The sequence below is a fragment of the Plantibacter flavus genome, from assembly GCF_900177615.1.
In the GTDB taxonomy this organism is placed as follows: Bacteria; Actinomycetota; Actinomycetes; order Actinomycetales; family Microbacteriaceae; genus Plantibacter; species Plantibacter flavus.
The window spans coordinates 1,206,663-1,261,963 of sequence record NZ_FXAP01000001.1 but is presented as its reverse complement, the minus strand read 5'-3'; the positions used below and the strand labels follow the sequence as shown (position 1 = coordinate 1,261,963).

Genomic DNA, 55,301 nt, shown 5'->3' with positions numbered 1-55,301 from the left:
CGATCCTCGAGCGGTTCGCCGCAGCGCTCGTGTCCGCCGCGGCCGTCGTCGACTCGGGTGCGGCGACCGCGACACTCGACGCCTGGGTGGACGCCACCCGCACGCTCGGCTCGCGCTGATCCGCGCGGTGGCCGGGTCTTCCGGCCCTACCGGCGGTGGGCCGCAGCGCGTAGGTTGAGACCCGATGCCGGCGTACCCGGTCGGCGGACCCGAACCGATCTTGCAGGAGGATTCAATGAAGAAGCTCATCAATGATCCCAAGGACGTCGTCGTCGAGGCGGTGGCCGGATTCGGCGCCGCGCACTCCGACCTCGTCACCGTGTCGCTCGACCCGGTGTTCATCGCCCGAGCCGATGCCCCGGTCGCCGGGAAGGTGGGGATCGTGAGCGGCGGCGGCAGCGGGCACGAGCCCCTCCACGGCGGGGTCGTCGGATTCGGGATGCTCGACGCGGCCGTACCCGGCCCCGTGTTCACCTCGCCTACTCCGGACCCCATCCTCGCCGCCACGAAGGCGGTGGACGGTGGTGCCGGCGTCCTGCACATCGTCAAGAACTACACGGGCGACGTCCTCAACTTCGAGACCGCGGCAGACCTCGCGCTGGCCGAGGGTATCGAGGTGCGCTCGGTCATCGTCGACGACGACGTCGCGGTGAAGGACTCGCTCTACACGGCGGGGCGTCGGGGTGTCGCCGGCACCGTCCTCGTGGAGAAGCTCGCCGGGGCACGTGCCGAGGCCGGGGGCGGACTCGACGAGGTCGCCGACCTCGCGACAAAGGTCAACGAGCGCACCCGCACGATGGGCGTGGCACTCACCCCGTGCGTCGTCCCGCACGCGGGCGAGCCGAGTTTCACCCTGGCCGACGACGAGATCGAGATCGGCATCGGGATCCACGGTGAGCCCGGCCGTGAACGCATCCCGCTGGAGCCCGCCGACCGGATCGTCGACCGGCTGCTCGCCCCCATCCTCGAGGACCTTCCGTACGCGCCGGGCGAGCGGGCCCTCGTCCTGGTGAACGGGATGGGCGGGACGCCGCAGGTGGAGCTCTTCATCGTCTTCCGCCGCGTGGCCGAGGCGCTCGCGGAGCGCGGGATCGAGGTGGCACGGTCGCTCGTGGGGAACTACACGACCAGCCTCGAGATGCAGGGTGTGTCGATCACCCTCCTGAAACTCGACGACGAACTGATCGAATTGTGGGACGCCCCGGTGCAGACCGCGGCGCTCCGGTGGGGACGGTAGACGGATGGGATTGGACGGAGCCTGGGCGATCGCCTGGATGCGGGGGAGTGCGGCGGTCGTCGCAGAGCATCGGGTGGAGCTGATCACGCTCGACCGCGACATCGGGGACGGCGACCATGGCGAGAACCTGGACCGCGGGTTCTCCGCGATCCTGCCGAAGCTCGACGAACAGCCTGCCGATGCGACGCCCGCCGACATCCTCAAGCTCGCCGCGACGACGCTCATCTCGACCGTCGGAGGTGCGAGCGGCCCGCTGTACGGCACCGCGCTGCTGAAAGCGTCGATCGCCGTGGCCGGCCAGGAAGACCTCGACGCCGATGCCGTCGTCGCCCTGCTGACGGCGGCACGCGACGGGATCGTGCTCCGTGGCAAGGCCGAGGTCGGCGACAAGACCATGATCGACGCGTGGACACCCGCCGTGGACGCTGCATCCTCGGCGGCGGCAGGGGGGGAGTCGCCCGCACGGGTGCTGGCCGCCGCCGCGGACGCCGCGTGGGGTGGCGCAGCCGCGACTGAACCGCTCGTCGCCCGCAAGGGTCGTGCCAGCTACCTCGGTGAACGGGCCGTCGGGCACCGCGACCCAGGGGCGCAGTCCACCTCCTATCTCCTGCAAGCTGCGGCTGCGGCCGCTGGGGAGGGTGCTGCATGAGCGGGGGAGCCGTCGGCCTCGTCTTCGTCTCGCACAGCGCGCTGATCGCGGAGGGGCTCATCGCCCTGGCACGCCAGATGGCGCCCGACGCGGCCCTCGCCGCAGCCGGTGGTACCGATGAGGGAGGGATCGGCACGAGCTTCGAGCTGGTCTCCGCCGGGATCGCCGCCGTGGACTCCGGGGCCGGGGTGGTGGTGCTGTGCGATCTGGGATCGGCGATCCTGACCGCTGAGACGGCACTCGACTTCCTCGACGACGACGTCCGAGGCCGGGTACGCGTCGTCGACGCCCCGCTCGTCGAAGGCGGGGTCGCCGCAGCCGTGGCCGCGCAGACCGGCGCGTCGCTCGACGAGGTCGTGGCCGCCGCGCGGTCTGCAGCCGGCGGTGACCCTGCCCAGCACGGCGCCGACGAGGCGACTCGGGCGGGAGGGTCCGACGATCCGACCGCGTCCCACGCCGCAGCCTCCGTGACCCTGCGGAACAAGGACGGGCTCCATGCTCGACCCGCTGCGGAGTTCGTGAAGTTGGCGAGCGCGTTCGCGGCCAAGGTGGTCGTGAACGGGAAGGATGCCAAGAGCCTGCTCGGGATCATGTCACTGGGCCTCGTCAGGGGGGCGGTCGTGGAGCTGCAGGCGGACGGTCCGGACGCGGAGGATGCCGTCGGGGCACTGGCGTCGCTCATCGAATCCGGCTTCGGAGAGGTCTGACGGGTCGCGCTCGGGGCGGAAGCAGGTCGGCGCACCGTGCGCAACGGGGTGGTCTACGCCGACGGTCGGCGTAGCATGACCCGCATGAACGAGCAGACGAAGACGTCGGACACCGAAGACCGCCAGTGCACGGTCTGTGGCCATCCGCTCGCCGAGCACACCTTCGACCGTTCCTCCGGGCACGATCACTTCATGACCTGCCCGACGGGGGAGCGGCTTCCTGACCCGGCGCAGTCCGCCGTCCCGGTCAACGAGTTCGGGATGCCGCTCTGGGACCAGGACCCCGATCGACCCGCTCCGTCGGCCTGACGAACCCGGTGGCGTGCGCCGTCATCCGAGAAGGAGCAACGACCGGACGGCGACGCTGACACCCGTTGTGCGCGATGCCGGCGTCTCGTGCAGTGCGCTGCCGTCGACGAGCCAGCGCACCCATCGGACGAGCTGCTCCGGTGAAGCGTCGGAGCGGGCCGCGGTCGTGCGAACCGCCTCGGTGATGTGGTCGAGTAGGAAGTGGTCGACCATGTCCCGCTCGACGTCGAGGACGGCCGCCACGACGTGGAGATGGGCCATGCCCTGGACCGCGCGAGCGAAACCGACCGCCTGGCCGGCAGCTCGTTGGCGGTCGAGCGCGCCGAGATAGGTGGTCAAGGCGGGGCGCCCAGGCCCCGCTCGTGCGGCGAGATGCAGTTGCTCCTCGGTCCAGGCGGCACTCACCCGCAACAGCGTCATCAGGATGTCGAGCTTGGTGGGGAAGTAGTGGAACAGGGTCCCCGAGGAGATGTCTGCCGCCCGGCAGATGTCGGCCGTCGAGGTGGTCTCGTAGCCCTCGGTGGCGAAACAGCGGTAGGCCGCAGCGAGGATCGCGGTCTGGCGCGCGGTGAACCGCTGTGGGTCGACGATTCTCGGCATGGCAGCTCCCGTATTGCTAAAGCACTCACTCTAGAGTACGCACTCTAGCAATTCAGTCCAGGTCAGAGCCGACTTCCCGGCCGAGCGATGATATCGCGCAGCTCGGAGCGTGAGGCGGTGCTCGCCTCGCGGTCGGACGCTCGACGGTCAGGTCGACGCTGTGTCCGCCGACGATGATCAACCCCTGGTTGGCAGTCGCCGACGCACACTCGTCCGTAGCGTCGATGGCACGAGGCAACCGCTACGACAAGGAGAAAGACGCCATGACGATCGACGTGGAGGGGCTGACCAAGGCCTACCGAGGCACGTACGCGGTGCGGGATGTGAGTTTCAGTGTCCGATCGGGCAAGGTCACCGGCTTCCTGGGGCCGAACGGAGCAGGCAAGTCCACGACGATGCGTTCGATCGTCGGGCTCGACCGACCCGACGCTGGTCGAGCACGTATCGACGGCTCTGAGTACCGGACGTTCGCTGCGCCGCTGCGCGAGGTCGGTGCTCTGCTGGACGCGCGGGCGGCGCACCGGTCGCGGTCGGCGCTGAACCACCTCGCCTCGATCGCGGCGACGCACCGCATCCCGCGCTCGCGCGTCGACGAGGTGCTCGAGGCGACGGGGCTCAGCGCGGTCGCCAGGAAGAAGGTCGGCGGGTTCTCCCTCGGGATGGGTCAGCGCTTGGGGATCGCCGCGGCGCTGTTGGGCGATCCGGGCACGCTCATCCTCGACGAGCCGGTCAACGGCCTGGACCCCGAGGGCGTGACCTGGGTCCGGGAGCTCCTGGCCCGTCTTGCGGCCGAGGGGCGGACGGTGTTCCTGTCCTCGCACCTGCTGAACGAGCTCGCGCTCATCGCAGACCACGTGATCATCATCGGTCGCGGCGAGATCATCGCGGACGCACCGATCGGTTCGCTCACCGAGCGGGGAGACGGTCGTGTGCGCGTTCGCACGCCCGATGCTCCGGCTCTCACTCGCCGGATCACCTCAGCGGGGGCGACCGTCGCGTCGAGCGAGCCGGGCGTGCTGGACGTGGAGGGTCTCTCCGCGGAGCAGATCGCCCGTGCCGCGCACGAGGCGGGAGTGCTGCTCACCGAGTTGACGCCCCTGCGCCAGACCCTCGAAGAGGCCTACAACCGACTCACCCGCGACGCGCAGGAATTCGTCTCCGCCTGACGTCGCGCCCCCTCGAAAGGACCATCCTCATGAGCACCACCACCGACATGGCCGCGGCACCCGTCGTACGGCGCATCTCCGCAGGCGAGGTCAGCCTCGTCGGCACGATCGTCTCCGAATGGGTCAAGTTCCGAGGACTCGCCTCGAACCACGTCCTCGCAGGATTCGCGTTCCTGCTGCTGACCGCGAACGGGATCGCGATGCCCTGGGCGTACGTCTTCCGCGACCGCGGGTCACCGCAGGCGGACTACGACGCCTACCCCGAGATGATCATCGACAAGACCGGTTACGTCGGCATCGTGCTCGCGGTGCTCGCCGTCCTGACGATCACGAACGAGTACCGGTCCGGTCAGATCGGCACGACACTGCTCGCGGTTCCGCGTCGGACGGCGGTGCTCGTCGCGAAGGCCTCGATCATCGCGGGTGTCTCGTTCCTCATCGGTGTCGTCAGCTCAGCGGTCGGGTTCGCCCTCGCGCCCATCATCCTGGCCGGGGGCGGATACGGCTATGTGCTGGAAACACCCGACCTGGCGCGGTTGGTGGTCGGATCCGGGCTCTACCTGGCGGCCATCAGCATCATCGGGATCGCACTCGGCACCATCATCCGCAACGTCGTCGCCGCGGTGCTCGCGACGATCGTGCTCCTCCTCGTCGTGCCGGTGATCCCGCAGATGTTCTCCGAATACGGCACCGAGATCACCCGCTTCTTCCCGATCCAAGCCGGCTCCCTGCTCCTCGCCCCGACCGGTACGGACCCGATGGGACCGTGGACCGGGTATGCCGTTCTGCTGATCTGGACGCTGGCGTCGTTCGTCGTCGCAGCGATCACGTTCCTGCGCCGCGACGCCTGAACGGTGCTCACGAGGGACGAGGGAGAATGAGAGCCGAGCTCAGCGTGGAGGTGGCAAGGGTATGAGTGTGATCCAGCCGGTCGTGGACGCCGCGGAGGTCGACCGTGTCCTCGGCACACGCGTGCTGCGCTGGTTCAGTGCCCACCAGCGTGTGGTCGACGCACTGGTCGCTGTGACATGTCTCCTGGTCCAGGTGCTCGGGCTGGTCCTGCCAGGTGCGCAACCGCTCTGGCCGGGGTTGCCGTTGGTGATCCTCTCGAGCGTGCTCCTGTTGTGGCGGCGTCGGTATCCGCGGGCGATCCTCGTCGCCGTCGCGCTCGCGAACACGGCGGGTGTGCTCCTGCCCGCCCCCGTCGCACCGGTGACGCTGCCCGCCGCCGTCGCGCTGTATTCGGTAGCCGCCATGCTGCCCACCAGAACCGCGCTGTCGGGCTACGCGGTCCTCGTGGGGCTCCCCGCGTCGGGACTGCTCGTCCGTCTGCTCGTGACGGGGTCGACCCAGGCCCCGTCGTTGCTGGAACCGCTGGCGCTGCTCGCTCTTGCCGCAGGTGTCGCCGCCCGCGGTGTGACGCAGCGCCGAGCGGCCCTCACGCAACTCGTGAACCAACGACTCACCACGGCGCGGGTGGTGGAGCGGCAGCGGATCGCCGCGGAGATGCACGATGTCGTCGCCCACTCGCTGTCGACGATGATCTCCCTCGCGGACGGGGCGTCCAGCGGCTGGGAACGGCACCCCGAGCGGTCGGCCCGAGCGCTCGAGCAGCTGGGTGGTGTCGGGCGCAGCGCGCTGGGAGAGATGAACCGCGTCCTGCAGGTGCTCCGAGAGGGGGATGCGGTGCTGGACCAGCGTCTGCACCGGTCGGGACACAACGTCTCCGACGTGGAGGAGGTCGTCGAGGTCTTCCGCAGCACCGGCATGCCCGTCACGCTCACCCGTTCCGGCGGGACCATGCCGGAGCAGCCCGCGCTGGTGACAACGGTGTACCGGATCGTCCAGGAGTCGCTCACCAACGTGTTGCGGTACGCCGTCGACCCCACGCGAGTCGAGGTCGGCATCGACGTGGCACCCGGCATCGTCGCGGTGCGGGTCACCGACGACGGCCGCATCGACACCCACCGAACTCGAGCTCCGAGCCAGGGGAGTGGGCATGGGCTCCCGGGTATCGCCGCTCGAGCCGCGGCGTACGGCGGCGCGAGCGAAGCAGGGCCGTGTGCGGGCGGGGGCTGGTCGACGAGCGCGACGCTGCACATCGAGCGAGGAGCAGCGACGTGAGCGCGACCAGTCCCTCGATCGTCAGCGTGCTGGTGGTGGACGACCAGGAACTCGTCCGGATTGGAAGCGCGCTGACCCTGGACTCCGCGCCCGACATCGAGGTCGTGGGGGAGGCGGCGACAGGTGAGGAGGCGATTCGGCGTGCACGGGAACTGCGACCGGACGTCGTCCTCATGGATGTGCGGATGCCCGGCATGGGCGGCGTCGAAGCGACCAGGATCATCACCACGGTCGACCCGGCCACACGCGTCCTCATCCTCACCACGTTCGACATCGACGAGTACGCGTTCGGAGGCCTCGACGCCGGCGCCAGCGCCTTCCTGCTGAAGAGCACCCCACCAGACCGGTTGCAGGAGGCTGTTCGGACGATCCATGCCGGCGAAGCCGTCGTCGAACCCAGGATCACGAAGCGACTCATCGAGCACTATGCCTCCGGTGGACGGTCGCGCGAGCACGGGGGAGCAGGTGGGACAGCCCACCCGCTGGACCCGCTCAGCCCGCGCGAGCACGACGTGTTCGGATGCATCGTCGCCGGGCTGTCGAATCGCGAGATCTCCGACGCACTCCACCTGTCGCCGTCCACGGTCAAGACGCATGTCAACCGCATCTTCGCCAAGTTGCACCTCCGCGACCGGGTCCACGCGGTGATCCTTGGACAAGAGCTCCGAACCCGAGGCGCGAGGCAGGCCAGATTCGACTGAGTTGACATAATGTGCATTATCAGCTCTTTCCAGCCCGCCGCGAGCGGGGTCGGATCGGGTCACGTCGGCCTGCATCGGCTACCTGAGGTTCGCGACGACGACCGGGGCGCGTCAGGAGCCGATGTACCGAGCGAGATGTTCTCCGGTCAGCGTCGAGCGATCGGCGACGAGCGCTGCGGGCGTCCCGGTGAACACCAGGCGTCCGCCGTCATGACCTGCGCCGGGTCCGAGGTCGACGATCCAGTCCGCATGCGCCATGACCGCCTGATGATGCTCGATGACGATGACCGACTTGCCGGAGTCCACCAACCGGTCCAGGAGCCCGAGCAGATTCTCCACGTCGGCGAGGTGCAGGCCCGTCGTTGGCTCGTCCAGGATGTAGACCTCGCCCGAATCGGCCATCTGTGTCGCCAGTTTGAGTCGCTGTCGTTCGCCTCCGGACAGGGTCGTCAACGGCTGTCCGAGGCTGATATAGCCGAGCCCGACGTCGGTGAGTCGCGTCAGGATGACGTGCGCTGCGGGCGTCCGGGCCGGCCCGTCGGCGAAAAAGGCCTCGGCCTCCGTCACCGACATCGCGAGCACCTCGCTGATGTCCCGCTCCCCCAACTGATATTCCAGAACGGAAGCATCGAACCGGCGGCCCTCGCACACCTCGCAGACGGTCGAGACGCTCGCCATGACGCCGAGATCGGTGAAGACGACCCCGGCGCCGTTGCAGTTCGGGCAGGCTCCCGCCGAGTTCGAGCTGAACAGCGCCGGCTTGACCCCGTTGGCCTTCGCGAACGCCTTGCGGATGGGCTCGAGCAGACCCGTGTACGTCGCCGGGTTACTGCGACGCGAGCCGCGGATCGGACTCTGGTCGACCGTCACCACGCCGGGATGCCCGGCGACCGAGCCGTGGATGAGCGAGCTCTTGCCCGAGCCGGCGACCCCCGTGACGACCACGAGGACGCCGAGCGGCACGTCGACGTCGACGCCCTGCAGGTTGTGCCGGTCGGCGCCGCGGATCTCGATGACACCGGTCGGTCGACGCAGCGCCGGCTTGAGCGCGGCGCGGTCGTCGAAGTGGCGTCCGGTGAGCGTGTCGCTCGCTCGGAGGCCGTCCACACTCCCCTGGAACGTCACCTGTCCCCCGCCGGTCCCGGCACCTGGGCCGAGGTCGACCACGTGGTCGGCGATCGTGATCGTCTCCGGCTTGTGTTCCACGACGAGGACGGTGTTCCCCTTGTCGCGGAGCCGCAGGAGCAGTTCGTTCATCCGCTGGATGTCATGCGGGTGCAGTCCGACGGTCGGCTCGTCGAACACGTAGGTCACGTCGGTGAGCGACGACCCCAGATGGCGGATCATCTTCGTCCGCTGCGCCTCCCCACCCGAGAGGGTGCCCGTCGTGCGGTCGAGCGACAGGTATCCCAGCCCGATGGCAACGAAGGAGTCCAGCGTCTCCTGGAGGACGGTCAGGAGTGGGCGCACCGACGGTTCGTCGAGCGCCCGGGTCCACGCCGCGAGGTCGCTGATCTGCATCGCGCACAGTTCGGCGATGTTCCGACCGGCGATACGCGAACTCCGTGCGCCCTCGCTCAGGCGGGTCCCCTCACACGCCGGACACGTGGTGAAGGTGACGGCGCGGTCGACGAATGCGCGGATGTGCGGCTGCATCGCCTCACGATCCTTCGAGAGGAACGACTTCTGCACCTTCGGGATGAGGCCCTCGTAGGTCATGTTGATGTCGCCGACCTTGACCTTCACCGGCTCCTTGTGGAGGAAGTCGTGGAGCTCCCGCTCCGTGAAGTCCTGGATGGGCTTGTCCGCGTCGAGGAATCCGGATCCGGTGAAGATCCGCACGCCCCAGCCGTCGGGTGTGTAGCCGGGGATCGTGAGCGCGCCCTGGTTGAGCGACTTCGTGGCGTCGTAGAGCTGGGAACGGTCGATGTCGTTCACGGTCCCCATCCCCTCGCACCGCGGGCACATGCCGCCGGTGATCGAGAAGCTCCGCCGCTCCCTCGTGCTCTGTCCCCCGCGCTCGATGGTCACCGCTCCGGCGCCGCTGATCGAGGCGACGTTGAAGGAGAAGGCCTGCGGAGACCCGATGGACGGATCTCCGATCCGACTGAAGAGGATGCGCAGCATCGTGTTCGCGTCGGTCGCCGTGCCCACCGTCGAACGTGAGTTGGCGCCCATCCGCTCCTGGTCGACGATGATCGCCGTGGTGAGTCCCTCGAGCACGTCGACGTCGGGCCGCGCCTGCGACGGCATGAAGCCCTGGACGAACGCGCTGTAGGTCTCGTTGATCATCCGCTGCGACTCGGCGGCGATCGTCCCGAAGACGAGGGAGCTCTTCCCCGAGCCGGACACGCCCGTGAACACGGTGAGGCGGCGCTTCGGGAGGTCGACGTCGACGTCGCGCAGATTGTGCTCGCGGGCACCCCTGACCCGGATGACGTCGTGGCTGTCGGCGGCCCTGGTGTGCATCGGCGTCTCGGTCATGGCGATCAGCGTATCCGTCGTCATCGGCTGGCGTCTCGCCCCGATCGGCACCGGGCCCGCGCGACATGGAGGGTCATGCTGTGAAACACCTGTGTGAATGCGTCACACTGGTGGAACGCACCCGGTCTGCTCGGGAGCGCCGCACTGTCCACCGTCAGGAGCCGACCATGTCCGAACCTTCCACCACCACTTACACGCTGAACTCCGCCAAGCTGACCGCGAGCCAGATCTCCGGTGTCCGATGGGCCTTCGCGGTCGGTGGGATCCTCACGATCCTCTTGGGTGTCTTCCTGCTGGTCGCGCCGAAGGCCTCGCTGGTCGCCGTCGCGTGGATCTTCGCCGTCTACTTCCTGGTCGCCGGGATCGCCCGTATCACGCGTGGCGTCGTCGCCCGTGAGCACGGCGGACTCTGGCGGGTCCTCACGATCGTGTTCGGTGTGCTGCTGCTCGCCGCCGGCGTCTACATCTTCATCGATCCGCTGCTCGGCATCGGCGCACTCGTCTTCGTGATCGGTGTCTCCTGGATCATCGAGGGCGTGGCCTCGCTGTTCGACTCGGCGCCGGACGTGTCGCGGTGGATCACGATCCTCTACGGCGTCATCAGCGTCGTCGCCGGCGTGTTCGTCCTCGCGAACCCGCTGCTCGCCGCCGTGACCCTCCTGCTCGTCACCGCGTTCTTCCTCATCGCGGCCGGCGTCGTCGAGATCATCCAGGCGATCACCTTCGGCAAGCAGGCGAAGCGGGCCGGTCTCGCCGGCTGACCCCTGGTGGCAGGACGACGAACGCCCGGTCCCTCCAGGGGCCGGGCGTTCGTCGTGTCAGGATCGTGGACTACTCGGCGATGAAGTCGCTCGTGTCCCCCACGTAGCGGGTGTGGTCCTCGGGGATCGGGTCCACGGCGGCCGAGGCGACCTCGGCCGCGAACTCACCGACGTTGTAGAGGCGGCCGGCGGACTCCTTGCGGGAGCTGATCGCACCGGGGTTGGCGCGTTCGAGGAGGGTCGCGGTGATGGTCCCCTCGATCATGTCGCCCGAGACGACCACGAACTCGACACCGGCGGCGTCGAACTCGTCCTGCTTGGCGCGGAGCGCATCCTCGCCCGCGCGCTTGGAGGTCGCGACCGGCACGTACTCGGGCATCGTCGGCGTGGTCCGGATGAAGTGCGCCTGGTGGCTCGTGACGAACACGATCCGCGAGCCGGGGCGGAGCAGCGGGAGGGCGTGTTCGACGACGCTCACCTGCGCGTCGCGGTTGAGCTGCATGGCGTAGTCCTCGGCCATGCCGCTCTCCATCCCTCCGGAGGCGTTCAGCACCAGGACGTCGAGGTCGCCGAGTTCGGCCTTCGTCGTCGCGAACATGGCGGCGACCGAGGTGGGGTCGGTGAGGTCGGCTCCGACCACCAGGGCCTGCACGCCGAGGGCTCGCACCTCGTCGGCGAGCTTGACGGCGCGAGCCTCCTTGTTCCGGTAGTTGATCACGACGTTGGCGCCGGCACCGGCGAAGTACCGGATGGTGTCGGCACCGATGCCGCGGGACGAGCCCGTCACGAGGACGTTCTTCCCGGAGAGTGATCCGGCGGCCAGGGGGTTCGTCACGTGAGGGCTCCTTCAGATCTGGGGCCGCTCATCGGCGGCTGGTTCCAGCCAACGACCTTACCAACAACCGGCAGACGGATCCGGTTCGGCGGTCCGCCCAGCTGATAGCGTTGAACCCGACCGGCGCACCGTCTCGCGCTCCCCCGGACTGCGAGGCGGCAGACGCGAGAGCCGATCCGGGAGGAATCCGCACCATGGACGTCATCACCGAGTACGCCTGGATCGCCTGGTTGGTCCTGATCCTCGTGTTCGTCATCATCGAGATCCTGTCGCTCGAGTTCACCTTCCTCATGCTCGCGCTCGGCGGTACCGTCGGGCTGCTCTCCGGCCTCCTGGGCGCTCCGTGGTGGCTCCAGCTGCTCATCGCAGCCGCTGCCGCCCTCCTGCTCCTGTTGGCCGTCAGGCCGCCGCTGCTCCGAGCGCTGCAACGCGGCGCAGACCCGGCGAAGAGCAACGTCGACGCGCTCCTCGGCATGCCGGGGCTCGTGCTCTCGACGGTGACCCCGCACGGTGGCCAGGTGAAGCTCGGCAACGGCGAGGTCTGGACCGCCAGGACCCCGCACGACTCCCCCGCGTCGTCCCTCGAGCCCGGCACGCGCATCGTCCTGTCCGTCGTCGACGGTGCCACCGCCGTCGTCGTCCCCGTCCCAACCCACCCGGCGCCGCTGGGCGAGCAGAAGGAGTAGTCGTGAACGACATCTCATCAGGAGCGATCATCGGCTGGGTGATCGCGGCCATCGTCGTCATCTTCGTGCTGGTGGTGCTGTTCCGATCCATCCGCATCATCCCGCAGGCGAGCGCCGGCGTGGTCGAGCGGCTCGGTAAGTACCACAAGACCCTCCTGCCGGGTCTGAACCTGCTCATCCCCTTCATCGACCGGTTGCGGCCGCTCATCGATCTGCGCGAGACCGTCGTCTCCTTCCCGCCGCAGCCGGTGATCACCGAGGACAACCTCGTCGTCTCGATCGACACGGTCGTCTACTTCCAGGTGACCGACGCCCGCGCCGCGACCTATGAGATCGCGAACTACCTGGGTGCCGTCGAGCAGCTGACCACGACGACGCTCCGAAACGTCGTCGGTGGGCTGAACCTCGAGGAGGCGCTGACGAGCCGCGACGAGATCAACAGCAAGCTCCGCATCGTGCTCGACGAGGCGACCGGCAAGTGGGGCATCCGCGTCGGACGCGTCGAGCTCAAGGCGATCGACCCGCCGCTCTCCATCCAGGACTCCATGGAGAAGCAGATGCGCGCCGAGCGCGACCGTCGAGCCCTCATCCTCACCGCTGAGGGAACCAAGCAGTCGGCCATCCTGACGGCCGAGGGTGCGCGGCAGGCGGAGATCCTCCGCGCCGAGGGTGATGCCCAGGCAGCCGTGCTCCGTGCTCAGGGTGAGGCGTCAGCCATCCAGACGGTGTTCAAGGCCATCCACGACGGCGACCCCGACGAGAAGCTCCTGGGCTACCAGTACCTGCAGATGCTCCCGAAGCTCGCGGAAGGCCAGGCGAACAAGCTCTGGGTCATCCCGAGCGAACTGACCGAGGCGCTCAAGGGCATCGGCTCCGCCTTCGGGCCGGGGAACACCCGCGACCCTGCCGCCACGGCACGGGCGGCGGCCGCAGCTGCGCAGGCGCCCTCATTCACCACAGCGCCTGCCTCGTCACCCCAGACGCCACCGGCGCCGACGACCCCCGTCCAGCCCGAGGGCTGAGCACGCGGTGACGACAGCGGTCCTCCCCTACTTCCGTCCGGCCCGCCCTCGGGTCCTCGCCCATCGAGGGCTGGCCGGGCCGGGGGTTCCCGAGAACACGCTGTCGTCCTTCCGCCATGCCCTGACTGCCGGCGCCGAGTACGTCGAGACCGACGCGCACTGCACGCGCGACGGACACGCCGTCCTCTTCCACGACCCGTCCCTGCGCCGCATCACCGGCGATCCGAGACCGATCGCGGATCTCGAGCTGGCGGAGCTCCAGCGGATCGACCTCGGCGGCGATCGCATCCCGACGCTGTCGGAGGCGCTGGCCGAGTTCCCCGGGGCACGCTTCAACCTCGACATCAAGGCGGCGGCCGCGGCTGCGCCGGCGGCTGCCTCGATCGTCGGTGCCGGTGCCGCCGACCGGGTGCTCGTCACCTCCTTCGACGAGGGCAGACGTTCCGCGATCGTGCGGGCCGTGGGGCTGGAGGCCGGCGCCGACTCCGTAGCCTCATCCGCGTCGGCCCGGATCCTGCTCCGCGTCCTCCCCGCAGCCGCGCTCGGGCTCCAAGGAGCACTCCGCCGGTCACTCGCGGGAGTTCAGGCGCTCCAGGTGCCCGAACGGTTCCGCGGCGTACCCGTCGTTACGAAGCATCTCCTCGCACAGATGCACGGCCTCGGCGTCGAGGTGCACGTATGGACGGTTAACGAACCCGCCGACATGCGACGCCTGCTGGATCTCGGCGTCGACGGCCTCGTCACCGACCGTTGTGATCTCGCGCTCGAGCTGGTCCGCTCGCGCTGACGGGTCCGCTCCCCGCACCCGGCGTCTCCGCAGCTGGGCAGGAGCTGAGAGCCCGATGGGTGAACGGAACAGTTTACCCAGCTTGTGGGTTTATAACTGTGGATGCCGAGCGAGAGGAGACCACACAATGGCAGATCGCAGTTTGCGCGGAATGCGCCTGGGCGCCCAGAGTCTACAAACGGAAGAGGGCGTCATATTCTCGGCGCGAAGCAACCACATCTACCGGTGTCAGAGTTGCGAGCGCGAGACCACCATGACCTTCGCCGCCGATGCGGAAGTCCCCGAGTTGTGGGAATGCCGGCATTGCGGTGCTGAGGCCGTCCTCCTCGTCGACTCGAAGCCCGTCGTCGTCGACCGTGGCGACGTCAAGACCCCCCGCAGTCACTGGGACATGCTGCTCGAGCGTCGCTCGCGTGACGAGCTCGAGGAGCTGCTCGAAGAGCGGCTCTCGTATCTCCGCGCCCGTCGCGGCCAGCAGAAGAGCGCGTGACACCGAGCGCTTGACAGGCCTCCCCTCGATCGGCTGATCCGGTATCGGATCAGCCGATCGTCATGTCCGGGGACGGTTCGAGACGCGCCGGGGCCTGGCGGCGAATCCGGCGAGGACTAGCGAGGCGAGTCCCATGCCACCGATGAACATCTCGAGCTGGTGACCGAAGGCCATCGACGGCGTGACCGTGTCCGCCAGCGGCACCTCGGAGACCATCGATCCGGGGCGGAAGGCCGGGATGCTGTCGATCGTCGAGCCGTCGGGCCCGATGATCTGGCTGGTACCCACCGTGGAGATGTTCACCACGGACCGAGCCGATTCGATCGCCCGGAGCCGTGCGATCGCCAGCTGTTGCTGGTTCTCGTCCGTCTGCCCGAAGTCCGCGTTGTTGGTCTGGGCGAACACGATCCGCGCACCACCCGCCACCGCGTCGCGGGTGAGCTGGTCGTCGGCGATGTCGAAGCAGATGCTGATCCCTGCGAGCACGCCGTCGATGTCGAAGACGTTGTCCTTCGTACCCGGGGTGTACTCGCGCTGGATGAGGCCGATGAGGTCGGGTGCGAACGGCTCCCAGAACTTCCGGTCCGGGACGTATTCACCGAACGGGACCGGGTGCTTCTTGTCGTAGACGTCGCGGACGCCGTCCGAGGCGTCCCAGAGGAGTGACGAGTTGTAGTAGCGGTCGCCGCGTTGGGAGATCGCACCGACGACGAACGGTGCGTCCATGCGACGGCTCAACGCGTCGAGGGCTGCCGCCGATTGGGGAACCCGCTGCGGGTCGAGGTCTGCGCTGCCCTCGGGCCAGACCACGACGTCGACGTCCGCGTCGAGCACCTGCAGCGTCTCGTCGATCTGGGTCTGCATGACGGTGCCGGGTGCTGCGGCGTCGAAGTAGCCGGCGGGGCCGTTACCTTGGATGGCAGCCACCCGCATGCTCCCGGTCGTCGCCGTCGGCCATGCCGGCACGACGAGCACAGCGATGACCGCGAGGACCGCGGTCCCGACCCGGCTGATCGCCGGGAGCTCCGCGGTCGCGGCGAGCTGCAGAGCGAGTGCCACGAGCAGCACCATGAGGAACGACAGCCCCGAGAACCCGACCCAGGCGACGAGCGGTGCGAACGGGCTCTCGGACTGGCTGAGCGCCATCCGCGCCCACGGGAATCCGCCGTAGGGCCAGGTGCTCACGAGTGTCTCGCGCGCGGTCCACAGGGCGGCGACGACCGCGGCGGTCAACCAGACGCGTCCCCCGATCCCGGGGAAGGCGCGCGGCACCCAGCGATACGCCAGGGTGATGAGCACGGCTCCGAGCGCGAAGAAGATGGCCTCGAGCGTCGACAGTGCCGCCCACGGGACGGGACCGAGGTAGGCGGTCGCCCACTCGATGTGGATCAGGTAGAACGACTCCCCCGCCAGGAATCCGACGAGGAGCGCACCGCCGACGCTGCGCCCCATGAGGGTGAGGAGGACGAGGGCGATGCCGACGAACGTCAGGGGCCAGACCCCGCGGTCCGGGAAGCCGGCGTCGAGGACCGGGCCGGCGGCGATGGCCACGACGGCCGCGAGCCAGAGCGGGACCGGCGGACGACGGTCGACCAGCGCGTCGATCGGTCGGAGCCGGTCGCTCCGACGGTGCAGGGACCTCACAGCGAGCTGTACGCGACGATGCCGCGTCGGATCGAGTCCAGCGCCTCACGCGAATGACGGCCCACCGGTCCGTCGACGACGCGGAGCTGATCGAGCAGGTCGATGGTCTGCTTGCACCACCGCACGAAGTCGCCGGCGGCGAGTTCCGCCTCGATGAGCACCGTGTCGAGGTTCGCACCCTTGGCCCACTGGTGCATGGCGAGCGAGAGGCCGGTCGAGATCGGGTTGCTCCCCGGGAGGCGGTGCTCCCGTTCGCTGTCGTCGAGCCGACTCCAGAGGTCCTGCGTCCGTTCGAGTGCGGAGCGGAACGGGCCGCGGGGCAGGAAGCGCTCCGGGGTGTTCTGCTCCTCACGCCGTGGTTCGTACACGATCGCGGCGGCCATCGCCGCGAGGGATGCGGCATCGAGGTCGTTCCAGGCACCGGTTCGCAGGCATTCCGCGACGAGGAGGTCCCGTTCTCCGTAGATGCGCTTCAAGGTGCGTCCGGGAGCCGCGACGACGACCGCGCCGTGTTCGTCGCGTGCAAGGTACTCGTACTCGAGCAGGACGTCGACGACCCGGTCGAACACGCGCGCGACCGCACCCGTCCGCGTCTGGATCTGCTGTCGCAGCTGGTCGGTCTGCTTCTTGAGCTTGAACCATCGTTCCGCCCAACGAGCGTGGTCCTCGCGGTGCGGGCAGACGTGGCAGGCGTGAGCCCGCATCCGCTTGCGGAGTTCGGCGAGCTTGCGTTGGCGACGGTCCTTCGACGCGCGCGAGCCGTTCGGTTCGCCCTTGCGTTCGAGGTCCGTGAGCTCGCGGCGAATGCCCGCGTACTCGACGAAGTCCCCGAGGTGGCACGACATGGACTTCTCGTACCCGGCGAGTGACGACTCCTGCTCGCGCACCTTCCGGGCGATCCCGACGACGGCCCGGTCCGCCTGGAACTGCGCGAAGGACGACTCGAGGATCTGACGGGTGCGTTGACGGCCGAACTGGTCGATCAGGTTGACCGCCATGTTGTAGGTCGGGCGGAAGCTGGAGTTGAGCGGGTAGGTGCGTCGGGATGCCAGCGAGGCGACGGACTGCGGGTGCAGCCCCTCGGTCCACTGGATCACGGCGTGGCCCTCGACGTCGATGCCACGGCGTCCGGCACGCCCGGTGATCTGGGTGTACTCCCCCGGGGTGATCGGGACGCGTGCCTCACCGTTGAACTTCTCGAGCTTCTCGAGGACGACCGTCCTGGCCGGCATGTTGATGCCGAGCGCGAGGGTCTCGGTCGCGAAGACGACCTTCACGAGCTTCCGCCGGAAGAGCTCCTCGACGACCTCCTTGAACGCCGGCAGGAGACCGGCGTGGTGGGCGGCGACGCCCCGCTCCAGGCCGTCGAGCCACTCCCAGTAGCCGAGGACGGCGAGGTCCTCGTCGAGCAGGGTCCGGCAGTGCTCGTCGACGATCTGGCGGATCTCGTCGCGTTCGTGCGCCTCGGTCAGCCTGATGCCGGAACGGAGGACCTGCTTGACCGCCTGGTCGCACCCGACACGGCTGAAGACGAAGAAGATCGCCGGGAGCAGGTGGTGGTCGTCGAGCATCTGGACGAAATGCCCACGGTCGAGCTTCTCGGCCCGATGGGGGGCTCGGCGCTGATTGTAGCGGCTGATGTCCTTGTATTGACGGCTGTTCGGTGCACGGCCACCGAACTGTGCCATGCGGACGAGCTCCGGGTTGACCTGATGGGTGTCGGCGAGGCTCGGCGCGGCGAACAGGTCGATGAGTTTGTTGCGCATCAGCACGTGCTGGGTGAGGGGCACCGGTCGCTCCTCGGACACGATCACGGCGGTGTCGCCGCGGACGGCCTGCAGCCAGTCACCGAACTCCTCGGCGTTCGACACGGTCGCGCTCAGCGACACCATCCGAACGGCCTGCGGGAGGTGGATGATGACCTCCTCCCACACCGCTCCGCGGAACCGGTCCGCCAGGTAGTGGACCTCGTCCATGATGACGAAGGCGAGATCGGTCAGCGCGTCGGAGTCCGCGTACAGCATGTTGCGGAGCACCTCGGTCGTCATGACGACGATGCGGGCGTTGCCGTTCACGTTCGTGTCGCCCGTGAGCAGGCCGACGTGCTCGGAACCGTACTCGGCGGTGAGCTCCTGGAACTTCTGATTGCTGAGCGCCTTCATCGGCGTGGTGTAGAAGACCTTGCCGCGGTCGCCGTGCATGGCGAGGGCGATCGCGAACTCGGCGACGATGGTCTTGCCGGCACCCGTCGGTGCGGCGACGAGGACACTGCTGCCGTTCTCGATCCGCTCGCACGCCTCGAGTTGGAATGCGTCGAGGTCGAAACGCTGCCTCGCGCGGAACTCCTGGAGCCTCGGTGTCGCGTTCCGGACCGCTGCTGCCCGATACCGCTCGGCAGGCGAAGCGGTGTCGCTCATGCGAGCCCCGCGCTGCCGAGTTCGGCGTCGATGCGTCGCTGCCGCTTGGCCGCACTGCGGTCGTGGAGGACGGCGACGCCGTAGGCCGCGAAGTACAACAGGACCATCGGGATCGCCAGGACGAACATCGACACGATGTCGGCGGCGGGCGTGGCGATGGCCGTGAAGAGCACGATGACGAGGATCGCGACCCGCCACGCCTTGATGATCGCCGCTGCGGAGAGCACCCCGACGAAGTTCAACAAGACGAGGAACACGGGCAGGACGAAGGCGACACCGACCGCCAGTACCAGCTTCAGGACGAAGTCGTAATAGGTGGTGGCGTCGAGGAAGTTGGCCGCCGCCGTCGGGGTGAAGCCGAGCATGAGCTCGACGATGTGCGGCAACACGAACCAACCCGCGTAGCAGCCCGCGAGGAACAGCGGCACGGCGGTCGCGAAGAACCCGATCGCGTACTTCAGCTCCTTGCGCGTCAGGCCGGGCACGAGGAACGCCCAGATCTGGTAGAGCCACACCGGGCTGGACAGGACGACACCGGCGGTGAGGGCGATCTTCATCCGCAGGTCGAACGCGCTCGTGACGTTGGTGAAGTTCAGGAACGCCTGCCCGCGATCGTCGGCGATGACGAGGATGGGAGCGCTCATCGCTTCGATGATCCACTCGGAGGCGATGAAACCCGCGACCATGCCGACGATGATGCCGATGGCTGAGTAGAACAGCCGCTTCCGCAACTCGACGAGGTGCTCGCCGAGGGACATCCGCCCTTCGCGGTTCTGTTTCTTCGGACGCTTCTCGGTCAGGGCCACGGCGACATCGTCCGTTCCTGAGCAGCGTGTTCGAGGCGCGCTCGTCGGGGGCCAGGTGCTGGCGTCATCGGGCTCGGGTGGTCCTCAGGGTTACGGCTTGACCGGCGGGTCGGTCGGCTTCTGCGGGGCCGTTGCGGCCGGAGTGGGGTCGGCGGGTGCCGCACTCGCGGGCGGAACCGTGCCCGTCGCGTCGGGCGAGGCGGGCTCGTCGTCGCGCATGCTCTTGACCTCGCTCTTGAAGATCCGCATCGACTGGCCGACGCTGCGGGCGAGACCCGGGAGCTTCGGTGCTCCGAACAGCAGCAGGACGATGAGGAGGATGATGACGAGGTGCCACCCGGTGAATGCGTTGCCGAACATAGTCTTCGTTCCTGATCTTCGAGGTCGAGGTCCACTCACTCTACCCTGCATCTCCCGCTCTCCTGCCGGGAGTCTCGGGAGTCAGCTCCCGGATGTCTTTCGGTACTGCGCGAGACCGGCGGCCGCCCAATCGGCGACCGCGTCGCGCGCGTCCGCCGGGCCGAGCACGGTGATGAGGCCGGGGTGTGCGGCGACCAGTCGTTTGAGGCCGTGATGGTGCGCGAGGCGCAGGGTCGCGGTCACCTCGGCGTCGCTGTCCTCACGGGCTGCGGAGCCGCCTGGCGCGCTGTCGACGGCGACCACGTAGTCGTCGATGAGCGGCAGGACCGAGCGTCGGACGAGCACGGTGACGTTGCGGTCGGAGTCGCTCGGCTCGAACAACGCGGTCGGGACGACGACGTCCGCTTCGCGGAACACGACCTCGGCATCGGTCTCCCGCAGCACGGTCATCCGATCGAGACGGAAGCGACGCGTCGCCTCGCGCAGGTGGCACCACCCGTAGAGGTACCAGTCCTGATCCTGGGACTCGAGACGCAGTGGGTCCACCAGTCTCGCCTCGGTCGCCCCACTCGCGTCGACGTAGTCGAACGCGACGCTGTGGCCGGCGGCCAGGGCGGACCGGATGATGCCGACCGCGTGTGCGGAGTAGGACTCGGTGACCGCGAGCTGGCCCGGTGCGGACGACGCCCCGCGGGCGAGCTTCGCCATCACGCCGCCGATGACGTCGCTGTCGACGAACTCGGGAAGGCGCTGGAGCGACTGCAGGCCGGCGATGAGGGCCGAGGCCTCGCGGGCTGAGAAGCGAGGACTGTCGTCGAGGGCGACCCGGTGGGTGAGGACGATCTCGTCGTCCTCCTCGAAGCTGCCCCAGTCGATGTCGAAGAGGTCGCCGGCGAGGTACTGCCGGGTGTCGCCCGGCACGCCGGACACCGTCAAGAGCTCGACCGCTTCTCGGATCTGGCGCGGGGACAGGCCGAAGTGCCGCGCGGCCTCATCGACCGTGACCCGCTCGCGGTCGATGAGATACGGCACGAGCGAGAGGAGGAAGATCAGCTTGTCCTGAGCGCGGGGCGCCGCCGGTCGCTTAGCCACGGGCGGTCTCCTCGGGGTGGGGTGCGTCGTCGGTCGCGCGGTGGCGGGCGACGACCAGCTCGAGTCTGGACGCCACGGCCTCGACGAGCGCCGGAGGGTCGAGGACGACGACTTCCGGGCCGAAACCGGCGAGCTCGTCGGCGAGGATGTGGTGGTCGAGGTACGGGATGGTGAGTTCCGTGCGCTCCGTGTCGCTGACGCCGTAGCGGTTGCCGAGGCGGGCCGCGGCGTCGGTCCCGGGCCGGACACGGACGAGGGCGCGCTGCGACGAGGACACGCGGCGCAGGCCGTCGATCGCGTCGGCGGCGTGGTCGCGGTCGTCGGCGGGGAACGACTCCCCCGTCGGCTTGACCGGACCGACGATCCGCGAGAGGAGGAACGTCCGGGGCTCGTCCACCGTCCGGTCGGTCGCGTAGAGGTGCCAGCGACCCTCGTGCTGGACGAGCGCCAGCGGTGCCACGGTGCGGACGCGTGGCCGCGTCTCGCCGGGCTTCAGGTAGGGGAAGGCGACCACGGACCGACGTTCGAGCGCCGCGTCGAGCGGTTCGAACGAGGCCTCCCGGGTGCGGAGTCTCGGCGCGTATCCGATGATCGGCTCGTCGGGCTCGATGCCGAGCGACCGCAACTTCGTCATCGCTCGCTGCGACTGGCCGGAGAGCGACCCCTCACGCCACACGGTGGCCGCGAGCGACAGCAGTGACAGCTCCGCCGGGGTGAACCGGACGTCGGTGGGGAGCTCGTAGGCGCCCTTCGGGATCCGATAGCGCATCGACTGGTTGTTGCCGGGTTCGCCCGGCTGCTCGATCGTCTCGAGCGGGACACCGAGCTCGCGGATGTTGTCCTTGTCGCGCTCGAACTGTCGCTCAAGACTGGCGTTGCCGCCGCCACTCGAATACTGCTGACGGTACCCCTGGACGGTCGACAGGATCTCGTTCTTCGTCAGGCCGGTCTGCGTGGCGAGGAGCGCGAGCACGAGGCTGAAGAGTCGCTCCTCCACCGGGACCGGCTTCGGGGACTCGCGGGCTGAGGACACCGGTCCAGTCTACCGATGGACGGCCCGTCCCCCACCCGCGACGCGGGCGTGGGACGCGCCGTATCCGAGGCGTGTAGGTTACTGCGCCGCGCGCTCGGTGCCGAGCACGTCGATCACGAACACGAGCGTCGCACCGGCCGGGACGCTACCCGAGCCCTGGTCGCCGTAGGCGTCCTTCGGTGCCACGACGAGGATGATCTGCGATCCGACCTGCTGGCCGACGACCGCGTCGTCGAATGCCTTGAGCGGCTGCCCGCTGCCGGCGGTCAGGACGAAGGGCTGCCCGTCCTCCCAGGTGCTGGCGAAGACGCTCTTCTGATCCCACAGCACGCCGGTGTAGTTGACGATGACCTGGTCGCCGGCCTTGACCATGGCACCGTCGCCGGCGCGGGACAGCGTGTGCTTCGTCTCGGTCGGGGCGGTGGCCGCCGGGATGGTGATGCCGGGCTGACCGCTCGGAGCGGTCACGACGGAGGGGAACCCCGACGGGATCGGGCGCTCGGCACCGTCGGCCTTGGGCAGCGCGGCACCCTGGATGTCGGCGACGAGGATGATCGCGTCATCCTTCTTGATGCCGTTCGCCTCGCTGCCACCGCTCGGGCCGAAGGCGTCCTCGGGTGAGATCGCCGCGACGACACGGGATCCGACCGTCGTGCAGGCGAACGCCTTCGCGAAGCCGGGGAGGCTTCCGGACAGGGCGATGAGGGTGCTCGCGGGCCCGTTGAAGTCCGTCTGCTGCAGGACGTCGCCCGTGCGTCCGTTGAGGAGCATCAGGTTGAGGTTGACGGTGCCGTTGGCCGAGACCTGCTGACCGTCGCCCTGGATCACGACCTGGCGCTCCGTCGTCTTCGTGTACAGCGGCTTCGGGAGCTCCACGTTCGGGGTGGCGCCGAAGTCACCCGACACGCTGATGAGTTTCGTCGCGTCGCCGGCGGACGCCGCGGTGTCGCACGAGGCCGAGCCCGGCGCGGTGCACCCGGTGAGGGAGACGAGCAGGAGGCCTGCTGCGGCGATGAGAGCTGGTGCAGTGCGCACGGATCCTCGTTTCGGTGGTACGGGTGGGACGGCAGGTCGCCGTCGCACAGTTTAGTCGACGTGGACCGGGGTCAACGATCGTCGCCGAGAGCCGGCTCGGCGGCGGACGGTTCGATCGGCTCGTCGGGCCCCGCGCTCTCGCCGTCCAGGCCCCGCGCACGGGAGAGCTCGGCGCTCGCCCCGGCGCTCCTGGCGCGCTTCCGCAGGATCTTCGCGCTCGCGGAGCGTTCCCCGAGGGCGCCCGGCGTCCACAGCTCGACGTCCTCGGCGCTGAAGTCGCTCTTCGAGGCGCGTCGCTTCAGCTCGGGCAGGACCGTACCGGGCGCGAGCTTCCGCGCGGTGATGAGGAAGCCCGTGTGTCCGATCATGCGGTGGTCCGGTCGCACGGCTAGCCCCTCGACGTGCCACCCGCGCATCATCGTCTCGTTCGACTGCGGGTTCGTGAAGCCGCCCGTCGCTCGGATCGCTTCGGCGACGCGGGACAGCTGGGTGACGGTGGCGACGTAGCAGAGGATCACGCCGCCGGGCTTGAGCGCCTCCCAGGCGACGTCGAGGCACTCCCACGGCGCGAGCATGTCGAGCACCACGCGGTCGACGGATTCGGCGGGCATCGTGTCGGGCAGGGTCTCCTGGAGGTCGCCGACCGTGACCGACCAGTTCTGCGGGTCGTAGCCGAAGAAGGTCGCGACGTTGCCGCGGGCGACGTCGGCGAACTCGTCCCGACGCTCGAAGGAGGCCAACCTGCCCGACGGTCCGATGGCGCGGAGGAGCCAGAGGGAGAGCGCGCCGGAACCGACACCGGCCTCGACGACCGTCGCACCGGGGAAGATGTCCGCCTGGCCGATGATCTCGGCCGCGTCCTTCGGGTAGATGATGGCGGCACCGCGAGGCATCGACATCACGAAGTCGACCAACAGCGGCCGGAGTGCGAGGTGCTCGATGCCCTCGGTGTTGGCGACGACGCTGCCGTCCGGCAGGCCGATGATCGTGGTGTGCTCGATCATCCCGCGGTGCGTGTGGAAGACCTTGCCGGCCTCCAGCGTGATGGTGTTCTTCCGCCCCTTCGGTCCGGTCAGCTGCACGCGGTCGCCCTCGCGGAAGGGGCCGCTGTTCGCCGGCTGGTGGTTCGCGCTCATCGCTGTGCTGCCTCTGTCTCGGGGTGGTGGGTGATGCCGCTCGCGGTCGAGCGCAGCTCGGCGAGGTCGGCGACGGAGCGCCCGGCGAGGGTGTCCCAGGTGGTGTGGTGCGGGCCCTCGGGGATCGGAACGATGTGCGGGACGGACACGGCGATGGTCCCCGCCGCGAGCGCGGACGCGAGACCGGTGGCGGAGTCCTCGATCGCGATGCACTCGCGCGGGTCGACGCCGAGTGCCTCGGCCGCCCTGAGGTAGGGGTCCGGATGGGGCTTGGGCTGCTCCACCTCGTCCCCGGCGACGATGAGGTCGAACGCGTCGAATGGGATGCCGCTCGCGATGTCCTCGGCCATGGACCGGATCGACATGGTGACGAGTGCGGTCGGCACGCCGGCCTCCCGAAGCTCGTGGAGCAGCTCCTGGGCACCGGGACGGAACGGGACGCCGCGTTCCTGGATGAGTCGCCGGACGTGGTCCGTGAGGTGGGCGACGATCGTGTCGGCGTCCAGCGCGACGCCGCGTCCCTGGAGCACTGCGGCGGAGTCCCAGAGGCCGTTTCCAACGAGCAGGAGGCCGTCCTCATGGGTCCAGGTGCCACCGTGGGCCGCGACCAGCTCGGTCTCGGCCTCCATCCAGTAGGGCTCGGTGTCGACGACGGTGCCGTCCATGTCCCAGAGGACTGCGGCAGGGAGGAGAGTGGTCACGGGGTGCCATGCTACCGGGTGGTGAAGCGCCTATCCTGGATGGATGGTCGCGGAAGGTCCCCGTGCACCGAGGAGTGAGACGTGACGGAAGACACCAAGGAGCCGCTGGGCGGTCGCCTGCTCGTCGTGGCGTTCGAGGGTTGGAACGATGCCGGCGAGGCGGCGAGCGGCGCGGTGCGCGTGCTTCGCGACTCGCTCGCCCTCCGCCCGCTGCTCGAGATCGACCCGGAGCCCTACTACGACTACCAGTTCAACCGGCCGACGGTCGGCGTCGACGAGGACGGCAAGCGGTCCCTGACCTGGCCCGGTACCACGATCTCGGGGCCCGACCCCGAAGCGGCGAAGCCCGCGACCCCCCTGGCGGAGGACGCTGCGCTCCGGGTCAGCGAGGGCGGTGGCGACAACGTCTACGTGTTGCTGGGTGCCGAGCCCTCGCGCGGCTGGAAGGCGTTCGTCGACGAGATCCTCGCCGTGATCACCGAGCAGCGCATCACCGGCATGGTGATGCTCGGTGCGATGCTCGCCGACGTCCCGCACACGCGACCCATCTCGGTGTTCGCCTCGAGCGAGAACGCCGAGCTGCGGCAGGCCCTGCAGCTCGAGCGCAGCACCTACGAAGGGCCGGTCGGCATCCTCAGCGTGCTGGCCGACGCGGCCGAGCGGCAGGGCGTCCAGAGTCTGTCGGTCTGGGCCTCGGTCCCCCACTACGTGCACAGCGCGCCCTCCCCGAAAGCCGTCCTGGCGCTGATCGACAAGCTCGAGGAACTCATCGACGTCGTCATCCCGCGCGGAGCCCTCGTCGAGGAGTCCGGCGAGTGGCAGAGCGGGATCGACACACTCGCCGCCGAAGACGAGGACATGGCCGCCTACATCCAGCAGCTGGAGCAGGCGCGCGACACCGTCGAGTCGCCCGAGGCGAGCGGTGAGGCCATCGCCAAGGAGTTCGAGCGGTACCTGCGTCGGGACGAGGGCAAGGGCGACGAGCCATGGCGGAAGGACCGCGAGTAGCCCGGTCCCATCGCGGCGGGGCGAATCCGGTGAGCGGGCTTCCTGCTCAGCGCACGCCGAGGAGCGCGTCGACGGCCGACCGCGCGAGGTCGGCGTCGTCGACGCCGGTGATCGCTGCGGCGTCGACGAGCGCGATGGCACCCGGCGTGTCGAGGTCGTCCGCCAGTCGGACCCGCATCGCCTGCAGCAGTTCGACGGCGGAAGCGCCGCCCGCGGCGTCCGTCGCGAAGGCCGAACGCCAGGTCCCGAGCCGACGATCGGCCAGGACGAGGTGCTCGTCGTGCCACTCCCAGTCGCTGCGGTAGTGGTTCGCGAGGATCGCGAGCCGGATGGCCGAGGGGTCTGCTCCGTCGGCGGCCAAGCGTGAGACGAGGACGAGGTTGCCGAGGGATTTCGACATCTTCGTGCCCTCGTAGGCGACCATGCCGGCGTGGCTGAACACCTTGGCTAGCGGGCGGCCGGACAGCGCTGCGGCGTGCCCGGCGCTGAGGTCGTGGTGGGGGAAGACGAGGTCTGAGCCGCCACCCTGGACCGTGAAGTCGGATCCGAGATGCTGGAGGGCGATGACCGAGCACTCGATGTGCCAACCGGGGCGCCCTTGGCCGACGGGTGACTCCCAGCTCGGCTCGCCGTCGCGCGCCGCCCGCCAGAGCAGTGGATCGAAGGCGTCGCGTTTCCCGGCGCGGTCGGGGTCTCCCCCGCGCGCGGCGAAGAACGCGGCCATCGTGGCCTCGTCGAGCCCGCTCTCCGCGCCGAGGTGCCAGACGTCGTCGGCAGCGGCGCGCACGTCGAAGTAGACGTCGTCTCCGGCGGCACTGTCCGGGGTGTCGACCGTGTAGGCGACGCCGCGTTCGATCAGGAGCGCGACGGCGTCGGCGATCGGTCCGATGACCTCGGTGACCGCGACGTAGTCCTCGGGGGGAAGGATGCTGAGGCGTTCCATGTCGCTCCGGAAGAGTTCGACCTGGCTCGCTGCGAGTTCGACCCAGTCGACGCCGGTCGCGTTCGCCCGCTCGAGCAGCGGGTCGTCCACGTCGGTGACGTTCTGGGCGTAGTGCACCTCGTAGCCGGCGTCCAGCCAGACGCGCTGGAGGGTGTCGTAGGCGAGGTAGCTCGACGCGTGGCCGAGGTGGGTCGCGTCGTACGGCGTGATGCCGCAGACGTACAGACGCGCCGTACGTTCGGCGGAGGCCTCGATGAGCCCGGCGCTCGGGGTGTCCCAGAGACACGGGGCCGTGCCGGAGCCGGGCAGCTGCGGGACGACCGGGGCGGACCAGGCCCTCACGCGTTGATCACGCCCGTGCCGAGCAGCACCAGCAGGACGACGCCGAGCACGATGCGGTAGACGACGAAGGGCAGGAAGCTGCGCTTCGAGATGTAGCTCATGAAGAAGGCGATGACCGCGAGGCCGACGACGAACGCGATGACGGTGGCCACGAGCGTCTCGACCGGTCCGTAGGGGCTCGGCTCGCCGATGCTCTTGAAGACCTGGTAGAAGCCGCTGCCGAACACCGCGGGGATCGCGAGCAGGAAGGCGTACCGCGCCGCAGCACGGCGCTCGTAGCCCATGAACAGCCCCGCGGTGATCGTGCCGCCGGAGCGGGAGACACCGGGGATGAGGGCGAGGGCCTGGGCGCCTCCGAAGATCGCGCCGTCGCGGTAGGTCAGACTCTTCAGACGTCGCTTCTTCGCACCGACGGCGTCGGCGACACCGAGCAGGATGCCGAACACGATGAGCATGATCGCGACGATCCACAGTGAGCGGAAGGTCGTCTCGATCTCGTCCTGGAACAACAGGCCGAGCACGACGATGGGGACGCTGCCGATGATGATCAGCCACCCCATGCGGGCGTCGGCGTCATCCCTCGGGATCTTGCCGACGAGGGCCTTGCACCAGGACGAGATGATGCGGACGATGTCGCGCCAGAAGAACACCACGACGGCGGCCTCGGTACCGATCTGGGTGATCGCCGTGAACGCCGCGCCAGGGTCCTTCGCCCCCGGGAGGAACTCACCGAGGATGCGCAGGTGCGCACTCGACGAGATCGGCAGGAACTCGGTGAGTCCCTGGACGAGTCCGAGGATGATGGCGTTGATGAGGTCCACAGGGCACCTTTCTGCAGCCGGATGGCTGGTGTTCGGCCGGATCCGGCAGTCGTCGGCGGGGCGGCTCCTGGAGCGTCTCGCGGCTCGGAGGGCGCGGAGACGGACCGTGGGAAGTCAGTAGTCGAGGAGGAGGTCCGTGAGGACCTGCTTGCCAAACCCTAGCGCGTCGAGCGGCACACGCTCGTCGACCCCGTGGAACATCGCGGGGAAGTCCAGGTGTTCCGGCAGTCGCAGCGGAGCGAAGCCGTACCCGGTGATGCCGAGGAGCGACAGCGCCTTGTTGTCGGTACCGCCGGAGAGCATGTACGGGAGCACCGGGGCGCCGGGGTCATGGCGTCCGAGGGTCTCGACGACCGCGTCGACGAGCGGACCCGAGAACGGTGTCTCGAGGCCGATGTCGCGGTGCATGACGACGATCTCGATGTCCTCACCGACGATCTCCGCGACGCGCGCGAGCACGGCGTCCTCCTCGCCGGGCAGGGTGCGGATGTCGACGAGCGCCTCGGCGCGATCGGGGATCACGTTGTGCTTGTATCCGGCCTGCAGCAGGGTCGGGTTGCTCGTCGTGCGCAGCGAGGCCTGGATGAAGCCGGAGGCGGTACCCGTCGCGAGGGCGAGCTCGTCCGGGCCGAGCCGTTCGGGCGTGGTGCCGAGGATGGTGGCGATCTCACGGAGCAGCTGCTCGGTGGTGTCGGTGAGTCGGACGGGCCACTCGGTGCGTCCGATGGCCGCCACCGCTTCCGCGAGGCGGGTGACGGCGTTGTCCTGCACGTAGCGGGATCCGTGGGCCGCTCGTCCGGTCGCGACCAGTTTGATCCAGACGAGGGCCTTCTCCGAGGTCTGGAGGAGGTAGGAGCGGCGTCCGCCGAACGTGATCGAGTACCCGCCGACCTCGCTGATCGCCTCGGTCGCGCCGGCGAAGAGCTCCGGTCGTTCCGTCACGAGGTGGTGCGAGCCGAACACGCCGCCGTTCTCCTCGTCCGAGAACATCGCGATCACGAGGTCGCGTTCCGGCCGACGGCCGCTGCCGAGGATCTCGCGGAGCGACGCGAGGATCATCGCGTCCATGTTCTTCATGTCGACGGCCCCGCGTCCCCACAGCAGGCCGTCCTTGATCTCGCCGCCGAAGGGGTCCACCGACCAGTTCGCAGGATCGGCGGGCACCACGTCGAGGTGCCCGTGCACGACGAGCGCCGGCTTCTCGGGGTTCGCACCGGCGACCCGTGCGACCACGCTGGTCCGGCCCGGAGCGGCGTCGATCAGCTCCGGCTCCAGACCGAGGTCGCGGAGGTACGCCTCGACGTACTCGGCGGCCTCCGTCTCACCGTTGGAGCGGCCCTCACCGTAGTTCGTCGTGTCCATGCGGATGAGGTCCCGCGCGATCCGCGTGGTCTCGTCGAGCGTGAGGTCGGATGCGTCTGAGCCGGAGGTCATGGCTCCACGCTACTCGTCGGCCCTGACCGCTGCACCTCTCCCCCGGATGCGCGGTCGGCGCACGGCCGGAGGGCGTCGGGGAGATCCTCTGGCGGTACGAGGTGGTGAACGGCTGTCGAAATCCGTGCTAGAGTTTCTTCTCGTGCCCAGCGAAAGCCGGACACGATCACAACACGCGCGGGTGGCGGAAATGGCAGACGCGCTAGCTTGAGGTGCTAGTGCCCTTACGGGCGTGGGGGTTCAAGTCCCCCTTCGCGCACACCGTGTTGAGACGGCGAACGGCCGGAGCGAAAGCTCCGGCCGTTCTTGTTTTCCCGCCGGACTCCACGACACGCCGACACCCGACATCGTCTTCGGCCAGAGCGACAACCGGCGCACCACCGCCGGTCCCTGAGTCTGCTCCGCCGGTCCCTGAGCCCGCTCCGCCGGTCCCTGAGTCTGTCGAAGGGGGGTCAGAGCCGGAGGGCCCTCGTGGGCGCTTCGACAAGCTCAGTGACCGGGAGCGCTCCGTCCGGAACACGCCGGTCCCTGAGCCTGTCGAAGGGCAGCTCCGGCGGGCCAACCGCGAAGCAGGAGAACGCGCGCGCGAGAAGAGGTGCTGACCTCAGTGCCCGTGACCCAGGCGACGACGGAGCAGGTCGATGCGCGACTGCAGCTGCGTCACGCTGGCCTGTGCCACGGCGGGTCCGCCGCAGACGCGTCGCAGTTCGGCGTGCACGAGTCCGTGCGGCTCCTTCGTGTGCTTGGCGTAGAGACCGACCAGGGTGTTGAGCACCTGGCGCTGCTCCTTGAGGGTGCGGTAGAGCGGAGCGGGGATGTCCGCCTGCGGACTCGGCGAGGCGGCGTTCTTGTCGACGAACGCCCCGCGCTTGGCCTGGCGGCTCTGGCGCTGCACGAGCAGCTCGTGCACCTGTTCAGGCTCGAGGAGCCCGGGGAACCCGATGAAGTCGAACTCCTCCTCGGTGCCCGGCTGGGCGAGCTCGCCGAACTCGTCGCCGTCGAACACGACCCGGTCGAAGTGCGCGTCCGAGGAGACGGCCTGCCAGGTGAACTCCGCGAGGAGCGAGTCGGAAGCCTTGTCCTCGCGCTCCGCGGCCGCCATCATCGCGTCCTCCGGGTTGAAGAGGTCGCCCTCCGCGTCCGGGTCGCTCGGGCGGTCGAGTGCGTGGTCGCGTTCGAGCTCGAGCTTCTCTGCGAGGGCCATCAGGTTCGGCACGTTCGGGAGGAAGATGCTCGCGATCTCGCCGCGACGTCTGGCCCGGACGAATCGCCCGATCGCCTGCGCGAAGAACAGCGGCGTGGCGGATGAGGTCGCGTAGACGCCGACGGCGAGTCGTGGGACGTCCACGCCTTCCGACACCATGCGCACCGCGACCATCCAGCGCTTGGTGTTCCCCGAGAAGTCGGCGATCCGGTCGCTGGCCTCCTTCTCATCGGAGAGGACGACCGTGGGCTGCTCCCCCGTCAGCTCGTGCAGGATGGCGGCGTAGGCTCGGGCGGTCGTCTGGTCGGTGGCGATCACGAGTCCGCCGGCGTCCGGGACCGCTTGACGAACCTCGGACAGCCGGAGGTCGGCGGACTTCAGGACCGCCGGGATCCAGTCACCCTGCGGGTCGAGGGCGGTGCGCCAGGCCGCGGAGGTGATGTCCTTCGTATTGCCCTCGCCGAGGCGGGCCTCCATCTCGTCGCCGGCCTTGGTCCGCCAGCGCATGTGACCGGCGTAGACCATGAAGAGCACCGGACGGACGACCCCGTCCTGGAGCGCGCGACCGTACCCGTAGTTGTAGTCGGTGACGGAGGTCCGGATGCCCTGGTGGTCCGGCTGGTAGACCACGAACGGGATCGGTGCCGTGTCGGACCGGAACGGGGTCCCGGTCAGGGACAGCCGACGGGTGGCCCGCGAGAAGGCCTCGTGGATGCCGTCGCCCCAGCTCAGGGCGTCGCCGCCGTGGTGGACCTCGTCGAGGATGACGAGGGTGCGACCCGAATCGGTCGTGCGCTGATGCACGGGCGGGTTCGCCGCGACCTGGGCGTAGGTGACGGCGACACCGTGGTAATGGCGGCCGAAGACCTGGTCGCGGTTCGCGAAGTTCGGGTCGAGGCGGATGCCGACCCGGCTCGCGGCCTCGGCCCACTGGCGCTTCAGGTGATCGGTCGGGGCGACGACCGTGATGCGGTCGATCGTGCCGCGATGGAGGAGTTCGGAGGCGAGTCGCAGCGCGAACGTCGTCTTGCCTGCGCCCGGTGTCGCCGCCGCGAGGAAGTCACGGGGTTCGGTCGTGAAGTACTGCTCGAGCGCCTCGGCCTGCCAGGCTCGAAGCTTGCTCGCCGTGCCCCACGCTGCGCGTTCCGGGAAGGCCGGTGAGAGGTGTTCGGCTGCGGACCCGCCCAGGTGCTGGGTCGAAGAGATTTCCGCGTTCACTGGAGACCACTGTACCCGGCCGCGCCGACACCGCCGACCATCGTGCGCGGCCTCGACACCCATCCGGATGTCCGACTCGCGACTGATCCGCCAGCCGAGGGGCGGGCGTACGCTGGAGGTTCCGGATGCACAGCAGGAGGATCCACCCATGACCGAACAGCACCATCCCTGGTCGCGGTACGTCGCCATCGGCGACTCGTTCACCGAGGGGATCGGCGATCCCGAGCCGGGGGCGCCGGGCGGGCACCGTGGGTGGGCCGATCGGGTCGCCGAGGTGCTGGCCGCGCAGAACTCGGACTTCGCCTACGCCAACCTCGCGGTGCGCGGCAAGCTCGCGCAGCAGATCCTCGACGACCAGGTGGAGCCGGCCCTGGAGCTTCACCCCGACCTCATCACGATCTCGGCGGGCGGCAACGACGTGATCCGGCCCGGCACCGACCCCGACGACATCGCCAGACGACTCGAGCAGGCGATCATCCGCCTCCGGAGCGATGGAGCGACGGTCGTGCTGTTCACCGGCGTGGACGTCGGCTTCTCCCCCGTCTTCCGGAGCATCCGCGGCAAGGTCGCGATCTACAACGAGAACCTGCGGGCCATCGCCGCCCGACACGACTGCATCATCGCCGACCAGTGGGCACTCCAGGCGATCCAGGATCCGCGGATGTGGGCACCGGACCGCCTGCACCTGAACGCGCTCGGCCATCACGAGGTCGCCCGGCTCGTCCTGCACGCGCTGAACGTGGAGAACGACCTCAAGCCGCTGCAGCCGGAGCCGCTCCCCGTCAGGCGTTGGCGTCAGGCCCGGACCGAGGACTTCGCCTGGGCGCGTGAGTACCTCGTGCCGTGGGTGCTCCGTCGGGTGCGGCACCAGTCGTCCGGCGACCACATCACCGCCAAGCGACCGCTCGCCGGCCCGTTCCTCACGGTCGCAGCGCAGGACCAGGAACTCGACGTCTGACCGCCCGACCGGACACCCGGGCTCCGGCGTCTGCTGCGGTCACGGGTTGGTCAGGCGCCACCAGGGCGTGACCGGGGCGACGTTCGCGTCGAGGGCCAGCGGGACGTCGATCGTCGCCGCACCACCCTCCGCGCCGGCTCCCACGGTGTAGCTGAGCTTCCCGACCGTCGAACCGGCGGCACCGGCGTCGATGGCTCTGGCGCGGCTCTCGACCGTGATCGGGGTGTCCTGCCAGACGAGCACGTTGGCGTCGGACGCCACGACGACCTTCGCGGCCTGATCCCACGCGGTCGAGTACGAGCCGACCGATTGCCCGGCGGTGGCGAGCTGGACCTGGTGGAATCCGGCCGGCACGCTCTGCAACAGGGAGACCACGGCCTCGTTGAGCACGGTGTGGTCGTCGGCACCGAGGATGACGCCGACGACGGTCACCGTCCGCCCCTCCACCTGGAGGTCGGCGGAGAACAGCAGGCAGGCGCCGGAGGCGTCGTCGGTCCCCGTCTTCATGCCGGTCACCCCGTACTGGCCGAGGAGGGCGTTCGTGTTCTCGACCTCGCCGATGGCGGGGAGCACCGCCGTGGGCTCCTTGACGATCGACGAGAGCACCGGGTCGGCGAGTACGAGCTTGCCGATGGTCACGAGGTCGCTCGGGGTGCTGACGTTCGTCTCGCCCAGGCCGCTCGTGTTCGTGACGGTGGTGCCCGTCAGCCCACGTGCATCGAGCCAGGCGCGCGCGGCGTCGAGGTACGCGTCGACCGAACCGAAGGCCCAGACGGCGAGGGAGATGCTGTAGTTGTTCGCCGATGGGAGGAGCAGTGCTTCGAGCATCTGCCGCTGGGTGAACACCGACCCGGCGACGACGGGTGCCGCTGAACCGTTCTCCGCGATGGTGTCGTAGTAGAAGCCGACGTCGGCGTCGGTCAGCGTGATGGACGGGCCCTGATCCCCCGCGGCGAGCGGCTTGGCCTCCAGCACGACCAGGGAGGTGATCGTCTTCGTGATGCTCGCAATGGGGAACGGCGTCTGCTCGCCACTCGAACTCAAGACGCCGTCGAACCCGACGGCACCGATGGCGCCCCGCCCGAACCCTGGCCAGGCGACCGGTGTGGTCTGCTGGACGAGCGAGGTGGTGAGGGCGTCGCTGGATTCGAGCGTCGCAGCCGCGGCCGGCACCGGACGGAGCAGCGCGCCAGCGCTGTAGCCGAACAGCCCGATGAGGAGGGCGAGGACGCCGAAGACGGCGAGACGGCGGCGGCGGTAGATCTGTCGTCTCGTGAGTGGCACCCGGTCATGCTACCCGGCGCTCCTGCGCGTACCCTGTCGCGACGTGCCGCCGAGCGGGCGGTCTCGAGCAGCGTGCGACCGTGGTCAGCGGACCCGGAGCTCCCAGAGGGCGACGGCACTGGCCGACGCGACGTTCAGCGAGTCGACGCCGTGGAGCATCGGGATGGTCACGATCGTGTCGGCGGCGGCGAGGGCCGAGGCACTCAGACCGTCACCCTCGGCGCCGAGCACGATGGCGAGCCGTTCCGGCGCGGTCCGAGCATAGGTGTCGAGGTCGACGGCATCGTCGGCCAAGGCCAGGGCGGCCGTCTCGAAGCCGGCATTCCGCAGGACGCCGGATGCGACGTCCCATTCCGGCAGGCGGGTCCACGGCACCTGCAGGACCGTGCCCATGCTGACGCGGACGCTTCGACGGTACAGCGGGTCGGCGCAGCGCGGGGTGATCAGGACCGCGTCGGCACCGAGGCCGGCGACGGAGCGGAAGATGGCGCCGACGTTGGTGTGGTCGACGATGTCCTCGAGGATGACCACCCGGCGGGCGCCGGCGAGGAGTTCGGCGGGGTCGGCGAGCGGTGGGCGGTGCATCGCCGCGAGCGCTCCCCGATGCAGGTGGAAGCCCGTCAGCTGCTCGAGGAGGGCGGGCTCGCCGACGAAGACCGGGACGTCGTGGTCCTCGAGGAGTGGCGAGACGTCCTCGAGCCACTTCTCCTGCAGCAGGACCGATCGCGGTCGGTGCCCGGCGCGCAGCGCACGTTCCATGACCTTCGTGGACTCGGCGATGTACAGGCCACCGGCGGGTTCGGACACCCGGCGGAGGGCGACGTCCGTCAGTCGCGCGTAGTCGTCGAGTCGTCCGTCGTCGAGATCGGTGATCCGGATGACCTGCATGGGAGACGTCCTCTCGACGCGATGTTCGACCTCCACCTTGCCAGAGTGGGAACACGATCGAAAACGAGGCCGTTTAGACTCAGGGGAAGCGATGGCCCGGAGCACTCCGATCGTCGCGGACGGATGGACGGAGCAGGCATGAGCACGCTGATCGCAGCAGGGGATCCCGCTGACGAGACGGCCGAGGCCGGGCTCGAACGGGCGATCGAGCTGCTCGCGGACCGACGTGTCGCCTTCCTCACCGGGGCCGGCGTGAGCACGGACTCCGGCATCCCCGACTACCGGGGCCAGGGCGCTCCGGTCCGGACCCCCATGACGGTCGACCAGTTCCTGTCCAACGACGACGCCGCGCGCAAACGCTACTGGGCCGGCAGCCACCTCGGCTGGAAGCGGTTCGACGGCGCTCGCCCGAACGCCGGCCACCGGGCGATCGCGCTTCTCGAAGAGGCCGGCATCGCCGACGGCGTCATCACGCAGAACGTCGACGGCCTCCACGTCAGGGCCGGCTCGCGCCGCGTCGTCGACCTGCACGGGTCGATGGACCGCGTCAGCTGTCTCTCCTGTGGGCAGAGCTACGCCAGGTCGAGCATCGCGGAGCGCATGACGGCCCTGAACCCGTGGCTCGACACCGAGACGGACGTGACGATCAACCCGGACGGCGATGCCGAGGTCGGGCGGGTCGACGAGATCGTCGTCCCCGTGTGCACGGTCTGCGGCGGCATGTTGAAGCCGGACGTGGTCTTCTTCGGCGAATTCATCCCGACGGAGAAGTACGCCGAGGCGGCAGCACTCGTGCGCGGCGCCGACGCACTCGTGATCGCCGGGTCGTCGCTCGTGGTCAACTCGGGGATCCGGCTCCTCGAACTCGCCCGCCGGAAGCGGTTGCCGATCGTCGTCATCAACCGCGGCGTCACGAAGGCCGACGGCCGCGCGGACGTGAAGCTCGACGCTGGTGCCAGCGAGACGCTCACCGGGATCGCCGCTCGCCTGGTCCCGTCCGCCTTCACGAGCGTCGTCTCGCAGGAGGCGACCGACGCCTGACGCCTCAGGCGTCGGTGCGGTCGTCCGCGAGGAACGCGGTGAGGCGCTGCGCCGCGTCGTGCGGCTCCTCGTAGTGGATGAGGTGTCCGACGCCCGGGATGACGTGCAGCTGCGCGTCGGCGAACCGCTTCGCGAGCGCGTACTGCGCGGCGACGGGCGTGATGTCGTCGCGCTCGGCGGCGATGAGCAGCGTCCGGCTCGGGATCCGGTCGGCGTACTCGCTGACGTCGTGGCTGACCGAGGCGGTGAACGACTCGAGGACGACCTCCCGGTCGGCGAAGGCGCTGAAGTACTGGTCGTGCTGGGCGTGGATCCACCGACGGAGCGTCGGGTCCTTCGTCTTCGACATCGCGACGCTCATGATGCGCACGACGCCCTTGTTGCGGAGGAACGCGAATCCCAGGCGTTTCGGGAGCTTCGCGGACGACCAGTAGTAGAAGACCGCGAGCCTCGTCAGGACGCCGCGGGGGCCCTGGAGCGCCGGGGCGGCGATCGGGTTCACGAGGACGAGGTCGTCCGGTCGGAGTCCCCCGGCGACGGCGGCGCTCGACACGATCGAGCCGAACGAGTGCCCGAGGAGCACGACACGACCGGTCAGGTGCAGCTCCTCGATGAACCGTCCCAGCCAGGCGGCGTACCCCTCGACGGAGTGGGTGGCCTCGGGGAAGGGTGCCGAGCTGCCGAAGCCGGGGAGGTCCGGAGCGATGATCCGGAACCCGGAGAGCTGCGCGACGACCGGTTCGAGGCCGTGGTGGTCGCCGCGGAACCCGTGCACCATGACGATCGTCGTCGACGCCTCCTGGTCGCCGTAGTCCCAGAACCGGGTCTCGGCTCCGTCCATGATGAGCGAGCGCTCCCGGACGGGGATGCGGTCGAGCTGGTCGGCGTACGGTGATTCGACGGGCATCCACTCAGTCTAGGGAGTCCGGCTCCGCGTTCACCCGACGATGCGGACCGTGCCGCTCCGGCGTGGCACAGGCCCCTGTCGGAGGCGCGTCATAGGGTGAAGGCGTGAACACGGTCGATGCGAATCCCCACTGGACGGACCGCCTGGCGGTCTTCGATCTCGAGACGACGGGCATCGAGGTGGAGACGAGTCGCATCGTGACCGCCTTCGTCGGTGTCATCACTGCGGACGGTTCGGTCGAACGCTCGTGGTCGTGGATGGCCGACCCGGGGGTCGAGATCCCCGCTCGCGCCGCCGAGATCCACGGCGTCACGACGGAGCGGGCCCGGGCTGAGGGGCGTCCGGCACCGACCGTCGTCGGAGAGATCGTCGCCGTCCTCACCGAACTGTTCGCCGCGCGGACCCCGGTGGTCGCCTACAACGCGCCCTACGACTTCTCCCTCCTGCACTTCGAAGCGGAGCGACACGGGGTGACCTCGATCACCGACCCGTCCCCCGTCGTCGACCCGCTGATCCTCGACCGGCGGCTCGACACGTTCCGGCGCGGCAAGCGGACGCTCGAGGTCGTCGCCGCCCTGCACGGCGTTCCACTGGAGGGTGCGCACGACGCGGGCGTGGACGCCGTCGCCGCCGGACGCGTCGCTCAGGCCATCGGTCGGCGTCACGCCGACGCCCTGCCGACGAGCGTCGACGAGTTGCACGAGGCCCAGCGGACCTGGTCGCTCGAGCAGGCGGAGAGCTTCCAGTCCTACATGCGCCGCGTGCGCGATCCCGAGTTCGTCGCCGAAGGCGCTTGGCCCATCCGTACCGGACGCCCTGCCGCTCGTCCTGAAGCGCTGGTCATCGTCCCAGCGGACCAGCTGCCCATCGGTATCTGAGTCGCACGGCTCCCCACGACGACGAACGCCCCGATCCGAGGATCGGGGCGTTCGTGTACTCCAGCGGAAGGACTACTTGCCGAAGCCCTTGAATCGCTGGTTGAACTTCTCGACGCGACCGGCGGAGTCCATGATGCGCTGCTTGCCCGTGTAGAACGGGTGCGACTCGGACGAGATCTCCACGTCGATCACCGGGTAGGTGACGCCGTCGAGGTCGATCGTCTTGCCCGACGAGACCGTCGAGCGCGTGAGGAACGTCGCGCCGGAGGCGAGGTCGCGGAAGACGACGGCTTCGTACGTGGGGTGGATGTCAGATTTCATCAGCAGTCCTTGTTGAGTGGATGGTGTGGGTAGTACCCGCGCTCGGAACTCCAGGCACGAGGCAGAAAGCTCTTGGCTCCGCGAGCCAAAGGTCGACTTTACCAGACTCGGCGCGCGTCTGCTCGCCAGCCGAGGACGACTCGCCGAGGCGTGGCGGTCAGGAGGGGGCGACGGCCGAGCGTCCGGCGCGGACGGAGCGGGCGTGGAACCGACCGTCCTCCTCGCTCAGCTCGATCGGGAGGTCGAAGGTCTCGCTGAGGTGTTCGGCCGTGAGTGTCTCGGCGATCGGGCCGGCGGCGACGATGCCACCGTCGCGTACGAGCAGGACGTGGGTGAAGCCGACGGGGATCTCCTCGACGTGGTGGGTCACCATGATGATCGCCGGTGAGTCGTCGGCGCTCGCGTAGCCGCCCAGCAGTTCGACGAGCTCCTCGCGCGTGCCGAGGTCGAGGCTCGCGGCCGGCTCGTCGAGCAGGAGGAGTTCGGGGTCGGTCATGATGGCCCGCGCGATCTGCACGCGCTTCTGCTCGCCGTCGCTGAGCGTGCCGAACCGGCGGTCGGCGAGGTGGTCGAGCTTCCATTCCGCGAGCACCCGCGACGCGCGCTTCACGTCGATGTCCTCGTACTGCTCGACCCAGCGCCCGGTGACCGAGTAGGCCGCCGTGAGCACGACGTCCAGGACGGTCTCCTCCGGCGGCACCCGCTTCGCGAGGGCGGAGGACGCGAAGCCGATGCGCGGGCGCAGTTCGAAGACGTCGACCCGGCCGAGCGTCTCGTCGAGCACGGACACCGTTCCCTTCGAGGGGTGGATGAGCGTCGCCGCGAGCTGCAGGAGCGTCGTCTTGCCGGCGCCGTTCGGGCCGAGGACGATCCATCGCTGGTCGCCCGTCACCGTCCAGTCGACGCCATCGAGGATGGGGTTGAGATTACGGACGACGGACACATCGGAGAACTGCAACACGCTCGGCATGGTCCTAGCCTATCCGCCAAGACTCGTCGCGCGTCGCCGTCCTCCGAGGTGCCCGCAGGTGGTTCAGACCAGGCTGCGGTACAGCTCCGCCGTCTGGGTGGCGATGCGCGACCAGCTGAAGTCGGACTCCGCGCGTCGGCGACCAGCGGCCCCGTAGGCCCTCGCCTGGGCGGGATCCTGGACGACCTCGGTGAGGGTGGCGGCGAGGTCGGCGACGAAACGCTCCGGGTCGAGCGGGGTGCCGGTGCCGTCGGACGCCTGCGCGAGCGGGACGATCCTGCCGGTCACACCGTCCTGCACGACCTCCGGGATGCCGCCGGTCCCCGTCCCGACCACGGCGGCACCGCAGGCCATCGCCTCGAGGTTGACGATGCCGAGTGGCTCGTAGATCGACGGGCACACGAAGGTCGTGGCGGCGGTGAGGACGGTGCACAACTCGTGACGCGGGAGCAGTCGTTCGATCCACACGACCCCGGTGCGCTCGCGCTGCAGCTCCTCGACGAGCCCCTTGACCTCGGCGAGGATCTCGGGGGTGTCGGGAGCGCCGGCGCACAGGATGAGCTGCACGTCGGGCGGCAGCAGTCGGGCCGCGCGGAGCAGGTACGGCAGCCCCTTCTGACGGGTGATCCGACCGACGAAGACGACGGAGGGACGGGACGGGTCGATGCCGAGGGACCGCAGCACCTCGTCGTCGACGCGTGGCTGCCAGTCGGTGAGGTCGATCCCGTTGTAGATGACCTGCACCTTGGCCGGGTCGAGGCTCGGGTAGGACCGCAGGATGTCGCGACGCATGCCGTCGCTGACCGCCACGACGGCCGCGGCGCCTTCGTAGGCGGACTGCTCGATCCAGCTGGACACGCGGTACCCACCGCCGAGCTGCTCGGCCTTCCACGGGCGGAGCGGCTCCAGACTGTGCGCGGTCACGACGTGCGGGATGCCGTGCAGCAGCGACGCGAGGTGACCGGCACCGTTCGCGTACCAGGTGTGCGAGTGCACGAGGTCGGCTCCGGCGACGTCCTGGGCGATCAGGAGGTCCGTCCCGAGGGTCGTGAGGGCGCCGTTCGCCCCCTGGAGCTCGGCCGGGACACCGTACGCGACGGTGTCGGCCTCGTCGCGTGGCGCGCCGAAGCAGCGCACGGTCACGTCGATGTCGCTGCGGAGGGATTTCACCAGCTCCGACACGTGGACGCCTGCGCCGCCGTAGATCTCCGGCGGGTACTCCTTTGTCACAAGATCAACTCGCATGTCTAGACGCTAGTACAGGTCTCGTCCGGCATCTATTGTGAAGCCATGGCCGCCTCAAAGAAGATCTTCGGAATCGTCCTCGCTGGTGGGGAAGGGAAGCGGTTGATGCCGCTGACCGCAGACCGCGCGAAACCGGCCGTACCGTTCGGCGGGCAGTACCGCCTGATCGATTTCGCGCTGTCGAACCTCATCAACTCCGGACTCACCCAGATCGTCGTCCTCACCCAGTACAAGTCCCACAGCCTCGACCGCCACGTCTCGCAGACCTGGCGGTTGTCCGGCCTGCTCGACTCCTATGTCGCGTCCGTGCCGGCGCAGCAGCGCCTCGGGAAGCGCTGGTTCAGCGGATCCGCCGACGCGATCCTGCAGAGCCTCAACCTGATCCGCGACGAGAAGCCCGACATCGTCGTGGTCGTCGGCGCCGACCACGTCTACCGCATGGACTTCGCGCAGATGATCGAGGCGCACATCGCCTCGGGCAAGAAGGCGACGGTCGCCGCGATCCGTCAGCCCATCTCCCTCGCCGACCAGTTCGGCGTCATCGACGTCGACGCGGACGACCCGACCACCATCGCCCGCTTCCTCGAGAAGCCGCTCGACGCACCGGGCCTGCCCGACTCCCCCGGCGAGGTGCTCGCCTCGATGGGCAACTACGTCTTCGACGCCGACGCGCTCATGCAGGCGGTCATCGACGACGGCGAGGTGACGAGTTCGAACCACGACATGGGTGGCGACATCGTCCCGTACTTCGTCGACCGCGGCGAGGCCGGCGTCTACGACCTCCAGCGGAACGACGTGCCCGGCTCGACGGATCGCGACCGCTACTACTGGCGCGACGTGGGGACGATCGATTCGTTCTACGAGGCCCACCAGGACCTCATCTCGACGCTCCCGATCTTCAACCTGTACAACCGCGACTGGCCGATCTTCAGTTCGCAGCTGAACTCGCCGCCGGCGAAGTTCGTACGGGACGCGAAGGGCAACCTCGGCCAGACCATCGACTCGATCGTCTCCCTCGGTTCGCTCCTGTCCGGTGCCCACATCGAGCGCAGTGTCCTCGGGCCGTGGGCGCTCGTGGAATCCGGCGCCCACGTCTCCGACTCGGTCGTGTTCGACAAGGTCCACATCGAACCGGACGCCGTCGTCAAGCGGGCTATCCTGGACAAGGATGTGGTGGTCACCTCCGGCGCGAGCGTCGGTGTCGACCACGACCGTGACCGCGCTCGCGGTTTCACCGTCACCGAATCCGGTCTCACCGTGGTTGGCAAGGGAGTACGCGTCGTTCCATGAGTACCGAGCGTTCGGCAGTGGCGGATCCCGAGGCAGCACTCCCCCCACAGGCCGGACGAGGCGTCCGGTTCCTCGCGGTCCTCGACGCCGACTCGACGCTCATCGAGAACGAGGTGATCGAGCTGCTCGCCGAGGAGGTCGGCAGCCTCCCCGAGGTCGCCGCCATCACCGAGCGAGCCATGCGCGGTGACCTCGACTTCGCCGACAGCCTCCGGGCCCGGGTCGCGACGCTCGCGGGCCTGCCCGTCGACCGGATCCCGGTGATCGCCGAACGGATCCGGACGACGACCGGCCTGGAGACGCTGATCGGCCGGCTGCATGCGCACGGGTCACGGATCGGTGTCGTGTCCGGCGGGTTCCATGAACTGCTCGACCCGCTCGCCGAGGCACTCGGCCTCGACCATGTACGGGCGAACCGCCTCGAGACCGCCGACGGTCGGTTGACGGGAGGCCTCAGCGGTCCCATCATCGACGCGGCGGCGAAGGCGGCCGCACTGCAGGAGTGGGCCGACGAGGACGGCGTGCCGTTGGCACGGACGATCGCGATCGGCGACGGAGCCAACGACCTCGAGATGATGGCCGTCGCCGGGCTCTCGGTCGCGTTCAACGCGAAGCCGATCGTCCGCCGCCATGCCGACGTCGTCGCCGGGCGGGTCGACCTCGCCGGCGTCCTTCCGCTCCTCGGGCTCTGATCCGCGCGTCGGGGTCAGCGCCCGAGGTCGGGTTCTGCTCGGTGCGGTGCGGCCCGGGTCAGTGACCCATGCCGAGGCCGCCGTCGACCGGGATCACGGCGCCGGAGATGTAACCCGCGTCGTCACCGGCGATCCACGTGACGACCTTCGCGACCTCGTTCGCACTCGCGAAACGTGCTGCCGGGATGCTCTTCTTGTACTCGGCCTGGGTCTCGGCGGGCAGCTCGGCGGTCATGTCGGTCTCGATGAACCCCGGGGCGATCACGTTCGCCGTGATCCCACGTGCACCGAGCTCGCGGGTGATGGATCGCGCCATGCCGATGAGGCCGCTCTTCGAGGCCGCGTAGTTGACCTGTCCGGCGGACCCATAGAGGCCCACGACGCTGGAGATGAGCACGATGCGTCCGAAGCGTGCCTTGAGCATGCCCTTGGACGCGCGCTTGACGACGCGGAAGGAGCCGCCGAGGTTCGTGTCGACCACCTGGTCGAAGTCGTCCTCGCTCATCCGCATGAGCAGGGTGTCCTTCGTGATGCCCGCGTTCGCCACGAGCACCTCGACCGGCCCGAGCTCCGACTCGATCTCGGTGAACGCCGCGTCGACGGAGGCGGCGTCGGTGACGTCCGCGCGGACCGTCAACGTGCCCGTTGGGCCCTCGCCGGATCGTGCGGTGACGGCGACGCGGTGACCCTGCGCGACGAACTCCTCGGCGATGGCGAAGCCGATCCCCCGGTTGCCTCCGGTGACGAGTACGGTGCGTGGTGCGGTCATGGTCGATTCCTCTCCTGCGGCGATACCGGCCGACTCGTGCGGCGGCCGTCGGGGCGCGCGGCGTTCCGGCCGCGGACCCGTACCAGCATATGGGGGTCCTCCGGTTCTCCCGGTGATTTGGGGGCGTCGCCCACCCGCCGAGCGCGTAGGCTGGTCGTGGCATGAAGCAGCAGAGCATCACCTCCCTCCCACCGGCTCCCGAACAAGAGCGCCGGCAGCGGCTCATCAAGTACTCGATCACCATGGGTGTCCGGTTGCTTTGCCTCGCTGCGCTCCCGTTCGTCCAGGGCGGTTGGATGTTCGCGGTCGCAGCCGGTGCCATCTTCCTGCCGTACGTCGCCGTGATCATCGCGAACGCCGGGTCGCTGCCGTCGCAGGGGGCCATCGAGCGCCCCACCGGCGTCGTCGTGTCCCAGCGGCCGACGATCGTCGACGACTCGGTTCCGCCTCGTCCGGCCGACCAGGCATGATCGGGTTCGGTGCCGAGCCCGACGGCGTGATCTGCTCCCGGGCCGGCTGCCGCGCGGCGGCGAGCTGGCGGATCGAGTGGCGCAATCCGAAGATCCACGCGGAGGACCGTGTGAAGGTCTGGACCGCCTGCGACGAACACGTCGACTTCTTGGAGGCCTTCCTCGAAGCCCGCTCCTTCCCGCTCGAGCGGCGTCCGCTGGCGTCGGCGGTCGGCCCATGAGCGCGGGTTGGCGGTTCGCCTTCAGCCGCCGTTGGCTCGGCTACCTCGGCGTCGCGATCGTGTTCGCGATCGTGTGCGTCCTCCTCTCCAACTGGCAGCTCGCCCGGGCGAGCGAGAAGGAGGAGGAGGTCCAGCGCATCGAGACCAACTGGGACGCGACCCCGATCCCGCTCGACGAAGCGCTGCCGTCGCTCGACTCCTTCAGCGTGGCCGACGAATGGCACCCGGTGTCGATGAGTGGCACTTACCTGCCTGACGAACAGCTGCTGGTCCGGAACCGTCCCCGGAACAACCAGGCGGGCTTCAACGTCCTCACGCCGCTCCGTCTGGCGAATGGAGACGTGTTCATCGTCGACCGTGGCTGGGTCGCTGCGAACGATTCACTCGAAGCACCCGAGTCGGTCCCGGCCCCTCCGAGCGGTGAGGTCTCGGTCGTCGTCCGCATCCGACCCGGCGAACCGACGCTCCCGGGCCGCGGGGCCGCCGACGGCCAGGTGGCCACGATCAACCTCCCGCAGATCGCCGAACTCCGCGGCGAGACGCTCTACTCCGGTGCGTACGGGATGCTGCTCTCGGAGAGCCCGGCGCCTGCCGAGGCTGCACCGCTCGGTCCGATCAAGCCCGAGCCGAACGAGGGGATGCACCTCTCGTACGCGCTGCAATGGGTGGTCTTCGCGCTGATGGGCTTCATCTTCCTCGCCTATGCCATCCGTCAGGAGTACCGCATCCTGAACTCCGACGACCCGAAGGAGCAGCGGCGTGCGGCTGCGCGCGCCGAACGGCTCGCCGCGAAAGCGCGGTCCGACGCCGACATCGAGGATGAGATCCTCGAAGCGAGTCGCTGAACCGACTGGCCCGAGCCGGCGACGGACGGGGCGTACCCGGCCTGTGAAGCCCAGGGGCCGGGTACGCTGAGCCGTTGGCGCTAGGCCAGGCTGACGAGGTCCTGGTAGTCCTTGTTCCAGTGGTCCTCGACGCCGTCGGGCAGGATGAGCACCCGCTCGGGGTTGAGCGCCTCGACGGCGCCCTCATCGTGACTCACGAGCACGACAGCACCCTCGTAGTGGGCGAGCGCGTCGAGGATCTCCAGACGGCTGGCCGGGTCGAGGTTGTTGGTCGGTTCGTCCAGAAGAAGCATGTTCGCGCCCGAGACGACGATCATCGCGAGAGCGAGTCTCGTCTTCTCGCCACCGGACAGCACGCCCGCGAGCTTGTTGGAGTCGTCGCCGGTGAACAGGAACGAGCCGAGGACCTTGCGCGCCTCCATCTCGGTGATGTTCGGCGACGAGGAGACCATGTTCTCGAGCACGCTGCGCTTCACGTCGATCGTCTCGTGCTCCTGTGCGTAGTAGCCGATCCGCAGGCCGTGCCCGGGCTCGAGCTGCCCGGTGTCGGGCTGGTCCACTCCGGCGAGGATCCGCAGCAGGGTCGTCTTGCCCGCACCGTTGAATCCCAGGATGACGACCTTCGAGCCACGGTCGATCGCGAGGTCGACGGCCGTGAAGATCTCGAGCGAGCCGTAGCTCTTCGACAGGTTGCTCGCCATGAGCGGCGTCCGGCCACAGGGCGCCGGGGTCGGGAACCGCAGCTTGGCCACGCGGTCTTGAGCGCGGACCTCCTCGAGCCCGGACAGCATCCGCTCGGCGCGAGCCACCATCTGGTGGGCTGCCGCCGCCTTGCTGGCCTTCGCACCGAACTTGGCCGCCTGGAGCTGGAGCGCCGTCGCCTTCTTCTCGACGTTGGTGCGCTCCTTCTTCCGGCGCTCCTCATCGGCCTCGCGCTGACGCTGGTAGTTCTTCCAGTTCATGTTGTAGATGTCGATGACGGTGCGGTTCGCGTCGAGGTAGAAGACCCGGTTGACCGTCTCGCCGACGAGCTCGATGTCGTGCGAGATCACGATGAACCCGCCCTTGTACTGCTTGAGGAACTCACGCAGCCAGACGACCGAGTCGGCGTCGAGGTGGTTGGTCGGCTCGTCGAGGATGAGCGTCTCGGCGTCGGAGAAGAGGATGCGCGCGAGCTCGATGCGGCGGCGCTGTCCACCCGAGAGCGTCTTCAGCTGCTGATCGAGGATGCGGTCGGGCAGGTTCAGGTTCGACGCGATCGAGGCCGCCTCGGCCTCTGCGGCGTACCCGCCCAGCGCGTTGAACCGGTCGGTGAGGTTGCCGTACTTCTTCATGGCGGCTTCCGCCACCTTCGGGTCGTCGCTCGCCATGGCCATGCTCGACTCGTGCATGCCGAGCGCGAGCTGGCCGAGACCACGCGCGTCGAGGATGCGGGTGCGGGCGAGGTCCTCCGGGTTGCCGGAGCGCGGGTCCTGCGGGAGGTACCCGATCTCGCCACCGCGATCGATCTTGCCGTTCGTCGGGAGGGTCTCCCCCGCCAGCGTCTTGGTCAGGGTCGTCTTCCCGGCACCGTTACGGCCGACGAGGCCGATCTTGTCGCCGGCGGACACGCGGAAGTTCACGTGCTCCATGAGCACGCGTGCCCCCACGCGGATCTCGAGGTCGTGCACACTCAGCACAGGCATAGTCCATTTCTTCGGGTGCGTTTCGACAACGCGGAGGGTGGGGGTCAGCCTCCCAGTATAAATCGTGAATCCGATGCTCAGCACCGCGGCCGTTCCGGCAGGGTTCCGGCGCGGCCGGACGACCGTCAACGCAGGGCGGAGATCCGTCCGACCGCCTCGGTGAGGAGCTCGGGTGAGCAGGCCAGGTTGAGTCGTGCGTGGCCCACGCCCCCGGGCCCGAACGGGGCTCCCTCCTGCAGGGCGACGCGCGCCTCGCGCAGGATGCGCCGCGCCGGGGGCTCGGTCCAACCGAACGCGGTGCAGTCCAGCCAGGCGAGGTACCCGGCGCCAGGCGGACGGTAGCCGACCTCGGGCAACTCGGTGCCCAGCAGCTCACCGAGCAGCCGCCGGTTGCCGTCGAGCAACCCGAGGAGCCCGTCCAACCAGGGCTCTCCGGCCTCGAAGGCGGCGACCGAAGCCAGCACACCGAACTGGCCCGTCCGCCAGAACACCTCGACCGGCATCCCCGCGACCACGCTCCGCGGCCCGGGGCCGGCGGTGACCATCACCGCGCACTTCAGGCCGGCGAGGTTCCAGGCCTTGCTCGCCGACAGGACGGCGTACCCGTGTTCGGCGGCCTCGTCGGACACGCTGAGATAGGGCACGAACCGCTCGCCCGGCTGGGTGAGCGGAGCGTGGATCTCATCGCTCACGACCGTGACCCCGTACCGCGCGGCCAGCGCGGCGACCGAGCGGAGTTCGTCGACCGTGTGCGGCCGACCGATCGGGTTGTGCGGGTTGCAGAGCAGGAACGCCTTCGCGCCGTTGCGGAAGGCTGCTTCGAGACCGTCCAGGTCGAGCCGCCAGCCTCCGGCGGGATCGCCGGCGCGGCTGGACCCGAGCAAGGGGGCGTCCACCACGACTCCCCCAGCCTCGGTGACGAGGTCGAAGAACGGTGGGTAGACCGGCGAGGTGATCACGACGCCCTCGCCGGGCGAGATGACGCGACGCAGGATCTCGACGATGCCCATGCTGACGTCGGCGGTGGTGAACACGGAGCCGGGATCCACGTCCCATCCCCAGCGTCGCGCTGCGAAGTCGGCGAACGCCTGTGGGAGCCGTGTGCGGCTCGCGACATACCCGGCGTCACCGCGATCGATCGCCGCGTGCAGGACATCGCGGATCACGGGGGCGAGCGGGACGTCCATCTCGGCCACGAACATGGGCAGGACGTCGTCGGGGTACTCGGACCACTTCTCGCTCGTCCGGCTGCGCAGGACGTCGAGGGGGTCGGCGGACACGATCTCGGTCATGCCTCGACCCTATCCGGGATCAGCCGGGCGACACTGTCGGGAACACGACGACGGACGGCTGCGATGCAGCCGTCCGTCGTCGTGGAGGATCGATCAGATCGAGAAGCCGAGGGCACGCATCATGTCGCGCCCGTCGTCCGTGATGCGCTCCGGGCCCCACGGCGGCATCCACACCCAGTTGATGCGGAAGGCGTCGACGATGCCGTCGAGCGCTTGACCCGTCTGCTCCTCGAGGACGTCCGTGAGCGGACATCCGGCGGAGGTCAGGGTCATGTGGATGATGAGCGCGTCGTTCTCGTCATCCCACCCCAGGTCGTAGATGAGACCGAGGTCGACCACGTTCACCCCGAGCTCGGGGTCCATGACGTCCTTGAGCGCCTCTTCGACCTCGTCGAATCGTTGCGGACTGAGCGTTGTTACCATGTCGTTATCTTAGACCGCTCGCGCGGCTTCAGGCACCTTCCGGGGCGACGACGGCGTCGACGAGGAAGCGGTCGTAGCCTTCGTTCTCGAGTCGGTCGGCGAGCTCGGGACCGCCCTGCTCAGCGATCTTGCCGGCGACGAAGACGTGCACGAAGTCCGGCTTGATGTAGCGGAGGATGCGCGTGTAGTGCGTGATCAGCAGGACGCCGAGGCCCGTGTTCTCCTTGGCGCGGTTGACGCCCTCGGACACGATCTTGAGGGCGTCGACGTCGAGGCCGGAGTCGGTCTCGTCGAGGACTGCGAACTGCGGCTTCAGCAGCTCGAGCTGGAGGATCTCGTGACGCTTCTTCTCGCCACCGGAGAAGCCCTCGTTGACGTTGCGCTCGGCGAAGGCAGGCTCCATGCGCAGGTTCTTCATCGACTCGCGGACGTCCTTGATCCAGCCGCGGATCGCGGGCGCCTCGCCCTCGACGGCGGTCTTCGCCGTGCGGAGGAAGTTCGTGACCGTGACGCCGGGGATCTCGACCGGGTACTGCATCGCGAGGAAGAGTCCGGCACGGGCGCGCTCGTCGACGCTCATCGCGAGGACGTCCTCGCCGTCCAGCGTGATGGATCCGCTGTCGACGGTGTACTTCGGGTGGCCGGCGATCGTGTACGCGAGCGTGGACTTGCCCGAACCGTTCGGACCCATGATCGCGTGGGTCTCGCCCTTCCGGATGGTGAGGTCGACGCCACGCAGGATCGGCTTGGTGCCCTGTTCGGTTTCGACGCTGACGTGCAGGTCGCGGATTTCGAGGACTGACATGGTGCTAGATCTCTTTCGTTGCGGTCGGGTCGATGTAGATGTCGCCGTCGATGAGCTCGACGGTGTAGACGGGGACCGGCTCGTAGGCCGGAAGGGTGAGCGGCTTGCCCGTCGTGAGCGAGAACTGCGAGCCGTGTGCCCAGCATTCGAGGTTGCCGTCCTCGACGAAGCCTTCGGACAGCGAGATGTCGCCGTGGGTGCAGACGTCGCCGATCGCGAACAGTTCGTCCGACGCGTCGCGCACGAGGGCGATCGGCACGCCGTCCACCACGACCCGCTTGGCCTGGTTGACGGCGAGCTCGTCGAACGAGCACACCTTCGTCGCCATCAGTGCTGCGCTCCGCCGGTGCCCTGTCCGTCGGCGCCGAGCAGTTCGGCCTCGATGGCCGCCGAGAGGCGCTCCTGCAGCTCGGTGTCACCGATCTGCTGGATGATCTCCACGAGGAAGCCGCGGACGACGAGTCGTCGTGCCTCGTCCTCAGGTATGCCTCGAGCCTGCAGGTAGAAGAGCTGCTCGTCGTCGAAGCGTCCGGTCGCGCTCGCGTGACCGGCACCGGCGATGTCGCCGGTCTCGATCTCGAGGTTCGGCACCGAGTCGGCACGGGTGCCGTCGGAGAGGACGAGGTTGCGGTTCTGCTCGTAGCTGTCGGTGCCGACGGCACGGTTGCTGATGAGGACGTCGCCGATCCACACGGACCGCGCACCCTCGCCCTGCAGTGCGCCCTTGTAGGTCACGCGCCCGCGGGTGTTCGGTGCGTCGTGGTGCATGTAGACCTGCTGCTCGAGGTGCTGACCCGCGTCGGAGAAGTACACGCCGAGCGAGTCGAGGTCCGAGCCCTGACCGGCGAGGTGCAGGGTCGGGTTCACCCGGACGACCTTGCCGCCGAGCGACACCACGACGTGCTTGAGGTGGGCGTCGCGACCGATGGACGCGAAGTGGCTGGCGAGGTGCACGGCTGCGTCGTCCCACCACTGCACGGTCACGACGGTCACGTCGGCCTGCTCGCCGACGACGATCTCGACGTTCTCGGTGAGGCGGGCGTCGCCTGCGTTCTCGATGATGATGAGGCCCCGGCTGAACGGCGCGGCGGTGATGACGGTGTGCGCAGCGCGGGCGCCGTCGCCGAGCCCGCTCCGCTCGAGGCGCAGGGTCTTGGACTCCTCACCCGTGACCGAGATCGCCAGTGCTTGGTCGAAGCTCGACCAGGCGTTCGCGGAGGCGCGCTCCTCAGGCACTCCGGCGGAGCCGACGCGGGCGTCGTCGCGACTGATCCACTCGACGCTGAATCCGTCGACGTCGTCGTGCGCGATCGGGGTGGGTGAGCCGTCGAGCTCCCCCGCGGTGAGGTCGGCGAACTGCGCGACCGGGCTGAGCTTCCAGACCGCCTCGCGTCCCGTCACCGTTGGGAAGTCGGCGACATCATAGGAGCTGAAGCGCTCCGATCGGGTCTGCACCGGGATGACGCGTCCTGCGCCGTCGCTGTGTGCCGTGATGCCGTGCTGTCCTTCGGTCTGAGTCGGTGCTGCAGTCGTCATTAACCGACGGATCCTTCCATGCCCATCTCGATGAGCTTGTTGAGTTCGAGTGCGTACTCCATGGGCAGTTCGCGGGCGATCGGCTCGATGAAGCCGCGGACGATCATCGCCATGGCCTCGTCTTCCGGCATGCCGCGGCTCATGAGGTAGAAGAGCTGCTCCTCGCTGACCTTGGACACCGTCGCCTCGTGTCCGAGCTGGACGTCGTCCACACGGATGTCGATCGCCGGGTACGTGTCGCTGCGGGAGATGGTGTCGACCAGGAGCGCGTCGCAGCGCACGGTGTTGGCCGAGTGATGGGCGTTGGCGTCCACCCGGACCTCGCCGCGGTACCCCGCGCGTCCGCCGCCTCGGGCGATCGACTTGGAGACGATGGACGACTGCGTGTACGGAGCCATGTGGATCATCTTCGCGCCGGCGTCCTGGTGCTGGCCGGGACCGGCGAACGCGACGGACAGGGTCTCGCCCTTGGCGTGCTCGCCCATGAGGTAGATGGACGGGTACTTCATCGTGACCTTGGATCCGATGTTGCCGTCGATCCACTCCATGGTCGCGCCTTCGGCGGCCGTGGCGCGCTTCGTGACCAGGTTGTAGACGTTGTTCGACCAGTTCTGGATCGTCGTGTAGCGTACGCGGGCGTTCTTCTTGACGATGATCTCGACGACCGCGGAGTGCAGCGAGTCCGACTTGTAGATCGGCGCGGTGCAGCCCTCGATGTAGTGCACGTAGCTGCCCTCGTCGGCGATGATCAGCGTGCGCTCGAACTGACCCATGTTCTCGGTGTTGATCCGGAAGTAGGCCTGCAGCGGGATCTCGACGTGCACGCCGGGCGGCACGTAGACGAAGGAGCCACCCGACCACACGGCGGTGTTCAGTGCGGCGAACTTGTTGTCGCCGGACGGGATGACCGTGCCGAAGTACTCCTCGAAGAACTCGGGGTGCTCGCGCAACGCCGTGTCGGTGTCCATGAAGATGACACCCTGCGCCTCGAGCTCCTCGTTGATCTGGTGGTAGACCACCTCGGACTCGTACTGCGCGGCGACACCGGAGACGAGGCGCTGGCGCTCCGCCTCGGGGATGCCGAGCTTCTCGTAGGTGTTCTTGATGTCGTCCGGCAGGTCCTCCCAGGTCTGAGCCTGCTTCTCGGTGGACCGGACGAAGTACTTGATGTTCTCGAAGTCGATCTCGGAGAGGTCGGCGCCCCACGTCGGCATGGGCTTGCGCTCGAACAGCTGCAGGGCCTTGAGGCGGCGCTGCAGCATCCAGTCCGGTTCGTTCTTCAGTGCGGAGATGTCGGCCACGACCTCAGTGGAGATGCCGCGGCGCGCTGAAGCGCCGGCGACGTCGCCGTCGTGCCATCCGAACTCGTATTGGCCGAGTCCGGCGAGCTCCGGGCGATCGATCAGGATGTCTGACATGTGTCCCTCTTTCCTCCCTGGAGACAACCACCGGCTGGAGGTCGTCATTCCCTCCCATGGCACGCGCCTGATCGGAGCGGATTGGGGAGGGGATGTGCGGGCGGCTTCTTCGCGAACCTACAATGTTCATGAACCATGGCGCTTCTCGCGCGCACCGTGAACCTCATAATCCTACAGCTTCCTGTGGGTTGTGGGTGAGGACGGTGGATACCGCAGCCGTGGCCACCGCGAACCGAAGGATCGTCCCGTGTCACACCACTCCAAGACCGCCGGTCGACCGACGCCGGCACCGTCCCTTCCCGACCGGGTGCGGGCCACCCGGTTCTGGCAGTGGTTGCCGACGACGATCGACAAGCGCGTACGGGTCGTCGCCTGGCTCTCGTTCGCCTTCCAGCTCGTCCTCATCGGAACCGGGGGCGCCGTGCGCCTGACGGCCTCCGGGCTCGGGTGCCCCACGTGGCCTCGCTGCACGGACGACTCCTTCGTCAACACGCCGGAGATGGGCATCCACGGATTCATCGAGTTCGGCAACCGACTCCTGACCTTCGTCCTCGCGGCCATCGTGATCGCCGCGTTCCTCGCGGTGATCCGCATGCGTCGGCAGCGCCCCGACCTCTTCCGGCTGACCCTGCTCCAGGGTCTGTCGATCCCCGCGCAGGCGGTCCTCGGCGGCATCACCGTCCTCACTGGACTCAACCCGTACGTGGTCGGGCTGCACTTCGTCATCTCGATCGTCCTCGTCGCCCTCGCGACGATGCTCGTCCATCGGGTCTACCGCGGCCCCCGCGGTGCGGTGAAGGTCATGCCCGGCTGGTACCTCGGCGTCGTCCACCTGACGAGCCTCTTCGTCGCCGTCACCGTGGTGTTCGGCATCCTGACGACGGGCTCGGGCCCGCACGCCGGCGACAACTCGAAGGAGGTGCCGGCGCCGCGCAACGGGTTCGACCCCGAGTTCCTCCAGCACCTCCACAGCTGGCCCGCCTACGCGACGCTCGCCGGCACCATCGTGCTGCTCGTCGGCGTGATCGCGCTCGGTGCCCGCCGCGGGTCGCGCGGGGTACGCACGGCGGTCTCCACCCTGCTCGCGGTCGAAGTGGTGCAGATCATCGTGGGGCTCACCCAGGCCCGCCTCGGACTCCCCGAAGTGCTCGTCGGGCTGCACATGGTGCTCGCCGGACTGCTCGTCGCCGCGATGACCTGGGTCGTGCTGCAGCAGCGGATCCCGGACCGGACCGCGTCGCGCGTCGAGGAGTCGGCATCCCTCAGCGTCTCGCGCTGACGGCTCAGACGCTCTTCCGCTGACGGCTCACTGCGCCTGCTGACGGTTTACTGCGCCTGCTGGCGGCTCAGAGCATCCCGACAGCGGTCACCCGGACGACCGCGGTCCCGGTCTCATCGGAGGCGTCGAGATCGATGACTGCGCTGATCCCCCAGTCGTGGTCGCCGGCCGGATCGGCGAACACCTGACGCACTCGCCAGACACCGCCCGTGTCGCCGACGGGGCGCTCGTCCTCGTCGTCGACGATCAGCAGCGCCGGGCTCCGTGCTGCAGCACCCGTCGGGAGTTCACCGTGCTCCTCGAAGTACGGATCCATGGCGTCCGCCCAGGTGTCGGCGTCGAATCCAGCCGACGCGTCGAGCTCGCCGAGCGCGTCGTAGTGCTCAAGCGACGCGAGCTGGACCCGGCGGAAGAGTTCGTTCCGGACGAGGACGGTGAACGCCCGACGGTTGGCGAGGACGCTCCGTGGCGTGGGTGGAAGTGACCGACTCGCCTCCGCATGGCGCTCGGGGTCCGGGTGGGACAGTTCCTCCCACTCGTCGAGCAGACTCGAGTCGACCTGTCGGACGAGTTCTCCGAGCCACTCGATGAGGTCCTGGAGCTCCTCGTCCTTGAACTCGTCCGGCACGCTCTGCCGGATCGCCCGGAAGGCGTCGGAAAGGTATCGCAGGACGAGTCCCTCGGACCTCGAGAGGCTGTAGAACGAGACGAACTCACTGAAGTTGAGTGCGCGTTCGATGAAGTCGCGGACGACCGCCTTCGGGCGGAGCTCGAGGTCGAGTGCCCACGGCTGCGCGGCGGTGTAGCTGGTAAACGCCGCCTCGAGGAGTTCCGCCAGCGGTCTCGGATGGGTCACCGCCTCGAGAAGTTCCATGCGCTGGTCGTACTCGATCCCCTCGGCCTTCATCGCCTGCACGGCCTCGCCCCTGGCGAGGTGCTGCTGGGCCATGACGATCTGGCGCGGATCATCGAGCGTCGACTCGACCACCGAGATGACGTCGAGGGCGAAGCCGGGCTCCGCAGGGTCCAAGAGCTCGAACGCGGCGAGGGCGAAGGGCGACAGCGGAGCGTTGAGCGCGAAGTTCGGCTGCAGCTCGACCGTGAGGCCGATGACGACCTCACCCGTCTCGGGGTCGATCGTCTGGGTGATGACGCCTGCCGTGCGGAGGGTGCGGTAGATCTCGAGCGCGCGCCTGGCCAGGGCGAATCGTCTCGCCCGAGGCTCGTGGTTGTCGAAGACGAGGGAGCGGATGGTGCCGAAGCTGTCACCGCCGCGTGCGATGACGCTGAGCATCATCGCGTGGGTGAGCTGCATGTGGCTGGTAAGTGTCTCAGGCTCGGCCGCGACGAGACGCTGGAAGCTCGGCTCCCCCCAGGACACGAACCCCTCCGGCGCCTTCTTCCGGATGATCTTCCGGCGCTTCTTCGGGTCGTCGCCGGCCTTCTCGATGAGCTTGAGGTTCTCGGTCTCGTGCTCGGGAGCCTGGACGACGACGGTGCCCGCGGTGTCGTAGCCGGCCCGACCCGCACGACCGGCGATCTGGTGGAACTCCCGGGCGTTCACCTGGCGCATCTTCGTGCCGTCGTACTTCGTGAGCGCCGTGAACAGGACCGTGCGGATCGGGACGTTGATCCCGACGCCGAGGGTGTCCGTCCCGCAGATGACGCGGAGGAGACCACGTTGGGCCAGCTGCTCCACCAGGCGTCGGTACTTCGGCAGCATGCCGGCGTGGTGCACGCCGATCCCGCTGCGGACGAGCCGGGACAGCGTCGTGCCGAACGCGGTGCTGAACCGGAAGTCGCCGATGGCGTCGGCGATCTCGTCGCGTTGCTCGCGGGTGACGACCTTGAGGCTGGTCAACGCCTGTGCCCGCTCGAGCGCCGCCGCCTGCGCGAAGTGGACGATGTAGATCGGAGCCTGTCCCGTGTGGAGGAGGTCTTCCACGGTCTCGTGGATCGGTGTGGTCGCGTAGGAGAAGTGGAGCGGCACCGGTCGTTCGACGCCGGTCACGATGGCGGTCTCACGGCCGGTCCGGCGCTCGAGGTCCCGCGCGAGGTCGCCGACGTCGCCGAGGGTGGCGGACATGAGGATGAACTGCGTGTCCGGGAGGGTGAGCAGCGGCACCTGCCACGCCCACCCGCGGTCGGGGTCGGCGTAGAAGTGGAACTCGTCCATCACGACCTGGTCGATGCCGGCGTCCTCGCCGTGCCGGAGCGCCAGGTTGGCGACGATCTCGGCGGTGCAGCAGACGATCGGTGCGTCGGCGTTCACCGAGGAGTCCCCGGTGACCATCCCGACGTTCTCCGCACCGAACATCTCGACGAGCGCGAA

General features: G+C 68.9%; 55 protein-coding genes and 1 tRNA gene (2 of these 56 cut by a window edge). 25 read left to right on the top strand and 31 right to left on the bottom strand.

The window, feature by feature from the left end; genetic code table 11:
* From trpD to B9Y95_RS05915, 5 genes are all read left to right on the top strand, one after another.
* Nucleotides 1-119, top strand: partial view of an anthranilate phosphoribosyltransferase gene (gene trpD / locus B9Y95_RS05935; RefSeq protein WP_085510948.1) — the 3' portion only. Its footprint begins 943 nt before the window's first position; only the last 119 of its 1,062 coding nucleotides appear in the window; its start codon lies off the left edge, out of view; it ends in the stop codon at nucleotides 117-119.
* A gap of 116 nt (nucleotides 120-235) precedes the next feature.
* Nucleotides 236-1,237, top strand: coding sequence for a dihydroxyacetone kinase subunit DhaK (gene dhaK, locus B9Y95_RS05930; protein WP_085511090.1), 1,002 nt, complete (start codon nucleotides 236-238; stop codon nucleotides 1,235-1,237).
* Between the two features lie 4 nt (nucleotides 1,238-1,241).
* Nucleotides 1,242-1,886 carry a dihydroxyacetone kinase subunit DhaL gene (gene dhaL, locus B9Y95_RS05925; RefSeq protein WP_085510947.1) on the top strand — a complete coding sequence of 215 codons (645 nt, stop codon included), beginning with the start codon at nucleotides 1,242-1,244 and terminating at the stop codon, nucleotides 1,884-1,886.
* Nucleotides 1,883-2,593, top strand: a complete 711-nt coding sequence (gene dhaM / locus B9Y95_RS05920) for a dihydroxyacetone kinase phosphoryl donor subunit DhaM (protein ID WP_085510946.1) — start codon at nucleotides 1,883-1,885, stop codon at nucleotides 2,591-2,593. The genes dhaL and dhaM overlap by 4 nt, the downstream gene beginning before the upstream one ends.
* Nucleotides 2,594-2,677: 84 nt before the next feature.
* Entirely contained in the window at nucleotides 2,678-2,902 is a 225-nt protein-coding gene (locus B9Y95_RS05915; RefSeq protein WP_133059937.1) for a hypothetical protein, read from the top strand.
* Between the two features lie 21 nt (nucleotides 2,903-2,923).
* Here B9Y95_RS05915 and B9Y95_RS05910 read toward each other — a convergent pair whose 3' ends face one another.
* Nucleotides 2,924-3,502 (bottom strand): TetR/AcrR family transcriptional regulator, encoded by a 579-nt coding sequence (locus B9Y95_RS05910; protein ID WP_085510944.1) that lies wholly within the window; start codon nucleotides 3,500-3,502, stop codon nucleotides 2,924-2,926.
* Nucleotides 3,503-3,765: 263 nt separating this feature from the next.
* Between B9Y95_RS05910 and B9Y95_RS05905 the strand changes: the two genes are divergently transcribed.
* The 4 genes from B9Y95_RS05905 (at nucleotide 3,766) to B9Y95_RS05890 (ending at nucleotide 7,493) form a co-directional block, all read left to right on the top strand.
* Nucleotides 3,766-4,668, top strand: a complete 903-nt coding sequence (locus B9Y95_RS05905) for an ABC transporter ATP-binding protein (RefSeq protein ID WP_085511089.1) — start codon at nucleotides 3,766-3,768, stop codon at nucleotides 4,666-4,668.
* A 29-nt stretch (nucleotides 4,669-4,697) separates the two neighbouring features.
* Nucleotides 4,698-5,519 carry an ABC transporter permease gene (locus tag B9Y95_RS05900; protein ID WP_085510943.1) on the top strand — a complete coding sequence of 274 codons (822 nt, stop codon included), beginning with the start codon at nucleotides 4,698-4,700 and terminating at the stop codon, nucleotides 5,517-5,519.
* A gap of 61 nt (nucleotides 5,520-5,580) precedes the next feature.
* Complete coding sequence (locus tag B9Y95_RS05895; RefSeq protein WP_085510942.1) at nucleotides 5,581-6,792, top strand: sensor histidine kinase; 1,212 nt, start codon at nucleotides 5,581-5,583, stop codon at nucleotides 6,790-6,792.
* Nucleotides 6,789-7,493 carry a response regulator transcription factor gene (locus B9Y95_RS05890; protein ID WP_234993975.1) on the top strand — a complete coding sequence of 235 codons (705 nt, stop codon included), beginning with the start codon at nucleotides 6,789-6,791 and terminating at the stop codon, nucleotides 7,491-7,493. The genes B9Y95_RS05895 and B9Y95_RS05890 overlap by 4 nt, the downstream gene beginning before the upstream one ends.
* A 111-nt stretch (nucleotides 7,494-7,604) precedes the next feature.
* Here the strand turns inward: B9Y95_RS05890 and B9Y95_RS05885 are convergent, their stop codons facing one another.
* Nucleotides 7,605-9,977: an ATP-binding cassette domain-containing protein gene (locus B9Y95_RS05885; RefSeq protein WP_085511087.1), complete on the bottom strand. Its 2,373-nt coding sequence runs from the start codon at nucleotides 9,975-9,977 to the stop codon at nucleotides 7,605-7,607.
* A gap of 167 nt (nucleotides 9,978-10,144) precedes the next feature.
* Here B9Y95_RS05885 and B9Y95_RS05880 point away from each other — a divergent pair, with 167 nt between their 5' ends.
* Nucleotides 10,145-10,738: an HdeD family acid-resistance protein gene (locus B9Y95_RS05880; protein ID WP_159453334.1), complete on the top strand. Its 594-nt coding sequence runs from the start codon at nucleotides 10,145-10,147 to the stop codon at nucleotides 10,736-10,738.
* Between the two features lie 70 nt (nucleotides 10,739-10,808).
* Here the strand turns inward: B9Y95_RS05880 and B9Y95_RS05875 are convergent, their stop codons facing one another.
* On the bottom strand, nucleotides 10,809-11,573 hold the full coding sequence (locus tag B9Y95_RS05875) for an SDR family oxidoreductase (protein ID WP_085510940.1): 765 nt from the start codon (nucleotides 11,571-11,573) through the stop codon (nucleotides 10,809-10,811).
* A gap of 194 nt (nucleotides 11,574-11,767) precedes the next feature.
* On the opposite strand from B9Y95_RS05875, the gene B9Y95_RS05870 reads away from it, so the two are divergent.
* The 4 genes from B9Y95_RS05870 to B9Y95_RS05855 all read left to right on the top strand — a co-directional run bounded on the left by B9Y95_RS05870 (nucleotide 11,768) and on the right by B9Y95_RS05855 (nucleotide 14,558).
* On the top strand, nucleotides 11,768-12,259 hold the full coding sequence (locus tag B9Y95_RS05870; RefSeq protein ID WP_064296968.1) for an NfeD family protein: 492 nt from the start codon (nucleotides 11,768-11,770) through the stop codon (nucleotides 12,257-12,259).
* Between the two features lie 2 nt (nucleotides 12,260-12,261).
* Nucleotides 12,262-13,281, top strand: coding sequence for an SPFH domain-containing protein (locus tag B9Y95_RS05865; protein ID WP_085510939.1), 1,020 nt, complete (start codon nucleotides 12,262-12,264; stop codon nucleotides 13,279-13,281).
* A 7-nt stretch (nucleotides 13,282-13,288) separates the two neighbouring features.
* Complete coding sequence (locus tag B9Y95_RS05860) at nucleotides 13,289-14,068, top strand: glycerophosphodiester phosphodiesterase family protein (RefSeq protein WP_085510938.1); 780 nt, start codon at nucleotides 13,289-13,291, stop codon at nucleotides 14,066-14,068.
* A 127-nt stretch (nucleotides 14,069-14,195) separates the two neighbouring features.
* Nucleotides 14,196-14,558, top strand: coding sequence for an RNA polymerase-binding protein RbpA (locus B9Y95_RS05855; protein WP_064296965.1), 363 nt, complete (start codon nucleotides 14,196-14,198; stop codon nucleotides 14,556-14,558).
* 60 nt (nucleotides 14,559-14,618) lie between these two features.
* Here the strand turns inward: B9Y95_RS05855 and lnt are convergent, their stop codons facing one another.
* The 9 genes from lnt to B9Y95_RS05810 form a co-directional block, all read right to left on the bottom strand.
* Nucleotides 14,619-16,202 (bottom strand): apolipoprotein N-acyltransferase, encoded by a 1,584-nt coding sequence (lnt, locus tag B9Y95_RS05850; RefSeq protein ID WP_234993974.1) that lies wholly within the window; start codon nucleotides 16,200-16,202, stop codon nucleotides 14,619-14,621.
* A complete protein-coding gene (locus tag B9Y95_RS05845) occupies nucleotides 16,199-18,619 on the bottom strand; it encodes a DEAD/DEAH box helicase (RefSeq protein ID WP_085510937.1) in 2,421 nt (806 codons plus the stop codon). The genes lnt and B9Y95_RS05845 overlap by 4 nt, the downstream gene beginning before the upstream one ends.
* Nucleotides 18,616-19,377 carry a twin-arginine translocase subunit TatC gene (gene tatC / locus B9Y95_RS05840; protein WP_071260381.1) on the bottom strand — a complete coding sequence of 254 codons (762 nt, stop codon included), beginning with the start codon at nucleotides 19,375-19,377 and terminating at the stop codon, nucleotides 18,616-18,618. The genes B9Y95_RS05845 and tatC overlap by 4 nt, the downstream gene beginning before the upstream one ends.
* 138 nt (nucleotides 19,378-19,515) lie before the next feature.
* A complete protein-coding gene (gene tatA / locus B9Y95_RS05835; protein ID WP_085510936.1) occupies nucleotides 19,516-19,785 on the bottom strand; it encodes a Sec-independent protein translocase subunit TatA in 270 nt (89 codons plus the stop codon).
* An 81-nt stretch (nucleotides 19,786-19,866) separates the two neighbouring features.
* Complete coding sequence (locus tag B9Y95_RS05830) at nucleotides 19,867-20,877, bottom strand: helix-turn-helix transcriptional regulator (RefSeq protein WP_085510935.1); 1,011 nt, start codon at nucleotides 20,875-20,877, stop codon at nucleotides 19,867-19,869.
* Nucleotides 20,870-21,910: a helix-turn-helix transcriptional regulator gene (locus B9Y95_RS05825; RefSeq protein WP_085510934.1), complete on the bottom strand. Its 1,041-nt coding sequence runs from the start codon at nucleotides 21,908-21,910 to the stop codon at nucleotides 20,870-20,872. The genes B9Y95_RS05830 and B9Y95_RS05825 overlap by 8 nt, the downstream gene beginning before the upstream one ends.
* A 78-nt stretch (nucleotides 21,911-21,988) precedes the next feature.
* The gene (locus B9Y95_RS05820; RefSeq protein ID WP_085510933.1) at nucleotides 21,989-22,945 is read right to left on the bottom strand and encodes an FKBP-type peptidyl-prolyl cis-trans isomerase; all 957 of its coding nucleotides are present in this window, start codon (nucleotides 22,943-22,945) and stop codon (nucleotides 21,989-21,991) included.
* A gap of 71 nt (nucleotides 22,946-23,016) precedes the next feature.
* A complete protein-coding gene (locus B9Y95_RS05815; RefSeq protein ID WP_085510932.1) occupies nucleotides 23,017-24,081 on the bottom strand; it encodes a tRNA (adenine-N1)-methyltransferase in 1,065 nt (354 codons plus the stop codon).
* Nucleotides 24,078-24,782, bottom strand: coding sequence for an HAD family hydrolase (locus B9Y95_RS05810; protein WP_234993973.1), 705 nt, complete (start codon nucleotides 24,780-24,782; stop codon nucleotides 24,078-24,080). The genes B9Y95_RS05815 and B9Y95_RS05810 overlap by 4 nt, the downstream gene beginning before the upstream one ends.
* Before the next feature lie 81 nt (nucleotides 24,783-24,863).
* On the opposite strand from B9Y95_RS05810, the gene B9Y95_RS05805 reads away from it, so the two are divergent.
* Nucleotides 24,864-25,790, top strand: a complete 927-nt coding sequence (locus B9Y95_RS05805) for a PAC2 family protein (protein WP_064296958.1) — start codon at nucleotides 24,864-24,866, stop codon at nucleotides 25,788-25,790.
* Between the two features lie 46 nt (nucleotides 25,791-25,836).
* Here the strand turns inward: B9Y95_RS05805 and mshC are convergent, their stop codons facing one another.
* The 3 genes from mshC to B9Y95_RS05790 all read right to left on the bottom strand — a co-directional run bounded on the left by mshC (nucleotide 25,837) and on the right by B9Y95_RS05790 (nucleotide 29,330).
* Nucleotides 25,837-27,075: a cysteine--1-D-myo-inosityl 2-amino-2-deoxy-alpha-D-glucopyranoside ligase gene (mshC, locus tag B9Y95_RS05800; protein WP_085510931.1), complete on the bottom strand. Its 1,239-nt coding sequence runs from the start codon at nucleotides 27,073-27,075 to the stop codon at nucleotides 25,837-25,839.
* Complete coding sequence (locus B9Y95_RS05795; RefSeq protein WP_079705981.1) at nucleotides 27,072-27,896, bottom strand: undecaprenyl-diphosphate phosphatase; 825 nt, start codon at nucleotides 27,894-27,896, stop codon at nucleotides 27,072-27,074. Before B9Y95_RS05795 ends, mshC begins: the two co-directional genes overlap by 4 nt.
* A gap of 114 nt (nucleotides 27,897-28,010) precedes the next feature.
* Nucleotides 28,011-29,330, bottom strand: coding sequence for a M20/M25/M40 family metallo-hydrolase (locus B9Y95_RS05790; protein ID WP_085510930.1), 1,320 nt, complete (start codon nucleotides 29,328-29,330; stop codon nucleotides 28,011-28,013).
* A gap of 175 nt (nucleotides 29,331-29,505) precedes the next feature.
* Between B9Y95_RS05790 and B9Y95_RS05785 the strand changes: the two genes are divergently transcribed.
* A tRNA-Leu gene (locus B9Y95_RS05785) sits at nucleotides 29,506-29,589 on the top strand.
* A 345-nt stretch (nucleotides 29,590-29,934) separates the two neighbouring features.
* Here B9Y95_RS05785 and B9Y95_RS05780 read toward each other — a convergent pair.
* The gene (locus B9Y95_RS05780) at nucleotides 29,935-31,752 is read right to left on the bottom strand and encodes a DEAD/DEAH box helicase (RefSeq protein ID WP_234993972.1); all 1,818 of its coding nucleotides are present in this window, start codon (nucleotides 31,750-31,752) and stop codon (nucleotides 29,935-29,937) included.
* A gap of 148 nt (nucleotides 31,753-31,900) precedes the next feature.
* Between B9Y95_RS05780 and B9Y95_RS05775 the strand changes: the two genes are divergently transcribed.
* Nucleotides 31,901-32,710 carry an SGNH/GDSL hydrolase family protein gene (locus B9Y95_RS05775; RefSeq protein WP_079705978.1) on the top strand — a complete coding sequence of 270 codons (810 nt, stop codon included), beginning with the start codon at nucleotides 31,901-31,903 and terminating at the stop codon, nucleotides 32,708-32,710.
* 39 nt (nucleotides 32,711-32,749) lie between these two features.
* Here B9Y95_RS05775 and B9Y95_RS05770 read toward each other — a convergent pair whose 3' ends face one another.
* Complete coding sequence (locus tag B9Y95_RS05770; protein ID WP_123539718.1) at nucleotides 32,750-33,994, bottom strand: D-alanyl-D-alanine carboxypeptidase family protein; 1,245 nt, start codon at nucleotides 33,992-33,994, stop codon at nucleotides 32,750-32,752.
* A gap of 84 nt (nucleotides 33,995-34,078) precedes the next feature.
* Nucleotides 34,079-34,882: a TrmH family RNA methyltransferase gene (locus B9Y95_RS05765; RefSeq protein WP_085510928.1), complete on the bottom strand. Its 804-nt coding sequence runs from the start codon at nucleotides 34,880-34,882 to the stop codon at nucleotides 34,079-34,081.
* Between the two features lie 138 nt (nucleotides 34,883-35,020).
* On the opposite strand from B9Y95_RS05765, the gene B9Y95_RS05760 reads away from it, so the two are divergent.
* On the top strand, nucleotides 35,021-35,923 hold the full coding sequence (locus tag B9Y95_RS05760) for a Sir2 family NAD-dependent protein deacetylase (protein ID WP_085510927.1): 903 nt from the start codon (nucleotides 35,021-35,023) through the stop codon (nucleotides 35,921-35,923).
* A 4-nt stretch (nucleotides 35,924-35,927) separates the two neighbouring features.
* Here the strand turns inward: B9Y95_RS05760 and B9Y95_RS05755 are convergent, their stop codons facing one another.
* Nucleotides 35,928-36,830 (bottom strand): alpha/beta fold hydrolase, encoded by a 903-nt coding sequence (locus B9Y95_RS05755; RefSeq protein WP_085510926.1) that lies wholly within the window; start codon nucleotides 36,828-36,830, stop codon nucleotides 35,928-35,930.
* Between the two features lie 104 nt (nucleotides 36,831-36,934).
* Between B9Y95_RS05755 and B9Y95_RS05750 the strand changes: the two genes are divergently transcribed.
* Complete coding sequence (locus B9Y95_RS05750) at nucleotides 36,935-37,708, top strand: 3'-5' exonuclease (RefSeq protein ID WP_085510925.1); 774 nt, start codon at nucleotides 36,935-36,937, stop codon at nucleotides 37,706-37,708.
* Nucleotides 37,709-37,780: 72 nt separating this feature from the next.
* Here the strand turns inward: B9Y95_RS05750 and B9Y95_RS05745 are convergent, their stop codons facing one another.
* From B9Y95_RS05745 to glgA, 3 genes are all read right to left on the bottom strand, one after another.
* Nucleotides 37,781-38,029 (bottom strand): type B 50S ribosomal protein L31, encoded by a 249-nt coding sequence (locus B9Y95_RS05745; RefSeq protein ID WP_056005588.1) that lies wholly within the window; start codon nucleotides 38,027-38,029, stop codon nucleotides 37,781-37,783.
* Nucleotides 38,030-38,186: 157 nt separating this feature from the next.
* The gene (locus B9Y95_RS05740) at nucleotides 38,187-38,999 is read right to left on the bottom strand and encodes an ABC transporter ATP-binding protein (protein ID WP_085510924.1); all 813 of its coding nucleotides are present in this window, start codon (nucleotides 38,997-38,999) and stop codon (nucleotides 38,187-38,189) included.
* A 63-nt stretch (nucleotides 39,000-39,062) separates the two neighbouring features.
* A complete protein-coding gene (gene glgA, locus B9Y95_RS05735; RefSeq protein WP_085510923.1) occupies nucleotides 39,063-40,244 on the bottom strand; it encodes a glycogen synthase in 1,182 nt (393 codons plus the stop codon).
* 45 nt (nucleotides 40,245-40,289) lie between these two features.
* Here glgA and B9Y95_RS05730 point away from each other — a divergent pair, with 45 nt between their 5' ends.
* Nucleotides 40,290-41,534: a glucose-1-phosphate adenylyltransferase gene (locus B9Y95_RS05730; RefSeq protein WP_085510922.1), complete on the top strand. Its 1,245-nt coding sequence runs from the start codon at nucleotides 40,290-40,292 to the stop codon at nucleotides 41,532-41,534.
* On the top strand, nucleotides 41,531-42,226 hold the full coding sequence (serB, locus tag B9Y95_RS05725; RefSeq protein WP_082916266.1) for a phosphoserine phosphatase SerB: 696 nt from the start codon (nucleotides 41,531-41,533) through the stop codon (nucleotides 42,224-42,226). The genes B9Y95_RS05730 and serB overlap by 4 nt, the downstream gene beginning before the upstream one ends.
* Nucleotides 42,227-42,284: 58 nt before the next feature.
* On the opposite strand, the gene fabG is transcribed toward serB, so the two are convergent.
* Entirely contained in the window at nucleotides 42,285-42,995 is a 711-nt protein-coding gene (fabG, locus tag B9Y95_RS05720; protein ID WP_085510921.1) for a 3-oxoacyl-ACP reductase FabG, read from the bottom strand.
* A 161-nt stretch (nucleotides 42,996-43,156) separates the two neighbouring features.
* Here fabG and B9Y95_RS05715 point away from each other — a divergent pair, with 161 nt between their 5' ends.
* Genes B9Y95_RS05715 through B9Y95_RS05705 form a run of 3 tightly spaced genes read left to right on the top strand, consistent with a single transcriptional unit; the run spans nucleotide 43,157 to nucleotide 44,531 of the window.
* The gene (locus tag B9Y95_RS05715) at nucleotides 43,157-43,465 is read left to right on the top strand and encodes a DUF3099 domain-containing protein (protein ID WP_085510920.1); all 309 of its coding nucleotides are present in this window, start codon (nucleotides 43,157-43,159) and stop codon (nucleotides 43,463-43,465) included.
* On the top strand, nucleotides 43,462-43,686 hold the full coding sequence (locus B9Y95_RS05710; protein ID WP_085510919.1) for a hypothetical protein: 225 nt from the start codon (nucleotides 43,462-43,464) through the stop codon (nucleotides 43,684-43,686). Before B9Y95_RS05715 ends, B9Y95_RS05710 begins: the two co-directional genes overlap by 4 nt.
* Nucleotides 43,683-44,531, top strand: a complete 849-nt coding sequence (locus B9Y95_RS05705; RefSeq protein ID WP_085510918.1) for an SURF1 family cytochrome oxidase biogenesis protein — start codon at nucleotides 43,683-43,685, stop codon at nucleotides 44,529-44,531. The genes B9Y95_RS05710 and B9Y95_RS05705 overlap by 4 nt, the downstream gene beginning before the upstream one ends.
* Nucleotides 44,532-44,611: 80 nt before the next feature.
* On the opposite strand, the gene abc-f is transcribed toward B9Y95_RS05705, so the two are convergent.
* The 7 genes from abc-f to sufB form a co-directional block, all read right to left on the bottom strand.
* Nucleotides 44,612-46,210: a ribosomal protection-like ABC-F family protein gene (gene abc-f, locus B9Y95_RS05700; RefSeq protein WP_056005615.1), complete on the bottom strand. Its 1,599-nt coding sequence runs from the start codon at nucleotides 46,208-46,210 to the stop codon at nucleotides 44,612-44,614.
* Nucleotides 46,211-46,341: 131 nt separating this feature from the next.
* A complete protein-coding gene (locus tag B9Y95_RS05695) occupies nucleotides 46,342-47,508 on the bottom strand; it encodes a MalY/PatB family protein (RefSeq protein ID WP_085510917.1) in 1,167 nt (388 codons plus the stop codon).
* 93 nt (nucleotides 47,509-47,601) lie between these two features.
* On the bottom strand, nucleotides 47,602-47,931 hold the full coding sequence (locus tag B9Y95_RS05690; RefSeq protein ID WP_056005622.1) for a metal-sulfur cluster assembly factor: 330 nt from the start codon (nucleotides 47,929-47,931) through the stop codon (nucleotides 47,602-47,604).
* A 28-nt stretch (nucleotides 47,932-47,959) separates the two neighbouring features.
* Nucleotides 47,960-48,736 carry a Fe-S cluster assembly ATPase SufC gene (gene sufC / locus B9Y95_RS05685; RefSeq protein ID WP_085510916.1) on the bottom strand — a complete coding sequence of 259 codons (777 nt, stop codon included), beginning with the start codon at nucleotides 48,734-48,736 and terminating at the stop codon, nucleotides 47,960-47,962.
* 4 nt (nucleotides 48,737-48,740) lie between these two features.
* On the bottom strand, nucleotides 48,741-49,064 hold the full coding sequence (locus B9Y95_RS05680; protein ID WP_064296937.1) for a non-heme iron oxygenase ferredoxin subunit: 324 nt from the start codon (nucleotides 49,062-49,064) through the stop codon (nucleotides 48,741-48,743).
* Entirely contained in the window at nucleotides 49,064-50,272 is a 1,209-nt protein-coding gene (sufD, locus tag B9Y95_RS05675) for a Fe-S cluster assembly protein SufD (RefSeq protein WP_085510915.1), read from the bottom strand. The genes B9Y95_RS05680 and sufD overlap by 1 nt, the downstream gene beginning before the upstream one ends.
* The gene (sufB, locus tag B9Y95_RS05670) at nucleotides 50,272-51,690 is read right to left on the bottom strand and encodes a Fe-S cluster assembly protein SufB (protein WP_079705963.1); all 1,419 of its coding nucleotides are present in this window, start codon (nucleotides 51,688-51,690) and stop codon (nucleotides 50,272-50,274) included. Before sufB ends, sufD begins: the two co-directional genes overlap by 1 nt.
* Before the next feature lie 307 nt (nucleotides 51,691-51,997).
* On the opposite strand from sufB, the gene B9Y95_RS05665 reads away from it, so the two are divergent.
* Nucleotides 51,998-52,969, top strand: coding sequence for a COX15/CtaA family protein (locus tag B9Y95_RS05665; RefSeq protein WP_085511083.1), 972 nt, complete (start codon nucleotides 51,998-52,000; stop codon nucleotides 52,967-52,969).
* Between the two features lie 67 nt (nucleotides 52,970-53,036).
* On the opposite strand, the gene B9Y95_RS05660 is transcribed toward B9Y95_RS05665, so the two are convergent.
* Nucleotides 53,037-55,301, bottom strand: the 3' portion of a protein-coding gene (locus tag B9Y95_RS05660; RefSeq protein WP_085510914.1) for a DEAD/DEAH box helicase. The gene runs 285 nt beyond the window's last position; the window shows 2,265 of its 2,550 coding nt (coding positions 286-2,550); the start codon falls outside the window, past its right edge; the stop codon is at nucleotides 53,037-53,039.

Excerpts from the sequence above, each read along its gene's own strand:
- B9Y95_RS05745 (WP_056005588.1), bottom strand. The coding sequence starts at position 38,029 with ATGAAATCTGACATCCACCCCACGTACGAAGCCGTCGTCTTCCGCGAC.
- B9Y95_RS05815 (WP_085510932.1), bottom strand. The coding sequence starts at position 24,081 with ATGAGCGCGAACCACCAGCCGGCGAACAGCGGCCCCTTCCGCGAGGGC.
- sufC (WP_085510916.1), bottom strand. The coding sequence starts at position 48,736 with ATGTCAGTCCTCGAAATCCGCGACCTGCACGTCAGCGTCGAAACCGAA.
- B9Y95_RS05690 (WP_056005622.1), bottom strand. The coding sequence starts at position 47,931 with ATGGTAACAACGCTCAGTCCGCAACGATTCGACGAGGTCGAAGAGGCG.
- B9Y95_RS05740 (WP_085510924.1), bottom strand. The coding sequence starts at position 38,999 with ATGCCGAGCGTGTTGCAGTTCTCCGATGTGTCCGTCGTCCGTAATCTC.
- serB (WP_082916266.1), top strand. The coding sequence starts at position 41,531 with ATGAGTACCGAGCGTTCGGCAGTGGCGGATCCCGAGGCAGCACTCCCC.
- B9Y95_RS05885 (WP_085511087.1), bottom strand. The coding sequence starts at position 9,977 with ATGACCGAGACGCCGATGCACACCAGGGCCGCCGACAGCCACGACGTC.
- sufB (WP_079705963.1), bottom strand. The coding sequence starts at position 51,690 with ATGTCAGACATCCTGATCGATCGCCCGGAGCTCGCCGGACTCGGCCAA.
- dhaK (WP_085511090.1), top strand. The coding sequence starts at position 236 with ATGAAGAAGCTCATCAATGATCCCAAGGACGTCGTCGTCGAGGCGGTG.
- B9Y95_RS05910 (WP_085510944.1), bottom strand. The coding sequence starts at position 3,502 with ATGCCGAGAATCGTCGACCCACAGCGGTTCACCGCGCGCCAGACCGCG.
- dhaL (WP_085510947.1), top strand. The coding sequence starts at position 1,242 with ATGGGATTGGACGGAGCCTGGGCGATCGCCTGGATGCGGGGGAGTGCG.
- B9Y95_RS05765 (WP_085510928.1), bottom strand. The coding sequence starts at position 34,882 with ATGCAGGTCATCCGGATCACCGATCTCGACGACGGACGACTCGACGAC.
- B9Y95_RS05775 (WP_079705978.1), top strand. The coding sequence starts at position 31,901 with ATGACCGAACAGCACCATCCCTGGTCGCGGTACGTCGCCATCGGCGAC.
- sufD (WP_085510915.1), bottom strand. The coding sequence starts at position 50,272 with ATGACGACTGCAGCACCGACTCAGACCGAAGGACAGCACGGCATCACG.
- B9Y95_RS05895 (WP_085510942.1), top strand. The coding sequence starts at position 5,581 with ATGAGTGTGATCCAGCCGGTCGTGGACGCCGCGGAGGTCGACCGTGTC.
- B9Y95_RS05755 (WP_085510926.1), bottom strand. The coding sequence starts at position 36,830 with ATGCCCGTCGAATCACCGTACGCCGACCAGCTCGACCGCATCCCCGTC.
- B9Y95_RS05680 (WP_064296937.1), bottom strand. The coding sequence starts at position 49,064 with ATGGCGACGAAGGTGTGCTCGTTCGACGAGCTCGCCGTCAACCAGGCC.
- glgA (WP_085510923.1), bottom strand. The coding sequence starts at position 40,244 with ATGCGAGTTGATCTTGTGACAAAGGAGTACCCGCCGGAGATCTACGGC.
- B9Y95_RS05845 (WP_085510937.1), bottom strand. The coding sequence starts at position 18,619 with ATGAGCGACACCGCTTCGCCTGCCGAGCGGTATCGGGCAGCAGCGGTC.
- B9Y95_RS05870 (WP_064296968.1), top strand. The coding sequence starts at position 11,768 with ATGGACGTCATCACCGAGTACGCCTGGATCGCCTGGTTGGTCCTGATC.
- B9Y95_RS05900 (WP_085510943.1), top strand. The coding sequence starts at position 4,698 with ATGAGCACCACCACCGACATGGCCGCGGCACCCGTCGTACGGCGCATC.
- dhaM (WP_085510946.1), top strand. The coding sequence starts at position 1,883 with ATGAGCGGGGGAGCCGTCGGCCTCGTCTTCGTCTCGCACAGCGCGCTG.
- B9Y95_RS05715 (WP_085510920.1), top strand. The coding sequence starts at position 43,157 with ATGAAGCAGCAGAGCATCACCTCCCTCCCACCGGCTCCCGAACAAGAG.
- tatC (WP_071260381.1), bottom strand. The coding sequence starts at position 19,377 with ATGTCCCTCGGCGAGCACCTCGTCGAGTTGCGGAAGCGGCTGTTCTAC.
- B9Y95_RS05705 (WP_085510918.1), top strand. The coding sequence starts at position 43,683 with ATGAGCGCGGGTTGGCGGTTCGCCTTCAGCCGCCGTTGGCTCGGCTAC.
- B9Y95_RS05905 (WP_085511089.1), top strand. The coding sequence starts at position 3,766 with ATGACGATCGACGTGGAGGGGCTGACCAAGGCCTACCGAGGCACGTAC.
- B9Y95_RS05915 (WP_133059937.1), top strand. The coding sequence starts at position 2,678 with ATGAACGAGCAGACGAAGACGTCGGACACCGAAGACCGCCAGTGCACG.
- B9Y95_RS05855 (WP_064296965.1), top strand. The coding sequence starts at position 14,196 with ATGGCAGATCGCAGTTTGCGCGGAATGCGCCTGGGCGCCCAGAGTCTA.
- B9Y95_RS05760 (WP_085510927.1), top strand. The coding sequence starts at position 35,021 with ATGAGCACGCTGATCGCAGCAGGGGATCCCGCTGACGAGACGGCCGAG.
- B9Y95_RS05730 (WP_085510922.1), top strand. The coding sequence starts at position 40,290 with ATGGCCGCCTCAAAGAAGATCTTCGGAATCGTCCTCGCTGGTGGGGAA.
- fabG (WP_085510921.1), bottom strand. The coding sequence starts at position 42,995 with ATGACCGCACCACGCACCGTACTCGTCACCGGAGGCAACCGGGGGATC.
- tatA (WP_085510936.1), bottom strand. The coding sequence starts at position 19,785 with ATGTTCGGCAACGCATTCACCGGGTGGCACCTCGTCATCATCCTCCTC.
- B9Y95_RS05710 (WP_085510919.1), top strand. The coding sequence starts at position 43,462 with ATGATCGGGTTCGGTGCCGAGCCCGACGGCGTGATCTGCTCCCGGGCC.
- B9Y95_RS05880 (WP_159453334.1), top strand. The coding sequence starts at position 10,145 with ATGTCCGAACCTTCCACCACCACTTACACGCTGAACTCCGCCAAGCTG.
- B9Y95_RS05695 (WP_085510917.1), bottom strand. The coding sequence starts at position 47,508 with ATGACCGAGATCGTGTCCGCCGACCCCCTCGACGTCCTGCGCAGCCGG.
- B9Y95_RS05790 (WP_085510930.1), bottom strand. The coding sequence starts at position 29,330 with ATGACCTCCGGCTCAGACGCATCCGACCTCACGCTCGACGAGACCACG.